The 53,150-nt window shown below is 44.4% G+C and carries 77 protein-coding genes and 1 pseudogene; all 78 read right to left on the minus strand.

The genetic code is table 11. The annotated features are described in order from the left end of the window. Window positions 1-752, minus strand: a pseudogene (locus tag DXC57_RS07285) (IS200/IS605 family accessory protein TnpB-related protein); the annotation flags it as partial. Window positions 753-958: 206 nt separating this feature from the next. Next, window positions 959-1,390: an IS200/IS605 family transposase gene (gene tnpA / locus DXC57_RS07290; protein WP_118652164.1), complete on the minus strand. Its 432-nt coding sequence runs from the start codon at window positions 1,388-1,390 to the stop codon at window positions 959-961. A 288-nt stretch (window positions 1,391-1,678) separates the two neighbouring features. Beyond that, window positions 1,679-2,242 (minus strand): hypothetical protein, encoded by a 564-nt coding sequence (locus DXC57_RS07295; protein WP_118651805.1) that lies wholly within the window; start codon window positions 2,240-2,242, stop codon window positions 1,679-1,681. A gap of 234 nt (window positions 2,243-2,476) precedes the next feature. Beyond that, window positions 2,477-2,749 carry a hypothetical protein gene (locus DXC57_RS07305; protein ID WP_118651809.1) on the minus strand — a complete coding sequence of 91 codons (273 nt, stop codon included), beginning with the start codon at window positions 2,747-2,749 and terminating at the stop codon, window positions 2,477-2,479. A gap of 287 nt (window positions 2,750-3,036) precedes the next feature. After that, entirely contained in the window at window positions 3,037-3,450 is a 414-nt protein-coding gene (locus DXC57_RS07315) for a single-stranded DNA-binding protein (protein WP_118651813.1), read from the minus strand. A gap of 18 nt (window positions 3,451-3,468) precedes the next feature. Further along, window positions 3,469-4,110 (minus strand): hypothetical protein, encoded by a 642-nt coding sequence (locus DXC57_RS07320; RefSeq protein WP_118651815.1) that lies wholly within the window; start codon window positions 4,108-4,110, stop codon window positions 3,469-3,471. 11 nt (window positions 4,111-4,121) lie between these two features. Next, window positions 4,122-4,643, minus strand: coding sequence for a helix-turn-helix transcriptional regulator (locus DXC57_RS15460; protein ID WP_118651817.1), 522 nt, complete (start codon window positions 4,641-4,643; stop codon window positions 4,122-4,124). A 3-nt stretch (window positions 4,644-4,646) separates the two neighbouring features. Further along, on the minus strand, window positions 4,647-4,985 hold the full coding sequence (locus DXC57_RS07330) for a hypothetical protein (RefSeq protein WP_118651819.1): 339 nt from the start codon (window positions 4,983-4,985) through the stop codon (window positions 4,647-4,649). Window positions 4,986-5,097: 112 nt separating this feature from the next. Beyond that, window positions 5,098-5,685 carry a hypothetical protein gene (locus tag DXC57_RS07335; protein WP_118651821.1) on the minus strand — a complete coding sequence of 196 codons (588 nt, stop codon included), beginning with the start codon at window positions 5,683-5,685 and terminating at the stop codon, window positions 5,098-5,100. A gap of 66 nt (window positions 5,686-5,751) precedes the next feature. Then, window positions 5,752-6,618, minus strand: a complete 867-nt coding sequence (locus DXC57_RS07340; RefSeq protein ID WP_118651823.1) for a DUF6273 domain-containing protein — start codon at window positions 6,616-6,618, stop codon at window positions 5,752-5,754. A gap of 16 nt (window positions 6,619-6,634) precedes the next feature. Next, on the minus strand, window positions 6,635-6,922 hold the full coding sequence (locus tag DXC57_RS07345; RefSeq protein WP_118651825.1) for a hypothetical protein: 288 nt from the start codon (window positions 6,920-6,922) through the stop codon (window positions 6,635-6,637). After that, a complete protein-coding gene (locus DXC57_RS07350) occupies window positions 6,891-7,160 on the minus strand; it encodes a hypothetical protein (protein ID WP_118651827.1) in 270 nt (89 codons plus the stop codon). The genes DXC57_RS07345 and DXC57_RS07350 overlap by 32 nt, the downstream gene beginning before the upstream one ends. Window positions 7,161-7,174: 14 nt before the next feature. Continuing rightward, on the minus strand, window positions 7,175-8,098 hold the full coding sequence (locus DXC57_RS07355) for a hypothetical protein (protein WP_118651829.1): 924 nt from the start codon (window positions 8,096-8,098) through the stop codon (window positions 7,175-7,177). Continuing rightward, a complete protein-coding gene (locus DXC57_RS07360) occupies window positions 8,098-8,355 on the minus strand; it encodes a hypothetical protein (protein ID WP_118651831.1) in 258 nt (85 codons plus the stop codon). Before DXC57_RS07360 ends, DXC57_RS07355 begins: the two co-directional genes overlap by 1 nt. 17 nt (window positions 8,356-8,372) lie before the next feature. Next, on the minus strand, window positions 8,373-8,606 hold the full coding sequence (locus tag DXC57_RS07365; protein WP_118651833.1) for a hypothetical protein: 234 nt from the start codon (window positions 8,604-8,606) through the stop codon (window positions 8,373-8,375). 110 nt (window positions 8,607-8,716) lie between these two features. Further along, window positions 8,717-9,037: a helix-turn-helix transcriptional regulator gene (locus DXC57_RS07370; protein WP_118651835.1), complete on the minus strand. Its 321-nt coding sequence runs from the start codon at window positions 9,035-9,037 to the stop codon at window positions 8,717-8,719. 3 nt (window positions 9,038-9,040) lie between these two features. Next, window positions 9,041-9,412 carry a hypothetical protein gene (locus tag DXC57_RS07375; RefSeq protein ID WP_118651837.1) on the minus strand — a complete coding sequence of 124 codons (372 nt, stop codon included), beginning with the start codon at window positions 9,410-9,412 and terminating at the stop codon, window positions 9,041-9,043. After that, on the minus strand, window positions 9,412-9,711 hold the full coding sequence (locus DXC57_RS07380) for a hypothetical protein (RefSeq protein WP_118651839.1): 300 nt from the start codon (window positions 9,709-9,711) through the stop codon (window positions 9,412-9,414). Before DXC57_RS07380 ends, DXC57_RS07375 begins: the two co-directional genes overlap by 1 nt. A gap of 1 nt (window position 9,712) precedes the next feature. Next, a complete protein-coding gene (locus DXC57_RS07385; RefSeq protein ID WP_118651841.1) occupies window positions 9,713-10,261 on the minus strand; it encodes a hypothetical protein in 549 nt (182 codons plus the stop codon). Window positions 10,262-10,500: 239 nt separating this feature from the next. Then, a complete protein-coding gene (locus DXC57_RS07395; RefSeq protein ID WP_118651843.1) occupies window positions 10,501-11,013 on the minus strand; it encodes a hypothetical protein in 513 nt (170 codons plus the stop codon). Between the two features lie 116 nt (window positions 11,014-11,129). Further along, window positions 11,130-11,408 carry a DUF6291 domain-containing protein gene (locus DXC57_RS07400; RefSeq protein WP_118651845.1) on the minus strand — a complete coding sequence of 93 codons (279 nt, stop codon included), beginning with the start codon at window positions 11,406-11,408 and terminating at the stop codon, window positions 11,130-11,132. Window positions 11,409-11,420: 12 nt separating this feature from the next. Next, window positions 11,421-11,657: a hypothetical protein gene (locus DXC57_RS07405; protein WP_147354083.1), complete on the minus strand. Its 237-nt coding sequence runs from the start codon at window positions 11,655-11,657 to the stop codon at window positions 11,421-11,423. Continuing rightward, entirely contained in the window at window positions 11,635-11,907 is a 273-nt protein-coding gene (locus DXC57_RS07410) for a hypothetical protein (protein WP_118651849.1), read from the minus strand. Before DXC57_RS07410 ends, DXC57_RS07405 begins: the two co-directional genes overlap by 23 nt. A 19-nt stretch (window positions 11,908-11,926) precedes the next feature. Continuing rightward, window positions 11,927-12,103 (minus strand): hypothetical protein, encoded by a 177-nt coding sequence (locus tag DXC57_RS15465; protein WP_182436809.1) that lies wholly within the window; start codon window positions 12,101-12,103, stop codon window positions 11,927-11,929. Beyond that, window positions 12,096-12,770, minus strand: a complete 675-nt coding sequence (locus DXC57_RS15590; protein WP_118651851.1) for a hypothetical protein — start codon at window positions 12,768-12,770, stop codon at window positions 12,096-12,098. The genes DXC57_RS15465 and DXC57_RS15590 overlap by 8 nt, the downstream gene beginning before the upstream one ends. Before the next feature lie 50 nt (window positions 12,771-12,820). Next, window positions 12,821-13,135 (minus strand): hypothetical protein, encoded by a 315-nt coding sequence (locus DXC57_RS07420; protein ID WP_118651853.1) that lies wholly within the window; start codon window positions 13,133-13,135, stop codon window positions 12,821-12,823. 14 nt (window positions 13,136-13,149) lie between these two features. After that, window positions 13,150-13,605, minus strand: a complete 456-nt coding sequence (locus DXC57_RS07425) for a hypothetical protein (RefSeq protein ID WP_147354084.1) — start codon at window positions 13,603-13,605, stop codon at window positions 13,150-13,152. A 148-nt stretch (window positions 13,606-13,753) separates the two neighbouring features. Continuing rightward, window positions 13,754-13,912, minus strand: coding sequence for a hypothetical protein (locus DXC57_RS15475; protein WP_182436807.1), 159 nt, complete (start codon window positions 13,910-13,912; stop codon window positions 13,754-13,756). Between the two features lie 490 nt (window positions 13,913-14,402). Next, complete coding sequence (locus tag DXC57_RS07430; protein WP_118651857.1) at window positions 14,403-15,335, minus strand: hypothetical protein; 933 nt, start codon at window positions 15,333-15,335, stop codon at window positions 14,403-14,405. 126 nt (window positions 15,336-15,461) lie between these two features. Next, a complete protein-coding gene (locus DXC57_RS07435) occupies window positions 15,462-16,970 on the minus strand; it encodes a phage tail tip lysozyme (RefSeq protein ID WP_118651859.1) in 1,509 nt (502 codons plus the stop codon). An 18-nt stretch (window positions 16,971-16,988) separates the two neighbouring features. Beyond that, window positions 16,989-17,348, minus strand: a complete 360-nt coding sequence (locus tag DXC57_RS07440; protein WP_118651860.1) for a phage holin — start codon at window positions 17,346-17,348, stop codon at window positions 16,989-16,991. Further along, entirely contained in the window at window positions 17,345-17,695 is a 351-nt protein-coding gene (locus DXC57_RS07445; RefSeq protein ID WP_118651861.1) for a hypothetical protein, read from the minus strand. Before DXC57_RS07445 ends, DXC57_RS07440 begins: the two co-directional genes overlap by 4 nt. A 14-nt stretch (window positions 17,696-17,709) precedes the next feature. Then, window positions 17,710-18,063 carry a serine/threonine protein kinase gene (locus DXC57_RS07450; RefSeq protein ID WP_118651862.1) on the minus strand — a complete coding sequence of 118 codons (354 nt, stop codon included), beginning with the start codon at window positions 18,061-18,063 and terminating at the stop codon, window positions 17,710-17,712. Between the two features lie 20 nt (window positions 18,064-18,083). Continuing rightward, window positions 18,084-18,353, minus strand: coding sequence for a hypothetical protein (locus tag DXC57_RS07455; protein ID WP_118651864.1), 270 nt, complete (start codon window positions 18,351-18,353; stop codon window positions 18,084-18,086). Between the two features lie 51 nt (window positions 18,354-18,404). After that, the gene (locus DXC57_RS07460; RefSeq protein ID WP_243101367.1) at window positions 18,405-18,584 is read right to left on the minus strand and encodes an XkdX family protein; all 180 of its coding nucleotides are present in this window, start codon (window positions 18,582-18,584) and stop codon (window positions 18,405-18,407) included. Continuing rightward, window positions 18,577-18,744 carry a hypothetical protein gene (locus DXC57_RS15480; protein WP_182436806.1) on the minus strand — a complete coding sequence of 56 codons (168 nt, stop codon included), beginning with the start codon at window positions 18,742-18,744 and terminating at the stop codon, window positions 18,577-18,579. Before DXC57_RS15480 ends, DXC57_RS07460 begins: the two co-directional genes overlap by 8 nt. Beyond that, window positions 18,734-19,855, minus strand: coding sequence for an RNA-directed DNA polymerase (locus DXC57_RS07465; RefSeq protein WP_118651866.1), 1,122 nt, complete (start codon window positions 19,853-19,855; stop codon window positions 18,734-18,736). The genes DXC57_RS15480 and DXC57_RS07465 overlap by 11 nt, the downstream gene beginning before the upstream one ends. 252 nt (window positions 19,856-20,107) lie before the next feature. After that, window positions 20,108-20,533 carry a hypothetical protein gene (locus DXC57_RS07470; RefSeq protein ID WP_118651868.1) on the minus strand — a complete coding sequence of 142 codons (426 nt, stop codon included), beginning with the start codon at window positions 20,531-20,533 and terminating at the stop codon, window positions 20,108-20,110. A gap of 66 nt (window positions 20,534-20,599) precedes the next feature. Next, complete coding sequence (locus tag DXC57_RS07475; RefSeq protein ID WP_118651870.1) at window positions 20,600-21,817, minus strand: DUF6273 domain-containing protein; 1,218 nt, start codon at window positions 21,815-21,817, stop codon at window positions 20,600-20,602. Between the two features lie 5 nt (window positions 21,818-21,822). After that, entirely contained in the window at window positions 21,823-22,026 is a 204-nt protein-coding gene (locus DXC57_RS07480; RefSeq protein ID WP_118651872.1) for a hypothetical protein, read from the minus strand. 21 nt (window positions 22,027-22,047) lie between these two features. Then, a complete protein-coding gene (locus DXC57_RS07485) occupies window positions 22,048-22,431 on the minus strand; it encodes a phage tail protein (protein ID WP_118651874.1) in 384 nt (127 codons plus the stop codon). A gap of 2 nt (window positions 22,432-22,433) precedes the next feature. Continuing rightward, a complete protein-coding gene (locus tag DXC57_RS07490) occupies window positions 22,434-23,477 on the minus strand; it encodes a putative phage tail protein (RefSeq protein WP_118651876.1) in 1,044 nt (347 codons plus the stop codon). A gap of 11 nt (window positions 23,478-23,488) precedes the next feature. Next, complete coding sequence (locus DXC57_RS07495) at window positions 23,489-24,613, minus strand: baseplate J/gp47 family protein (RefSeq protein ID WP_118651878.1); 1,125 nt, start codon at window positions 24,611-24,613, stop codon at window positions 23,489-23,491. A gap of 15 nt (window positions 24,614-24,628) precedes the next feature. After that, window positions 24,629-25,060 carry a DUF2634 domain-containing protein gene (locus DXC57_RS07500; protein WP_118651880.1) on the minus strand — a complete coding sequence of 144 codons (432 nt, stop codon included), beginning with the start codon at window positions 25,058-25,060 and terminating at the stop codon, window positions 24,629-24,631. Between the two features lie 10 nt (window positions 25,061-25,070). After that, window positions 25,071-25,424 carry a hypothetical protein gene (locus DXC57_RS07505; protein WP_243101372.1) on the minus strand — a complete coding sequence of 118 codons (354 nt, stop codon included), beginning with the start codon at window positions 25,422-25,424 and terminating at the stop codon, window positions 25,071-25,073. Window positions 25,425-25,438: 14 nt separating this feature from the next. Next, window positions 25,439-26,677 (minus strand): hypothetical protein, encoded by a 1,239-nt coding sequence (locus DXC57_RS07510; RefSeq protein WP_118651884.1) that lies wholly within the window; start codon window positions 26,675-26,677, stop codon window positions 25,439-25,441. An 11-nt stretch (window positions 26,678-26,688) separates the two neighbouring features. Next, window positions 26,689-27,378: a LysM peptidoglycan-binding domain-containing protein gene (locus DXC57_RS07515; RefSeq protein ID WP_118651886.1), complete on the minus strand. Its 690-nt coding sequence runs from the start codon at window positions 27,376-27,378 to the stop codon at window positions 26,689-26,691. Between the two features lie 3 nt (window positions 27,379-27,381). After that, window positions 27,382-32,007 (minus strand): phage tail tape measure protein, encoded by a 4,626-nt coding sequence (locus tag DXC57_RS07520; RefSeq protein ID WP_147354085.1) that lies wholly within the window; start codon window positions 32,005-32,007, stop codon window positions 27,382-27,384. A 234-nt stretch (window positions 32,008-32,241) separates the two neighbouring features. Then, on the minus strand, window positions 32,242-32,799 hold the full coding sequence (locus DXC57_RS07525) for a hypothetical protein (protein WP_118651890.1): 558 nt from the start codon (window positions 32,797-32,799) through the stop codon (window positions 32,242-32,244). Between the two features lie 90 nt (window positions 32,800-32,889). Further along, on the minus strand, window positions 32,890-33,348 hold the full coding sequence (locus DXC57_RS07530) for a hypothetical protein (protein WP_118651892.1): 459 nt from the start codon (window positions 33,346-33,348) through the stop codon (window positions 32,890-32,892). A 14-nt stretch (window positions 33,349-33,362) separates the two neighbouring features. Continuing rightward, complete coding sequence (locus DXC57_RS07535; RefSeq protein ID WP_118651894.1) at window positions 33,363-34,769, minus strand: phage tail sheath subtilisin-like domain-containing protein; 1,407 nt, start codon at window positions 34,767-34,769, stop codon at window positions 33,363-33,365. A gap of 3 nt (window positions 34,770-34,772) precedes the next feature. Further along, window positions 34,773-35,051, minus strand: coding sequence for a hypothetical protein (locus tag DXC57_RS07540; protein WP_147354086.1), 279 nt, complete (start codon window positions 35,049-35,051; stop codon window positions 34,773-34,775). Window positions 35,052-35,056: 5 nt separating this feature from the next. Next, a complete protein-coding gene (locus DXC57_RS07545; protein WP_118651898.1) occupies window positions 35,057-35,944 on the minus strand; it encodes a hypothetical protein in 888 nt (295 codons plus the stop codon). Further along, window positions 35,941-36,249 carry a DUF5026 domain-containing protein gene (locus tag DXC57_RS07550; protein ID WP_118651900.1) on the minus strand — a complete coding sequence of 103 codons (309 nt, stop codon included), beginning with the start codon at window positions 36,247-36,249 and terminating at the stop codon, window positions 35,941-35,943. Before DXC57_RS07550 ends, DXC57_RS07545 begins: the two co-directional genes overlap by 4 nt. A gap of 14 nt (window positions 36,250-36,263) precedes the next feature. Further along, window positions 36,264-36,698: a hypothetical protein gene (locus DXC57_RS07555; RefSeq protein WP_118651902.1), complete on the minus strand. Its 435-nt coding sequence runs from the start codon at window positions 36,696-36,698 to the stop codon at window positions 36,264-36,266. After that, window positions 36,676-37,053 (minus strand): hypothetical protein, encoded by a 378-nt coding sequence (locus DXC57_RS07560; RefSeq protein ID WP_118651904.1) that lies wholly within the window; start codon window positions 37,051-37,053, stop codon window positions 36,676-36,678. Before DXC57_RS07560 ends, DXC57_RS07555 begins: the two co-directional genes overlap by 23 nt. Further along, window positions 37,050-37,463 (minus strand): hypothetical protein, encoded by a 414-nt coding sequence (locus DXC57_RS07565; protein ID WP_118651906.1) that lies wholly within the window; start codon window positions 37,461-37,463, stop codon window positions 37,050-37,052. Before DXC57_RS07565 ends, DXC57_RS07560 begins: the two co-directional genes overlap by 4 nt. Window positions 37,464-37,478: 15 nt before the next feature. Then, window positions 37,479-37,979, minus strand: a complete 501-nt coding sequence (locus DXC57_RS07570) for a hypothetical protein (protein ID WP_118651908.1) — start codon at window positions 37,977-37,979, stop codon at window positions 37,479-37,481. Window positions 37,980-37,998: 19 nt separating this feature from the next. Beyond that, window positions 37,999-39,036 carry a hypothetical protein gene (locus tag DXC57_RS07575; protein WP_118651910.1) on the minus strand — a complete coding sequence of 346 codons (1,038 nt, stop codon included), beginning with the start codon at window positions 39,034-39,036 and terminating at the stop codon, window positions 37,999-38,001. A gap of 21 nt (window positions 39,037-39,057) precedes the next feature. Then, window positions 39,058-39,456 carry a capsid cement protein gene (locus DXC57_RS07580; RefSeq protein WP_118651912.1) on the minus strand — a complete coding sequence of 133 codons (399 nt, stop codon included), beginning with the start codon at window positions 39,454-39,456 and terminating at the stop codon, window positions 39,058-39,060. 3 nt (window positions 39,457-39,459) lie between these two features. Beyond that, window positions 39,460-40,704 (minus strand): hypothetical protein, encoded by a 1,245-nt coding sequence (locus DXC57_RS07585; RefSeq protein WP_118651914.1) that lies wholly within the window; start codon window positions 40,702-40,704, stop codon window positions 39,460-39,462. A gap of 176 nt (window positions 40,705-40,880) precedes the next feature. Then, window positions 40,881-41,351, minus strand: coding sequence for an XkdF-like putative serine protease domain-containing protein (locus DXC57_RS07590; protein ID WP_118651916.1), 471 nt, complete (start codon window positions 41,349-41,351; stop codon window positions 40,881-40,883). Between the two features lie 15 nt (window positions 41,352-41,366). Next, window positions 41,367-42,326 carry a phage minor head protein gene (locus tag DXC57_RS07595; protein WP_118651918.1) on the minus strand — a complete coding sequence of 320 codons (960 nt, stop codon included), beginning with the start codon at window positions 42,324-42,326 and terminating at the stop codon, window positions 41,367-41,369. A 2-nt stretch (window positions 42,327-42,328) separates the two neighbouring features. Further along, window positions 42,329-43,726, minus strand: a complete 1,398-nt coding sequence (locus tag DXC57_RS07600; RefSeq protein WP_118651920.1) for a hypothetical protein — start codon at window positions 43,724-43,726, stop codon at window positions 42,329-42,331. A 10-nt stretch (window positions 43,727-43,736) separates the two neighbouring features. After that, window positions 43,737-45,182 (minus strand): phage terminase large subunit, encoded by a 1,446-nt coding sequence (terL, locus tag DXC57_RS07605; protein WP_118651922.1) that lies wholly within the window; start codon window positions 45,180-45,182, stop codon window positions 43,737-43,739. Continuing rightward, complete coding sequence (locus DXC57_RS07610) at window positions 45,175-45,633, minus strand: hypothetical protein (protein ID WP_118651924.1); 459 nt, start codon at window positions 45,631-45,633, stop codon at window positions 45,175-45,177. Before DXC57_RS07610 ends, terL begins: the two co-directional genes overlap by 8 nt. A gap of 36 nt (window positions 45,634-45,669) precedes the next feature. Then, a complete protein-coding gene (locus DXC57_RS07615; protein ID WP_118651926.1) occupies window positions 45,670-46,632 on the minus strand; it encodes a radical SAM protein in 963 nt (320 codons plus the stop codon). A gap of 3 nt (window positions 46,633-46,635) precedes the next feature. Continuing rightward, a complete protein-coding gene (locus DXC57_RS07620; RefSeq protein ID WP_177957866.1) occupies window positions 46,636-47,502 on the minus strand; it encodes a hypothetical protein in 867 nt (288 codons plus the stop codon). Beyond that, window positions 47,492-48,247 carry a ParB N-terminal domain-containing protein gene (locus tag DXC57_RS07625; protein ID WP_118651930.1) on the minus strand — a complete coding sequence of 252 codons (756 nt, stop codon included), beginning with the start codon at window positions 48,245-48,247 and terminating at the stop codon, window positions 47,492-47,494. The genes DXC57_RS07620 and DXC57_RS07625 overlap by 11 nt, the downstream gene beginning before the upstream one ends. 291 nt (window positions 48,248-48,538) lie before the next feature. After that, the gene (locus tag DXC57_RS07630) at window positions 48,539-49,141 is read right to left on the minus strand and encodes a hypothetical protein (protein ID WP_118651932.1); all 603 of its coding nucleotides are present in this window, start codon (window positions 49,139-49,141) and stop codon (window positions 48,539-48,541) included. Between the two features lie 119 nt (window positions 49,142-49,260). Then, window positions 49,261-49,539 carry a hypothetical protein gene (locus DXC57_RS07635; protein ID WP_118651934.1) on the minus strand — a complete coding sequence of 93 codons (279 nt, stop codon included), beginning with the start codon at window positions 49,537-49,539 and terminating at the stop codon, window positions 49,261-49,263. A gap of 35 nt (window positions 49,540-49,574) precedes the next feature. Further along, window positions 49,575-49,901 carry a hypothetical protein gene (locus DXC57_RS07640; protein ID WP_118651936.1) on the minus strand — a complete coding sequence of 109 codons (327 nt, stop codon included), beginning with the start codon at window positions 49,899-49,901 and terminating at the stop codon, window positions 49,575-49,577. Between the two features lie 2 nt (window positions 49,902-49,903). Further along, a complete protein-coding gene (locus tag DXC57_RS07645) occupies window positions 49,904-50,560 on the minus strand; it encodes a hypothetical protein (RefSeq protein WP_118651938.1) in 657 nt (218 codons plus the stop codon). 34 nt (window positions 50,561-50,594) lie between these two features. Then, the gene (locus DXC57_RS07650; protein WP_243101377.1) at window positions 50,595-51,020 is read right to left on the minus strand and encodes a RusA family crossover junction endodeoxyribonuclease; all 426 of its coding nucleotides are present in this window, start codon (window positions 51,018-51,020) and stop codon (window positions 50,595-50,597) included. Window positions 51,021-51,065: 45 nt separating this feature from the next. Beyond that, on the minus strand, window positions 51,066-51,374 hold the full coding sequence (locus DXC57_RS07655; protein WP_118651942.1) for a hypothetical protein: 309 nt from the start codon (window positions 51,372-51,374) through the stop codon (window positions 51,066-51,068). Continuing rightward, window positions 51,371-51,544, minus strand: a complete 174-nt coding sequence (locus DXC57_RS15485) for a hypothetical protein (protein ID WP_182436956.1) — start codon at window positions 51,542-51,544, stop codon at window positions 51,371-51,373. Before DXC57_RS15485 ends, DXC57_RS07655 begins: the two co-directional genes overlap by 4 nt. 3 nt (window positions 51,545-51,547) lie before the next feature. Further along, a complete protein-coding gene (locus tag DXC57_RS07660; RefSeq protein WP_243101382.1) occupies window positions 51,548-52,423 on the minus strand; it encodes an ATP-binding protein in 876 nt (291 codons plus the stop codon). Between the two features lie 16 nt (window positions 52,424-52,439). After that, entirely contained in the window at window positions 52,440-53,138 is a 699-nt protein-coding gene (locus DXC57_RS07665) for a DUF6291 domain-containing protein (RefSeq protein ID WP_118651944.1), read from the minus strand. Window positions 53,139-53,150: the final 12 nt, after the last annotated feature.

Below are 53,150 nucleotides of genomic sequence, written 5' to 3' on the forward strand. Positions count from 1 at the left end.
TTCTGAATATCCCGCTTTCTCCATAAATGAAGCTTTTGTTTCTTTTTTCCGGATATTTTTCCCTGCATTTCCAGATACTCAAACACAATTACACCTGCCTGATACTCTGCGGCATATTTCGTGATCTCCGCAGCTATTTTGCGGGACAGCTCCATATTCAGCCTTTTTGCATAATCCCATCGGCTTTGGACCTGTCTGGAGGAATGTTCCCTCTGAAAACGGCGGATTCTGCCAAGCACATGATACAAATGGTCTTTATCACTGGAGAAATTTATAAATTTACGTCCCAGGATAGTGCCATCTGCACGCATGATGCTGCAGACCGCATCCGTATTGATTCCTAAATCAACGCTGCATATCACCTGCTCTTTTACATCTGTTTTTGATAAGCTTACTTCCTCTGTGTATGAAAACCGAAGGAAATATTTATGATGTTTCCTTTCCAAAGTAGGGGCAGATGCCTTTTTACCACTCCATTTTTTTCGCAGATATTCCATATCGGTATGAAGTAATTTTACCTGAAACCACTTCCACTCCCGCCCATCAAACAGCTTTAAATGTGCCGCATCTTCTCCCGGTTCTGCTTCCTTATACATGACATCCCGATAAAATACCGGCATCGCATGATTTTCACAGACCAGCTTCGGTTTTCCTCTCAGTTCTCCCTTTTCCCACAAACTAAGGCGTGTCTGATAGGAGGACACGGCTCCAAGTGCGTGTTGAATCGCCGCTCTTCTCAGATAAGATGGCATCTTAGGGAAATGACGGTCAAACAGAAATCTGGCATGATTCTTTTTTGTCTCATGTACCAGATGTTCCGCTTCATTAAAGCGTTTTTGTGGATTTCTGATTTCTGAAAGTTCTTCCCAGGTCTCTGCATACACCGGAATCAGATAGGAAACTGCCTTCCGAAAAATATCCAGCGTAGAGCGGAGCGGTATATTCTTTTTTTTAATTTCTACTCCATAGCTGGATACAATCTAATGTATGCCACTACCTGATCCCTGCTTCGGTCACTTACGGTGACTGCACAATACGATGGATTCCACAAATGTCCTCCCCACAGCTCCTGTTTTAATTCCGGATGCGAAAGAAACAACTGACGTGCCAGATTCCCCTTCATAATCTTTATCATGTCTGATATAAAAAATTGCGGTTTGCAATCCAGAAGTAAATGAATATGATCTGGCATAACCTCCATCGCCAGAATCTTAAATTTGTATTCCTCCGCAAGCCCATACAACATTTTTTTACATTCTGCGTCTATCCCATTTTTCAGGACCTGTTTTCGATATTTCGTGCACCAGACAAGATGATATTGCAAAGAATACACATATCCTCTACCATATGAAAGTGTATTTCTCTTAATAGTAAATATATCTTTTTCCATGTTTATATTATACCATATGCCCCCACACTTGGCAAACGCTAGTTCTGTATCTTGATAAAAAATTTGGCGCACCTAACTCATCACTAAAGTAACGAGAACGCGGTGTGCCGTTTTTCAAACATTTTTCGAAATAAAAAGACCCATAGCCTTTCACTATGAGTCTTTTTCATACATCCCTTTTCTCTACTGGATAAACATAGCATCCCCGAACCTTTAGGAATGTAGCCGAAATGTTACATTTGTCAGTATATCATATATATAGGAAGTAATCCAGTTCTTTTTTCTGTACTATTCCTCATAAATAAATCCGTTGTCTGTAAGGTATATGTATCCGTATGGTTCCGCTATGCATCCATCCGTATCCAGTTTCCCATATACGGCACAAGCATAATATGAGCCGGCATGAACTATCCCGGTGCCATCTCCACATTTAATTACGAACCATCTGTATCCGCTGTTCCTCACAACCTCTTCGGCGAACGCTCTGTACTCCTCCTCTGATATTCCCTTTAAGGTGTCTTTGTCAACCTCAATGTATGCCATCAAGCTATCGCCTACTATTTTGGATTGCAACTCTGCATCAATCAGTGGATTCCCTGTTTCATTTTTCCCCGGTATGATAACGCTTTCCGGAACTTCCTGCGCACTTTCTTGAGTTTTTGAATCGCTTTCCTGGGTTTTGCATACATTTTCTTCGATTTTGATAACATTTTTTGTATTTTCCTGCGTGATTCCATATTTCTGCGCTATCATCTGTTTTCTTTTTTCGGCACTATTCTTGCTTATAGCAAAGGCGGCACATACAAGTACCGCCACAATTACAAGAACCGCCATTGCTCTTGCTTTCTTCATTCTCTCTGCTCCTTTTAAGCTAATATTTTGTAATTTTGGATATGTGATACCCGGAACAAACACGTTTTGCATACTCCATAATCATCTGTCAAGAAGTAATAGTTCTTCGGCAAATACAGGTTCGGGTCGTTCCGATATCGTTCATCTCCCGATTTTCTTAAATATCCCTCGTATTCTGCTCCGTCGAATAGTCTGACCTTTATTCTTCGTCCCAGGTTTTCTTCCAGTGCCTTTCTATTCATCCTGCGCCTCCTGTATTGTTTCTCCTCTGGCATACGCATTGAAAGCATCCTCAAGCCCTATTTTTTCTATCACAACCATCAGACCATATGTAAGTTTTACTAAATCGAACGCTTTTATATTCAACCGTTCTACGCTTAAATCGTCACTGCCGTTTTTCAGGTCTACACAGCATCCTTGCTGAATTTCTTTCGTGCTCCCATCGTCATACGTTACCGTAATCCCTGCAACTTCCTTGTCTTTTTCCTTGATTGTATAATCGTCCATCGTTATTCCTCCTGCCTATTTATCCTTTTATTTTTTTCGGTAAACTTTTTTCCTACGCTCCCTGCCTCTCTTGCACTTTATCGGGCAATCAGGCATTCGCCTTTTGTCAGCCTCCCCGGTATCTAGCCGAACTTCACTTCCGGTTATATAGCATCCAGCAAATTCTACATCCGCCATTGGAGCCGTCCAAAAAGGACACCATGTGCATGATTCAGGCAGATGCTCCGCCTTAATTTTGAAACCGAATTTTTCATAATTTGCAAGCATTGATATTTCTCCTCATAATTCTAATTGAACGGTAAGCCGGTATCATCATCTGGGACGCTCATAAAACCATCGCCATTCGGAGTTGGCATCTGACCGGTTCCCTGTGCTTCGCTACTTCCTTTGCTCTCTGCGAACTCCTGCTCCTCCACTGTTATTTCAGTGGTATATATTTTCTGACCATCCTTGTTTGTATAACTTCCTGTTGTGATTCTTCCAGAAATAACAACTTTTGTTCCTTTTCTGAAATACTTCTCGGCAAACTCCGCCTGTTTTCCAAACACTACGCAAGGGATGAAATCTGCTGTTTGTTCTCCCTCTCTTTTGAATTTTCTGTCTACCGCAATAGTGTATCTTGCTACTGCTGTATTGTTCCCCTGCGAATATCTAACTTCCGGGTCGCGCGTAAGGCGGCCTATCTCGATTGCTTTATTCATTTTTAGCCTCTCTTTCTTTTACCAGCAACTAACTGATGCACCATATTTCCGAGCCAGCTTGCGGCTATAACCTTTAGTACCCCCCCCGATTGTAATATAGGCTGTTCTTCTGCTGTTCATCTTTACATCTACAGGACTACCGCAAGTAAAGCATTTATAAGTAAATTCCGCAGTATTCATATTTGTCATGTACTTAAATTCATTGCCACACTTGCATTTCGTATAAAGCGGTTTAAGGTTTACCAGTTCCGTTTCTTTGCCACATTCACATTTATAGGACTTGATTTTTTCTTTTGCACAGAATCCTTTTTCCTTTCCGCATTTATCGCATTTGATATACAGGAACCCTTTGTATCCGTCAGGATGTTCCATATCCTGCGGCTCTTCGGTTTTCTCTGGTTCTTTCTTCCATCCAGTACCAAACAGGCTGTCATTCCGGCTGTGAGGCTTTTCCTGCATTCTTTTCACAAATTCTTGTGCTGTGATACTTTCCTTGATTTCCTCTTCCTTTTCAGCTTTGATACCAGTATTATCCTCAACACCGTCAATCGCTTTGATTTTATTATGGAATCTCATGGCGTTATTAAGAAGTGACATTGTATCCGCATCGTCCATCTGAAATGTATTTTCTCCATATCCACTAATAATTTTAACTTCCATCTTTTTTCTCCTTACTGTCTGTTTTTCTGCAAATCGTAAATAATTCCATTTACCGTATCAACCCACCGTTCCAGTTCTTTCCAGTCTTTCTGTTCCCCTGCAAAAGGTCCAAGGAGCAGTAGCCTCTCAGATGCAGATAATCCACTCGACTTAAACTTCTTTTCATTTTTCAGCAAATACTCTTCACATTTTCTGTAAGTCTCCTCATCAAATGGCTTTCTTTCATGCTCATATGCACTGTATTCAGCCGGACTGCAACCGGCAATCTTTGACATTTCCATCATCGATATTTTTGCGTCTTTCCGTAATGCTGCTATGTACCCTGCGTACATTCTTTTTCGGCTGTTCAGATTCTGGATTCTGAATCTTTCCTGCATGGCTTTTGTTTCTGTAACCTTAATCAGTTGCCGTACTTCGCATTTCTCATTCTCGCAATCATGTACAAAGCCGCTTTTTCCGTTTTCTCCATCCCAAAACCCGACAACGTGTTTGGTCGGTTCATTGCATCTTTCACATTTTGTATTTAACAGCATTTCCTAGTCCTCCCTCGGCTTATTCAAAACATCCAGATGCTTTATCAAGCATTGCACGCATCCTATCTGCTGAAATCCTGGTTTGCATACCATTTCCACCGGTATAGGGCAACTATGAGCATTTGAGATAATGTATTCTGCAAGAGCTTTTTCTCCGGCTTTCGCCTTTTTCAATCTCTTGTCCGCCGCATCCAGGCGATTATCTACATGACCTATGAAATCTACCATTATCCGCATGGTTTCTTTGCAATATTCTTCGTTGATTCGGTATTCCTCATGTGTGAAATCATGCAGGAATAGGTCTATTCGCCGTTTCAACTCATTTTTATTTTTTATATCCATCTTTTCTGTGCCTCCTGTATTTTACAGAACACTTGCGGCAGCAATATTTCTTTCCTGGAATATCCGTCTGAAATATCTTCCTGCAATACAAGCACTTTCTTTCCTCCATCTTCTAGCCTCCACTCATATCGAATAGGTCAAATAACGTAAGCTGTCCGGTAGGCAGTACCTTTTCTTTTGGAATCTCTTTCAGGTATTCCTCAATCTGTTTGCGACAATATTTAAAACTGTCCTGGTATCTTTCCGGGCGTTCGTGCCGCCTCATTCCGACATAATCATTCCCATTGATAAAACTCTGCAATCCTGTAATATATCCCATGACCGCACCGATATGGCACTGTTCTTTTTGCCTTTCGTTCAACTTCCCAAGATTCTGCATGATAAAAATATAATTTTCATCTGCCTTATAAACCAAGAGAGAGCTTTTAGCATTTTCCCTGATTTCATCCATCCTCGCCATATAATAATTGTCTACCTGCGGCGGTGTTTCTCTGAAATATTCTTTCGGGTAGTCCTTTTCTTCCAACTCCTCCTGGCACTTCCGCTTGTCATATATGATGTGGTTCCGCACAATGTTCATGTTGAAGCCATCTTCATATAATGGGTCGCTGCCTCCATGCGTGTTGAGATATTCCCATCTTTGAAAATCTTTCTGCAAATTTTCCTGCAATTCCTCTGCTCTCGTCCTTTTCTTCGCCATTCTGCGCCTCTTTTCTATCCCCTCCCCGGCATCCATGGGTGCCGGGATGAGAAGATTGATAGATTTCTATGCAATGGTACAAGCCGGAGCGCAGCGATTAGCCCAGCTCGCGTAGTAGTTGGTGACGTTACCATCGGAGTACACATACCACGTAGAGTACGAGTAGCCCCGATTAGCCGAGCGGGTCCAGTGTCGGCAGGTGTTGCCATCCTCTGTGAATTTCACTCTGTTCGCCTTATTTTCATAAAATTCGTATGGTGTTTCCTCCGGGTCGAACTCCTCTTTTGAGAGTAGGAAAAACAAATCTTCTGTCTGTTCTCCATTGCTGTTGTTTTTCTTCACTTTTGCCAGGTAAGGAATGAGGTCTGCAAATCTTTCTTTGAACTCATCACTCTGTAAATATTCTCTCAGCTCGGAATCCGCCCATACATTACTGCCGTAATCTCCTTTTGTATCGAACTCTCTCGCCTCAATCGCTACATGAGCCTGGATTGTCATGCTATGGTCAAGCGTTTTGTCCGCAAGTTCCTCCACATCAAAGCCGATAACATCGTATGGAACCTCTTTTCCGTCAAACATAATCCAGATTGTATCTCCAACCGAAACATGGTTCTGGATTTCTCCGTTTCTGATAAGTGCTCTTAATTCATCCAGCGTAAATGTTTTCTTGTATTTATGTGTGATGTTCAGCTCTTTTCCGGTATCTTTTGACTTTTCATGCTCCTGGTCCGAATCCACACCAGGCATGGCGCAGTTGCAAAATGGATGCAACGGTTCTGCGCATACTGCCTCTGCTAATTTCTGTGCCGTTTCGTTTACTCTTCCTGCCGCAAATTCCAGAAACGCATCTCTTTCCCTCTTGATAAACTTCTTGCTGCCTACTGCCTCCATACGGAATCCGTATGCACTTAATCTGATTGAATTGATACTCATTCTTTTTGTCCTCCTGTTATTCGATATGTTTTGTTTCTCCTGCAAAGCAATTTCCGCAGAACCGGTATATGCCTTTCTCCACCCTTTCAAAAGTCGGGAAAGTGTCACGCTCCGTTCCCATCTCATCGTCCATCACTCTGCTGTATGGCGCACCCACCTGCAAGTATCCATCTCTGTATATTCTTGGTGTTGTGACATCCATAAAATATATGAATACGCTTTCATCCACCAGGTCACCCGGTTTCGCATAATCATACCAGCTATATTGGCAATTACCGTTTGCCTCTCTTTCCCAGTCTTTCATGGTCTTGAGCTTTCTCCGATGCATTTTCAGCCGCCTTTCTGTATTCACTTACTATGTAGCTGTCCGCATGGAATCCGTTCAGGATATTAACTGCCTGTAATTCCGTTATTCCGCATCGGTTCTGTAACTCAATTCTTAATTCTCTTCGCTCCCTTATGTCCTGCCCTGCTGTGTCCGGCAGAGCTTTTGCACGTTTCCGGTATTCTTCTACAATCGCCCTTGTCAAAAGTTCTGCCATACCTCTGTTACCTCCTATACGCCCGAAGCAGACGTTTTCTGTAATTCTGTGATAACTTCTTTCAAAGCATATTTGCCATTCGTTGTAAGCTGCCTCTGCCAGCATCCATTCTTCGGTGACCATCTGAAACCATGTTTTTTTACAATATCCCTTGTTTCTTCATCCGGTTTTCCATCAAAGAAAAGCTGTAATCTCATAAGGTCTGTATTTTCTACCACTTTGAAGAAATCGTTCCCTGTTTCCTTAGTTCCTGCCTCTTTTGCCTTTTTCAGTCTTTCCAGTCTTGCCTTGGTATTTTTGATTTTTGCATTATTGTTTGAAAGCTGATACCCTGCGAATGGTGCATCGCTCAAATGCCAACTTTCTGACATAGCCTTTTTCAATTCTTCCTGCTGTGAAACGGAAAGTTCCGGGCATCCCTCGACTGTTTTGTGCTTTCTCCAATATGCATTGACCGCTTTCATTCTGTCCTGAAGCTCTGTAAGGCTTTCCAGCTTTTCCTCCAACATCTCAATGGCCTGTGCGTCCCCGGATAAAATCGGCTGGTTCATTGTGAGCAGATTTGTAATCTTCTTTGCATAGGATTCCAGGCTGTTCCACTCCTGCATGAGTGAATCCCTGCGGCTGTTCTGCTTGTTCTTTTTCTTAACCGGGAAGTTACCGGCTCCAGAAATCAGAACTGACGGACAGCTCGCTTCGTTTCTGTAGTAGGAATTGTAGTATTCCGCCAGCTTTTTGCTGTATCTCCCTGCCATTCTCTCTGCCTTTTCAGCAAGGTTCGGTCTCTTCTGTTTGATTTTCTCAACAACCGCATAGACACTCTCCACTCGCTTGCGGTATTCCTCTGTTGCGCTGCCCTGCTTATAATCACTCATTGAATTGGCATCGTTGGCGGCTCTTGCCATATCCTCGCTGATTGTATAGAACTGAATCTCCATTATTCGTCCTCCTCCATTTTTAAGATTGTTCTGTGCTCATATTTCATCGTTGCCTGTGAATCTTTGAACTTTGAAAGCTCCCAATCTGAATTGTAAGGATGGAAGTTAAGGTATCCATCACTGCCAACTGATATGCTCGCTGACATTTCCTCGCCATTCCCTTTTAATGCCTCCTGAATTGCTTTCAGGTGCGGATATACTGCTTTGCATAATTCCTCGAACTGTTTCTCTGTCATTTCAATTTTTTCTTTGCTCATTTTTGTGAGTTCCTTTCTTATTCTGCTGTTGCGTGGAAGAACATTCTTTCCACTTCCTCTGCTCCCTCTTCCGCATCCATGATACCGGCTGCCATCTCATTCAGGATTGAGCCAACATACAATGCCTGTAATGCTTTTCCTGTCTGAATCAAAATCATCTGTACGCCGTTGTTTTCCTTGGCTGTAGCGGTTGCCCCTGTTCCATATAACCTGTTTTCGACTGCATTCATAAGCTCTTTGAATAATCCCATCTTCATTCCTCCTTGTGTTGTAACTCACTATATTGAGTTGTTTGAGTATATACTAACACGTAGTAGGTAGGTGTCAATACCTTTATTAACAAAATCTCAATTTTTTGAGTTTACTTTTCAGGTGGTACTATTTCGAGAGAATATCCCATAGAATTTATGACGTGCTCAATAATTATGAATCTTGCAGAATCATCCTCTGTATCAGCCGCTATATCTTCCAGCTTTGTTATATCCGGCTTTCCATCCTGCGTCAGTTTAATTTCAAAACCAAGACCGTCCGCAATTTTTTTGATTGTTCCATAGGTTGGTGATACTCCCACATTCAGTTTGTACCACAGATTCTGCCTGGTCCATCCGATACGTTTTGCCGCCTCCTCGTATGTGATACCATTATCGAGCATATACTGCTTGAATTTTTCTATAATATCCACTGCCTACACCTCCACAAAATTGAATTTTGGATGTTTCTTTCGCTCCTCGCATTTCTGGAACCACTCCTGCACCTTTTCTGCACAGAAATCTTTCCCGGCTGTATATTTCCCACTCGAAAAAATAATGCCACTTTCACTGTCAATTTCGTGAATCCAGTACACATATCCCCCATAATTCGGTCGTACTGAAATTTCATACCACTTTCCGAATCTATCGGTCGGAAATGTCAAGAAATCGCATCCCGGCTTTTTGGTGTAGTCAAGCTGCATCTGGTCGAATATCCAATCTGCCAATTCGTCCAGATTTTCAAACGTCTTGTCGAACGCTTTCTGGTTATAATCGTTATAATACTTTACGATTTTTGCTGTTATCATTACGCACATTCCTCCTGGTATTTATATTTTATGCCCTGCATATTCTCTTCCCATTTGGCAGACTCGGGCGTTAATTTTACGAACTGTTCTACAATCTCTAACAGTTCATCTTCGTCCAGTTCCACCATCGGGCAGCCGTATTTGCTTTCCAACTCTTCCTGCTCCTCATCCAGGAACAGATAGTCCTCTCTCAATGGCGGCGGCTCTTCATCATCCCACTGGCTCCGCCTGCGTGGTGGGTTTTCAAATTCTTCTCGCCTGCGCTCCCAGTATTCGTCCTCATCCGGTATATTCCACACTTTAGTCCTCCTTGAGATTCCCCAGGATTTCATCTGCCCTTTGCATAATCTCTGCAAATTTATTGTTTGCCTCTTCCATCTCCTGGCGTTTTTTCTCTCTTGCCTTGTAAAATTCTTCATTTTTCAGCTCATCTTCCCACCCATTTATGAACTGTCGAACCTCCCGGACATTATTAAACCCGCATTCGTTTTCATAGTCATTTCTGGCTGTGAAGATAACGTATTTCTTTTCCCTGCGCTTATCATCAATGGCAACTCCGAAATACAACTCATCTCTCTGCTCCTCATCAAGAGGCTCGAATCTTACATCATCATAAAGTGGCCCGACCATCGGGCAATTATTTTTGAACCACACCCGGTAGTTATCCAGTATGTAATCGCTTGTGATACCTTTCAGAATCCCCCAGATTTTCGCCAATCTTCCTGCAAGTGCCTTATCATCGCAAAACCAGTCATACCAGCCTGCCTCAATCTGTGTTTCTCTGTCTTTCGCAAGGAAATCTCCCTTGCGGTATCTCTCGCAAAACTGTCTTAATGTCATATCTGCCATAGCTGTTCCTCCTATTGTTCATCGTTTGTGCTCATCGCCTTGTGCTCCACTCTCCGGCGTTCAGACCTTGCTTTCTTTTTCAAGTTCCTTTTCCATCTTTTGATTGTCTGTGCTTTTGTATGATTCCGAGAAAAATCGTAATCATCCAGAATGTATCTCCCTCCGCTTTCTCTTTCTCCGTATGCGTGCATCTTTCTCCGGCTCACGCTTCTGCCCTCCCTCCATTCTGTATCTGCCTCTTAATCGAGGCAGACTTCCTGTGAAATTGTGTACTGTTCTTTTAATTTATCGAACGCTTTATTGGTTACTCGGTATTCGTTCCAGCCTACCCGGTAATGCCCCGGTGTGCAGAAATCCTTATCCGTATATTTTTTCAGGAATGTAATTCCCCGGCCTTTGATTTCCAGTGGCGTATCAATAAACCAATGACCGCCATAATATCCCCGGCTCGCCTCCATCTGGCAATCAGGCTTTGCGCCTCCCATCTCCGGCGTATACTGATACACCCCAGGTTCGGTTGCCTCCTGCGACTCCTGCTTTTCTGGCTGTGTCAGCTCCAGGCGTTTTCCTCTGCCAATCCTGCGAAGAGTGTACATCTCTTTTTCAGAAATATATCCTTTCTGAAAAAGCTGTTCTACGCTTTCAAGATAGAAATTGCAGGATTCTAAAGAATCGCAAATCTCAAATAACTGAATCAGATTGTTATAACCGTTGCTATGTTGTACCGGAAACTGGATAATCTGTGCTGCCATGATTTTGACCTCCTACTCACTTTTGTGTGTTTCATAACTCGTTCTTATGAGTTTAATATAACACGTAGTAGGTAGGTGTCAATACCTTTATTTACAAAAAGCTCAAAAAATGAGTTTTATTTCTTTTCCTTGCTTTCCTCTGGATTTTTCTTCGGTCTGCCTCCAAGTTTTCCTCTTTCCTGCTGTTTCCGGCAGTATTCTTTTCTTGCCTCGGTTTCCATATCCATTTTTGTCCGAATGAATATAAATGCCATATCCGCCGCCGCACTCAAGTCTTTTGGTTCTTCGCCCCTCCATCTGTAAATCATAAGCGCTTTGAAGAGTGTCCCCATATCTCTATCGCTCAACGTCATTACCGGCTCTGCAATATCAGGGTGTAGAATTAAATCCTCCATGCCTCACGCCTCCTATCTGCCTTTCTTGATTCTATCTGCCTTTGTTTCTGTTGCCTCGCTTTGAAGAAATTTCTTTATTCCCTCTCTGCAATACTGTCCTGTGTACGGATTCGGACACGCTCGCTCGCCAGCTTCATGTGCAATCGCATCATCATAAATACAGTACGCGCATTTCTTGAATGCCCCTCTCAATATTGCACTTGCTATCGCATCATCGCTTGCACTGTTAAGCATTTCCCTTACTGTCATAGCTCCCTGTACCTCCTGTTCTGAATAAATCACACGCCATCATAAAGCCTGCGATGAATCCCTGCTTTTCTCTGCTATCTCCATACTGGACCATACTGTCCCATATATCGCCCTGCAATTTCATAAGGCTGTTATCTGCTTTGCTGCATATATTTCTAAACTGGCGAATCGCCTCCTGCTCCTCTCCGCTTTCTGCGCTCTCCATGCGCTCATCGACATATGCCTGATACAGTAAATCAATCGTTCTCACTTTCCGCCCTCCTGTTCCGTTATCCTAAGTAATCGTACCTTGTGTGCCAGTGGTATTGGTAAAATCCATTGGCAGGGTTAATCCCCTCGTACCGTTCTCGCCATTCTTTCAACATTTCCCGATATGTAAACAGCTCTCCTGTTTCTTTATTCCGGTACAGTTTCGCCGGCTGTTCGCCGGTATTTTCTTTATCCATCCTGCTCGCCTCCCTCTTCCGGTAAATACTCAACTTTAATGTGAGCCGCCATGAAGCAATCAGGTTCTCCGTCAAATTCGTTGCCTGCGGATGAGTTGAGCGTATCTCCTCTTTCCTCGCAGCACTCTCTCGGACTGCAACAGTCTGTATTCTTCCAGAGCTTTCCGTTTTCATCCTCATACACGTACCGTCCCCAATCATCCCTGCCGATATATTTCAGATGCAATGTTTTAATCTTTACAGCAGCCAATTCATAATTGATAACATCAAAATGTCCGAGCGGCTTTTTGTATTCGATATAGCCCCATGCCTGGCAGCCTACTTCCTCAACAAACTTTTTATTGTCGAAGTTCTCAATCTCCAGGACTTCGTTATTTTTTGGCTTCGGGTATCCTCCCGGCATGATTGGACGCTGTGTGCTGTAATACCTGTACCCTGCCGGGGAGATTTTCTTTTCTTTCGCATCAGGGTAATGTGCTATGACATCCTGTTTCGCATCCTCTATTGTTTTGAATGGTCCTGTCCCTGCGGCTCCTTTTCCCTTGTCCTCATCATAAAGAAAATGATTGTGGTATCCATCAACGTCCTGGACTATTGCGATATGATTCACGTATCCATCATCCATATGCAGTGCTGAATGAAACATTGCTACAATATTCGCCATCATTTGTATGTCCTCACTTTCTGCCCTCGTACCCTCCGGGGCGGGTAACTGTTTTATAATTCAAATGCCATTGCTGCATCTTTCTCCGATGCTCCCTGTTCCATGCAGGCGTTGTATCTCATCAACTGCCGTTCCTCTTTAATCTCCCTGATTCTCTTTAAGGTTGGCCAGTCCACCAATGCGCCCACGCAATACGCCTTTTCCATAAGCTCCTCGACTTCGCTGATTCTTTCCTGGACCTCATCCCACTGCTCGTCTGTATATGTGTGTGCCGGTGCCTCCTGCATGTCAATTTCGATGCATTTCAGCTTATCGTGCATCGAATACAGGTTGAAATGTTCGCTCTCGTTTACTCTGTACTTTTTCATCAGCTCTGCTCCTCCTAAAACATAGTATCAAGAATCCTCTGGATAAGTTTTTCGCTTTCCTCAACCAACTGTTTGTTATGTCTGTTGTCCTGCACAGCCTGCTTAAATTCTGCGCTATCCGGATTGTCCGCAAATTCAACAATTTTTCTGGCGGATTCTTCTGTTCTTCTTATCGCCTCCGTCTTGCTATCAATAAGAATAGCTTTTATTGCGCCAGCCTCTTCCAACGTGAGAACTTTCTGTTCAAGTTCTTCGACAGTTCTCTTCTCTGCTTCATAATCTTTCACTGCACTTTCGTACATTTCTTTATATTTTGCTGCCTCTGCCGCCGAACTTTCGGCTCTCTGTTTCATGCTGCATCCGAAATCATTTTCAATGTTTCCCTCGGCAATTTCAAAGCATCCCTCAAATGCCATGCTGATATAGCTATCCTCTCCAAGGTCTGTCACGATTTTTTTGATTTTTTCCAACGCTTTCCGTTCCTGCTCTTTGGTTGCTGCCATCTCTATGTCCTCCTGCATTCCGCTCTTGATTTCTTCCACCGCCCTGCTATAATAAAAGGGTAAGGCTTGGCGGTGGCAGGAACCGCCTTACCCTTATTACGGATTGGAAACCCTCTTACTTACCAGGTGTCGGGGTTTCCTTTTTTAATACCTCAATTTTCTTTCGTATGATGCCTGCGGCATCTTCTCCGGTCTTTGCTTTCAGCTCCACGTTTTCTGCTAATGTTTCTAAAAATAAAATCAACTCTGTCTGTGTCATTTCAAATTCCTCCATGTACTCTTAACCTCCTGCCTTGGTTTATTCCAACTCGTTTTATTGAGTTGTTGACATTATAATAACACGTAGGTTAGTAGTGTCAATATGCTTATTTACAATTTTTGAAAAAGTTTTTGAGGTACAAATGAACATAAATATATTTATATATCTGTATCTTTATCTGTTTCTGTATCTGTATCGGGTTTTTTCGGTTCAGAAAATAACCGTTCGGTAATTCGGTTTTTATTTTAGAAATGAATCATCAGAAAATCCTTATTTTATGCGGCTTTCAAGGATTGTAAGAAAATAACCGTTCGGTTTTTCGGTTTTCTGTACTGGTGGTACAAATTTTGAAGTCCAGGTTTGAACCTGGTACAAACTCAAAAAATAAACCGAAATTTTCCGAACGCATAAAAAAATAACCGTTCGGTATCGGTCGGTTACCAAACGATTATTTTATCAACTCAATATTTTGTGGATAATGTGAATAACTATGGGGATAACTCTGTTATTGTATCTGCTCAATATCTCCATTATCAAGATAAACTATAAAATCCTGGAGGACTGTTCCACTGAACATCAGGTTAGCATCGTGCTCCTCTCCCTTTACATACTCATGGACCGTAACGAACAGGTTTCCGCTAAGATACTGTATCTTCGTTGTTGTATTATTATAAAAATTCACAATGCAGTGAATCTCATCATCGTTCGTAAATTTCCATTGGTAGTAATCTTTTGCGTATTCCACCATCTGCACATCCGCAGAAATGGCAGACACTCTCCACTTTCCAGTAACATCATTCCGCACTTTATCCCTGGAAAAGGTTGCATCTATATCGTGACAGCTCTTGTCACTGATTCCGTACATTCCATCCCGGTGTGGTACTTCCTGCGTTTCAGGCTCTTTGGATTCCTCCTGCGTGTCCTCTACCGCCGCAGGCTCTGTTGTTTCTTCCTGCTTTATCAATTCCCCTGTTGTGTAGTTATACGCATCCTTACCGGTTGTAGGATAATACAAATGTCCATTCTCGCTGTCAGTGATATAAACAACCGTCCAGTTATTATTCAGGTACTGGCATCTGACGATAAGGTTTTGTGCATCTGTGATAAGGTAAGCCTCCATATCGACAACACTTCCGGCTGTCTTGTAATTCCCCCAATAGCAATCAGAAACTTTCTTTACTCCAATCGACTGTAAAGCCGTTTCCAGAGCTTTGACCGCTCCATCCCCATCCGGGCATGATTCAGCCTGTTCTTGCGTTATTTTTGTGAATCCGTCCGGCATTTCTACCGTCGATGTCGGCTCTACTTCGCTACTTTCGCTTTCCGCTACGCTCTCGGTCTGCGAGGTATCAACATCCGTTGTACCCCCCCCCGAACATCCGTTCAGGGCAAGACCAGTTATGGCAAACGCCAATAATAAAAAATGTCTTTTTCTCATTCCTCTTAGACCTCCTGGCTTTTTCTACAGTCTACCATATATGCATAATATTTTCGAGTATAAAAAAAGAACCCCTCCACCACATTTTGTGTGATAGAGAGGTCCGTTCTCCTTATTTGTCAAGCATTAACAGCGTACAGAATATTCTGACTGTAACGAAAACCATCCTGCGCCAGATTTCAGCTTGCCCCATTTTACGCCATTTACAGTGCGTTCTTCCACTACTGTATATTTGTAATTCTTTTTCAAATATCCCAGTACCTTTGTTCCACTGGTTCCAGGATTGTCCCTGTATCTCAATCCATCAACTGTGATTTTTACCACATAGTTGCATGACGTTCCGGTATTTGCCGATGCCGGATATACCTTGTTTCCGTTGGAATCAAATACGCTATAACCCTTATTTTCGTCAGCACATTTTTTTGCGTTTTCCAGGCTCGTAAATGCACCTTTCTGACTCGCTGCATCAGCCCAGGTTTTACGCACTCTGTACATCTGCTTTGTCTGCGTTCCACCGGAAGTGCTGTTGCCGGTTCCTCCACCATTAAGGATGGATTTTACCATATTTTTGAATGCTACCCATTCAGCATTGTTACTTCCTGCCATCTGTGCCGGGCAATTCTTTCCTGTAACATCCCAGTGACGGAGTACATACTTGTCAACTTCGCCTGCACTGATGCCAAGCATTTTACAGATATACGCGCACAGATATGCGGCGTTCTGTTTAGTCTTTTCGGAAATCTTATAATTTCCGGCGGTACAGCACATCTCAATACCGATACTGTTTGCATTTCTGCAATATGCGTGTTTATATGTCTGCGCTCCACAATGCCATGCTACAGAATTTAACGGTACACTCTGGTAGATTTCCGTATCATCCACAAACAAATGGGCGGATGCATTTCTTCCGGCTCCACCGAAATAGTTTGCATTCGCCCTTGCTGTGTCCTTATTATTTCCTGTGTAATGCATAGTCACGTATGAAGCATCTCTGCTTGACCTGCTGCTGTAATTATCCAGGTTGCATCTCAAATCAGATTTGATTTTAATTCCATTGATAACGGCTGAAAGCCATCCTGTTGTAATCGTCTTTCCCATGATAGATGTTCCTCCTTTTCCAGACGCATATTTGTCATAAAATTTCTGTCCGCATTCGGCTCTTTCTTTTTGTACGGAACTTCCCTGGTTTGCCGGTTTTTCAAAATTAAGCAGTACGGCATTTGATGCCTGGGAAACGCTCGTTGCTGTTTTCAGCACGTTCAGCACAGATTTATAGCTGCTGCTCAATTCCTGTATAAGAAATTCGAGTTGCATTTCCAGGTCACCGATGGAGGCTCCCTTTTCCTGCGCATACTTCTGCAGGTTTTGTTTTCTGCTCCAATACGTCCACTGCGCAATGCCGTATCCTGCTTTGTCATGTACGAAATTCTGATAATCGCCATTGTCTACGGATGTTGTGTAGGTATCATCCGTAAATCCCAGTATTTTCTCGTAGGTATTCTGCAAGTTAATAGGGCTCAACCCACTTTCTCGGTCCAGATTTCCCATCAAACCTGCAACACCAAATGGATTAAGCCCCTTGCTTATCAGAAAATTCCAGATGCGCTCTTCATTGCTATTTCCTTTGAGCGACATGGTATCATCTCCTGTCTTTTATTCAGTTTTTGTTGTCTGTTCGTCTACTGCTTCGATTACGATTCCTGCGTTTTCCTCCATCTTCATCTGCTTGACAGCCGCTTCAATCAAAATGTTAAGCTGTTCATCAGTAATGGAAATATTCTTTGCTGTCAGCATTTCTTTTAGCAGGTCAGTAACAATAGCTTTTTTCTCGGCTCCACTCTTTGATGTGAGTACCTGCTGCGCGTATAGTACGGCCTGTGTAACCATCTTTTCGATGGCTGCCATCTTATCCTGCTCGATTCTGCTTTTAAGCCAAGGAATAACGTATCTGGCAATCACAGCCACGCAAACCATAATCAGTAACTTTAATGCTTCAAAAATAATGTCATTCATCCTCTGTTGTCCTCCACATTTTCTATGTTTTCATTTTCACTGTTACTGGTCCCCATATACCGGGAACCCTTGCCGCCAAAATCGTTGTATTTGAATATGTTTTCAACACCTGCTTTGACTATGTTCGCCCCCACCACAATTCGGAACGTTTCATTCGTTTCGCTTATAAGAGTATCTAGGTAGCTGAATTGCCCGGTTTCCTTTATCGCAACCACAATCACGACCAGGGAATACAGCCAGTTCAGCACATACAATACCGACAGGCAGTTCACAATCATTTTGGTATGCTCCCACATCCAAAGAATGGCGGCTTTACTTTTATTTTTAGTAACTCTTCTTTTCCTCACTCCGCAACCTCCAATCAGTAAAGTTGATGTAAAGCCTGGGAGTTCAGGAAATCTTTCTGTTCATGCTTCACTTTCTGAGCATAATCCAGGGCGGCGTGCATATCTCCATTGCATTTCGCATCAGGGATACGCTGTACCGCTTTTGCTGTGGCTTCTCCGAGCGCAAGCGAGGCATTTATGCAGTTGATGATGCACAGCTCGCCCTTTTCTCTCGCCTGTTCCCTCTCGTCCTGCTCTTTCTGCCTTTTCTTGCGTTCCTCCTTGTCCCGCTCCTCTCGCTTCTCCATGTGGTGTTCCAAGCACCAAAAGCAAAAACCTGTGATTGCCGATGGAATCCCTATGGCGATGGCTAATGAAAATAAATCCATTGTCCTATACTTCCTTTCTCTCACTCCAACAAATCCCGGTAGTCAGCCGGTGCGTCCTGCGGAGTAAGGTTGTAATCCTCAATTATTTTCTGAATAACAACACTGAAAATGGCATCCGTAAGCGCATCCTCGAAAGGACGGTACGAATGCCATATCAAATGGTTATGCAGGTTGAATAATTTTTCTTCATTCTCCTGCTCTTCTGTATTCAGATGTAATTCCCTTGCCGCATCCTCCAACCGGTCAAAGTTGTAATATTCTGACAAGGGCGGTATCGATATTTTATTCATAAGGCATTATGCCAGGTGGACTTCTGCAAAGCACCTGCTTTTTCCCTCCTCTTACTGGTATTCCTTTCCGGTAATCTCCGTATATTCTTCTGCTGTGATTCTCTTTTTCTTGACAGCATTTTTTACCATGGCGGCGTTCCAGAAACCGCTGTCATGGTAACCTTTGATGTCCTCAAATTTAGGACTGTGCTGTACTTCCTGCGCCTGTTCCATGTTCTGTGTATCACTCATCGTCTACGCCTCCCATTTCGTTTTTATCTTCTGTCGGAATATCAATATCTGCCATCATAGCCAGATAATCAATCGTGGCTGCCTGCTCTGCAACTGTTGCACGCAGGTTTTCATTCGCCCGGCTATCATAAATACTGCCGTCCATCTGCTTAATTCTCATTGTCAGTTACCTCCGTTTCTTGGTCATTCCATAAACTCTTGTAAAATTTGTCCATGCGGCGTATAAGGTGAAAGGAATTTCCTTTGCTCGCATGGCTCCTCCATGCTTGATAACAGTCATCTACTTTCGCCTTTGTGATTTCGCCTCTTTTGGCTTTCCTCACCAGCTTACGGAGCTTTCTGCGCCTTTCTTTGACTTTCTCCGAGCTGACTGTCATGATAACTTTTCCAGTATCCGTCAACCGATACTTGAATCCCAGGAATGTAAAGCCCTCTTTAATGCTGAATACTTTCGTTTTCTTCGAGTTGTACTCCATTCCCCTGCTTGCAAGGTATTTCTCATTTATCAATTTTAGGTTTTCCAGATATTCTTTTGATGGATGGAACAGTGTTGAATCATCCATATATCTGCCGTAATCCTCGGCTTCGGTCTGCTCCCTCATCATATGGTCGTACTCACTTAGAAATGTAATACCGGCTATCTGTATCATTTGGCTGCCAGGATTATATCCCACATCCCCTGCGTACTGTCCGTCAAGAACAGTTGCAGTCTGCTCATACAGCCAATCGTCCAGTTTATCCCGGAACAATTCTTTTGTAAGGTCATGCCTCATATTCGGGTAATATCCATGAATGTCGCATTGTAAACCATAGAAATCTGTGCCATATTTCCGGTACATCCTTTGCAGAAATATTTTCATTCTATCCCTTGCATCGTCCGTTCCCTTTCCTTTCTGGCAAGCCCAATTATCACGAATGAGCTGTTTTGTCATAATCGGGTATAGAGCGTTATCATTCAAACTCCGCTGATATACCCTATCCCGAAAGCAAGTACTTATTATGTCCCTGGGTTTCGGTGATGTTATCTTAAATTGTGTTGTCGGCCTTGCTTTATAGGTTCCCTTTTCAAGCTCTTCGCTCAATTTGTAAGTTTCCTCCATGCTGTTAAGCACATAATGAGCAACCGAACCTTTCCAGGTAACCCCTTTCTTACTTTTCATCATTGAATCGTACAAGGCATCGAAACCGATTATCTCTTCTCTATCCACGTAATTTGAATTATTGTCCATAACGTATATAGCAGTACCAGTCCTTTCAAGGGCTGACTGCATCGCTACAGTGGTGTTTTGCCATTCGGCAAGGATAAGAACTCCTTGTGTTAGATTGGTCGGAGCACCACCTCTGTGAGGCAGCCGTATGTCCTAAATACCACACAATCCGGAGCGCAGCGATTAGCCCAGTTCGCGTTGTTGTTGTTGACGTTACCATCGGAGTTCACATACCACGTATTGTTCGAGTTGCCCCGATTAGCCGAGCGCAGGCGGACGTTCTGCGTTTCAGTCCTCATCCCTGTATAATAAACACTATTTCCGTTGTTTTACGGCATAGCGTTCACTATCGCTTTCATTCCAGTTTCGTATCATTCCCCGGATTTTTAATACTTTACCAACCCAGTATTTGACACGCTTTGATTTCAGGTGAAACGAGGATTTTGCGATGCCTATGAGTGCTAAAAGCCTGTTGCAATTTCTTGCGGCTCTTAACTGTAGACGGCTCCTCTCCTCCCAGTTGCTATCGCCACGTTTCTGTACTCTGATATTGTTTGCGTCCCATGAATCTATGTAAATATTCTTTGCGGTTTCCACAATATCGTCCGTAACGCAGCCTTTATATTCTGGAAGAAATATTTTCTCATTTCTTGTAATCTGGAGCGTATATGTCACAAGGTCCAACTCGTGCATGAATACGTCCATCTTACATGGTCGTCTTTCTCCCTCTGGTACTGCCATCTTGATTCCTCCTTTCAAAAAATATCCCGGCATCCGTGGGTGCCGGGGATTAAAACGATTATTCGATTAGCAAAGCCAACAAGCCGGAGCGCAGCGATTAGCCCAGTTCGCGTAGTAGTTGCCGACGTAACCATCGGAGCTCACACACCACGTATAGTTCGAGCCGCCCCGACCAGCCGAGCGCAGGCGGACGTACTGCGGCGAAGTGTGATTCTCAATCGCAAATGTACGAATCTGCGGATAAGTCTTGTACTGCTGCATTTTCTCCGCCATACCGGATGCACGTTTCCAGTATTCCCATACATCGTCCTCGCCAGCTTTCTGCGGATTGATTGACATTGCCTCCAAACTCGGCAGGAACACTTTATCGTAAGTTACCTCAATACCGTCCGTATCTCCATTGTCTGTAAGAGTGTTCTTCCAGGTGGATACTTTCGTTGCTTTCAATCTCTTTGTAAATTCCTCATCGAATCCGGTAAGAAATCCATGCTTTTCTTTGAGCTGGTCCGGTGTACGGTCAAAATTGTGCTGTGGTGTCCACCACTTACCGTTTGCCTCTTCAGAATTAAGCCACTGACGCATAGCACTCTGCGCCCAACGGTTATATCCGTAAGCTGTGCTCTGCAATCCATTCAATGGCGATGTCGGTTTGAAAGATAATGTACCAAGGGCGGTTCCGCCTGTTCCCTCCACCATCGCTACAGTTTCGATAGGGTCTGTTGCCGTATTGCTCTCGAATGAATATACTTTCCATTCGCTCGGGCTGACATCCGGTGCTCTGTATAATCCTGCAAGCTGTCCTTTCGCTGGTACAGGCTTCGTAAGCGTGAACTGGTATGTTTTACCCTTTACGCAGTTATTTCCCCAGGTATCACCGATAATGACATTGTAGGTTCCTGCCGGTAACTGCTCCTCGCAATACTTAAACGCCTGGAACTGGTTGAACTGCACGCCAAAAGGCGTTGCATAATGCCACTGTACCAACATTCCCGGTACAGTTTCGCCATCCGCAAGTGTGACATCTCCAAAATGTACCACATCAAGCGGACACTCATATGTTTTTCCGGTTGCTTTGTCGGTCCATGGTAAAATAATCTGGTCGCCATAATTAAAAACCTGGCTTGCATTTCCTGACTGAACCACTGCAAACACATCTGCAATGGAAGTCGGTTTGTAATTGTACCCACTGGCAATCGCTGTGAGTAATTCGTTCTGTTTCTCCATCAATCCAAGAAACTGCTGACCGGTTTTATCCAACAGCATCGGTTCTGTAATTTTGCTCATCTCTTTTATTCCTCACTTTCATAGGTTACGCATAACGTGCCATCGACAACTGAAAATCCATATCCGTCCATCTGCTCTTTTAATGCGATGTCATTCTCAATGAGCTGTTTCGGTGCCTGGTTCACATTATCCGCATGGTTTGTGTCGGTTGTTTCCACTATCGGAATGCTGTCTTTGTAGGTAGCGGAACTCGGTTTGTATGCTTTCATGGTTTCCTCCTCTCTGCCGGATTAGAAAACATCATCCAGCGTGTATGTCATTTCAATATCGTTATCCTTTCCCTTTCTGGTAAAGGTCTTGATACAAACAATATCGCCGTTGGCATCATACAGCCCAATTTCACTGATATACTGTCCGGCAAGCTCTGATTCTCCAAGCGTGCATTCGTATCTGCATGTGGTTTCTGTGATAAAGTTATAGCCGCTGATAGGCTTACGGAGCAGTTCCTTTTTCAGTGCTGTCTGTGTTTCAGACGGAGAAATAACATTTCCTGCGCTGTCTACTCCTCCAGAGCCAAATGCCATGCCGACAATTTTAGGAAGTGTAATCGCTCCTGCTCTTGCCTGTACCATTTTCTTTCTGGCTGATTTTGTAATAATTACATTCTGTGCCATTCTTAGATAGTCTCCTTTCTGTTTAATGAATTAAGCAATCTTGAACCGTTCATTTTCAATGAACCATCAAAATATGCCAGATTCCTTTTCACTGTGCAGGTAGCATTTCCATAACTTTCAGAAATGGATGCCACCGGTATTTTGATATTTGCCGTAGTCTTATTGTCTGCTCTGCAATAATTCATCAGCAAGTTTCCATCCATCGGAACAGAGCCATCAAAAAACAAAGACTGCCAGTTAAATGCTTTCGCACTGACAGTCTGCTTCTCAATATGCATTTTTTCTGATAGCGGAACTTTCGCCCTCGCTGTCATTCGCTCAATATCCAACGTTTCTGCAATCCGAAATTCGCCCTCTTTGTATTTCACTCCGAGTCGCATTTCATATTCGATAGCCGCATCCATGAGATGTGAACCATCCCACAACTCGGAACCATCAAACCGTCGAGCTTTCCAGAACGGTATTTTGAATAGCAACCCTATATTGCTGACCATGAATTTTTCAGAAAACACAATTTCGAACATCGAATAGTCATTCACAAAATATGTTGTATGTGATTCCTTTAATTTATCAATCAGCTTTCGGACTTTCTTTGAATCCAGCGTGCCATCGCCATTGAAAAAAGCCTTAAATACATTCGGGTGAGGCGGCTTATACTTCAATGGTCCTGCATCGTGGCAATCTGCTATATGTACCGTAAATCCGGTTGCATTTTCCAGATACCGCTCCATAATGTACGGTGTCATTGGCGAATGATAATCTCTCTTTTCGTATATCGCTTGTCTGCGCTCCTGGTAAGAAAGATTTTCCTGCACCGGCAATCCCCATTTTATTTCATGCCAGCATAATCCCCAGGTCGCTGTTTCCGGGAAAAACTGTTCCGGTAATTCCTCCGCTAGCTTCAAGGCCTTGTCATATTCCAACCCCATGACCTGAAACATCCATTTGCCGACATACGATTTATCGTAAAATCCGGGTGTCACATAGGACAGCATTTTTAAGGCGCTCTCGCTCGTCGGGAATAATTCCAATTCTTCATCTGTCATCGTCCGTCCTCCTAACTTCTGAAATCAATCGTTCCAGTAACCGGATATTCTTCTTTCTCCAACTTGATATTGCTCATTTTGCCATTTATCAGGAATGTGTCGAAGTCCTCCACTCCATCAATGGCAGTTATCAACGGGCGCACATCATTGTATCGAAGTATCCCCTCGTTTTTCGCCACACCGTAAACGGTAAGCACCAACTTTTTGAAATCTTCCTCCACACGCGACTTGTCCACCGATTCATCCAGCAACAATCCAGTAATGGTATAATTCATCTTTACAGTGGTTGCAGCCACGCATGACAGTTTTGCGCACGCTGTCGGCAATAATCGCTGCATCCGGTCATTCGGAGAAACAATGTAGTTATATACATCATTTATCAACTTTGCATTTGCCGGCTGTCCGTTTCCATCTACCAGTACCAGTTTTACGGTTCCGGGTCCATCAAAAGCCGCCACAACGATGCAATCTCCTGCGCCTGCTTCTTTCGCCCATCGGACAAAATCGCTGTCATTTCCGAGGTATGTTTTGCTGTTATCATATTCAGCAAATATCCTGTCGAAATAATCTCCGTCCTCTTCCCGTACCGTTCCGCCAGAAATCGGCTCTGCATTATCTATGCCGGTAATGTTCTTGTCACTTTTTGCCATGATACATACGGTATGCGCTGCCACGTTTGAACCGATACCGCTTTCAACTGCTGTTACGGCTACTGTTACAGTGCCATCATCAGCTATTGTGCAGTCCTCATTCGTGGCAAATTCTATCGCAGGGTTATCATCTACAGCCGGTACGCAAAAAACGGTGCCTGCGGCTATTACGCTGCCTGCAACACCGGTAATTGTTATGTTTCCAGTCGCATACTGTTCTGCGTGCCTTGTCACATGAACCTGCGCCCCATGCAAATCGAGCCAATCATCCCAGGCATACTGCGGAAACGCAAGCATTACTGCCCTTATCAGATGATAATTGATAAACTCTGATTTTTCCTCTGCCGCCGGTCTTGTGAAATCATAAGGAAATCCGGCAGGCATATCGTCTATATCATCCGGCAAGCTCGCCATCATTCGCTCGTGTATTTCATCGGTTGTGCTCCCATCGAAGCACTCCGGTCTATGAAATTCTGGTTGCGCCATCTTACCACCTCCGTTCTAAATATTGATTTGAAATACTTTGTCCCACTCTTTCCCCTTAACCTTGAAAGAGCAGTTCATGCTATCGCCGTTCCATTCAAACTCGAAATCTCGCACCCATTCAGTCCTCGGATTTACAAGCAGTGCATCTCTGATGGTTCGCTCCACCATTGATTCGACTGTCTTTTCATCGTCCTGCGCCAGTGCGTCCTCCATCTCAACACCTATATCGTTGGAATATGCAAGGCAGGAATATCGTTCTGTCATAGATACTTTCATGCACCAAATCATGTAGCCCTCTTCTCCGGTACACTCCACAACCTGGTTTGCTGCATTTCTCACGAAATCCCCTTTTTCGGGATTCCATTTCATTGTCCTTTTGTATTGTGTATCATACTCGGAACTTTCTTCGATAAACGCAGGAACGGCAACTGTTACAATATTTGCCATCGTTTACCTCCTACGAACCTGTTACAACGTCTATGACGCAGGCTTCATTCATTACCCACGCCACAAGCACCCTGTCCCCAGGCTTTATCTGTGGAGGCGTAATTGTGTGACCATGTGAACCATCGCCGCTTGAATGTCCTCCATGCTTTCCGCCGCTTGTTGTAAAAGATAATCCTCCTACGTGTCTGCATACCGAATATTGACCTTTCGGAATTGCTACTGGGAAAGTATTTGTGATGAGGCTGCCGTTTCCCTGGATTTCTCCAAAGTCCAGGCATAACGATGTATCATTTTCTCTTCGCATCCTGTCACTTAAAACATTTGCCAGCTTATTTGTACCGGCATTCGCATCGAAATTTTCCACGTTATCGCCTCCCATTATTCAAAAGTTCCATCATCCACCCATCCGTAAACATTGCTGCCACTGTCAGTGTGTATCAAGTGCCAGGGATGAGTTTTTCCAGAACCATTTTTGATTGTTATTTTCGCTTTTCCGGCTCTTGCGCTATATCCTCTTGAACCAGAATAGGACGATACATAATGCGTACCGCCCTTAAAATTTACAATATCTCCGACATTGTAATCCTTTTTCTTTGTTGTCTGTGTTGCTGTTTCGGTCTTAGCAAGTTCCAGGTCCATTGTCATGCTGTAATTATCGCAATCGTGCCGGATTCCAACCACGTAATAATAATTCTGTGCGGAACCTATCATAACGTAAACTAAATCGCCTTTTCGGATGAATGGCACATCTGGAGCCTGCACTGTGATTTCTTCATCAATCACACCATCTTCATCGATGATTTTTTGTGCGGCTGTCTTTGCCTCATCCAGGCTTTCGTCTTTTCCTCTGGTGTAGATTCTCTGACGGATTCCGTATTTTGTAAGCCCATCTACCGTTGCCTCGACCGGAGAATTACCATCATCGTCTGCCTGCCCCAGCACCTTTACCCTGGTAACAAGGCTTGCGGTGCTTATTGACTGGCTGATAGATTTTGTGTTATCCACCCGGAACACATAAACATCTGTGTTCGTGCCACGCTCCACCACATCTGCATACCCCTCCGCCGCCCGGATGATGAATTTTCCTCCGCCCTTTTTGTAGGCATCGTCCAAAACATCCAGCAACATATCAGATACATACGAACTGCTGTATTTCATTTTTTCGTGAGATACATTCGGTCCGCTATATCCTTTTGTGGGTATTCCCCACTCGTCAAATGCACCGGTCATAATGGATTTTGTACCGGTTCCTGCGGAATAAAATTTGTTGTCCTGGCTCCTCTGCAAATCATACAGAGAATCATATGCAACGCATTTTAGGGTATTGGAACTGCTTTGCTCCTGCGGATTCCATTCCTGCACCGTTCCCCTTGCCACTTCTCTGTCCTGCTTTCCTCCATCACTCGCAAAAATACCAATAAGACATCCGGGTTTGATTAACTCTGATAATCGCCCCGCAGATGTCTTATCATTCTTTGCTGTAAATGAAGTTCGGACAGAAACCTCATTTTTGTTTTCTTCCCAGCCAAGACCTGTGACAAATTCTTTTATGTTATACTGCTTTCCGCCACTATCCATAACGGTAAGTCGGTATGCGATTTTTGATAAATCTATCATCTTCGCACCTCCTATGCCGCCGGAATCGACAGCGTTGTTCCCGGCCATATCCAATGACCATGGTCTGAACTGCTTTTGCCATGTTTCTTGGCTGCCGCCTCAATCGTTGAAGCATTTGCATCGTAAATCTTCGTCCACTTTGTACCACTTCCAAGTTTTCGTGAAGCAATCCCCCACAACGTATCGCCACTGACAATCGTGTAGGAAGAGCCTTTATTTGAGTTATCATTTCTCGGAACTGTCTTTTTTACAAAGGCGGCAATTTTCAATTCGTTTGTTGTATAGATTTTCAGGTCTTTTGCCTGTGAAAATTTAATGCCATAGCTTACATCTCCATAAGCACCAAAAGGGTCGGGTGTAAATGAATCAATCGTAACATCCATGTTAATCCATGTTTCTGTTACAAGCAGATTCAGCACCGTTCCCTTTTCCTGCCATTCCCTCAACTGCTTAATGCACTTATCGGGTTTCTGGTAACTTTCCGCTTTCACAACCGCCAGATTCTTTCTGTCCGGTCCGAAGAAAACGGCATCCCATGAGATTTCCGCCACTTCTGTTCCCTTTGGCACCTTTACGGCACCCTGGGAGATAATATCATAGGTCTGATACTTCGTCCCAAGACTGCCGCTTATCTTCTCCGGCAACGAAGAGAACGTAAACGACTTCTTTTTATCAGCCGCTTCAAACAGTTTTATTTCCATCGCCTACCCCTCCTTCACTACCGGCATATTTGAAAATACCTGTTCCAGTCTGTCAGCAATTTCTCCTCCCAGTTCATCAGCCATTGACTTCATGTTCTTTCGGATAATTGCCATGATGCTTGCCTCATCCATTTTTCCGGTGCCTGAATCCGAAATATTGAACTGCGGTGACATCTGGATATTAAGGTTTATATTTGTCTTTCCGGTTTCCACTGTGCTCGAACTGCTCAAAGGTTCATCTGCGGTATCTGAATCGCTTTCTGTACCCTCTGTGAATCCGTTATAGCCTGTGGCTCCGTTTCTAATCGCTTCGGCTAACAAATTATCATTGAGAGATAAAAAGTCCGAAATGGAGCTGTAAGCAAACATTTCTGTTGCTGTACTTCCGATGGTTGTACTTCCACTTCCTCCACCTAAAGGTGCTGCCTCTCCGATGATGTTACCATTCGCATTTGCCTGTACTCCGAGAATGTCCCCAACCTCTTTGTACAGTTCCAGCGCTCTGTTTCTTCTGCCGGGAACTAAAGGTATGATTGCCTCCGGTCCCTCTTCTCCAACCCATGACAACTGCTTGTCATTTACATAACCGCCGCTTGCATGAGCCGATACAGTAAGTGTTGTACTTCCACTTCCTCCACCGCCTATCGTGAACGTCTTTGTCGGATTCACAAGTGAATAGTCCAGGGTTACGCTTACCGGCATTGTTGTAGAAACGCCTGCGCCAAACGCACTGTTTACGGAACTATCCGTATTTGATTTCAGTGCATCTACCGCACTGTTAATCTGTGCCATATCAGCATTTGTAATAGCACTGCTGATTCCACTTCCAACAGCCGCACCTACACCGGAGTAATCCGCAGCCTGGAAAGCTGTTGCCGCATCGGTTCCAGATTTCGTTCCAAGCTCCGCAAATGCTGTTGAGAATGCTGACGTATCAGTATTCAAAATCGAATCACTCATTTTCGTGCTTAATGTTGTGCCAATACTAGAAAAATCTGCGCTCTCGAAAGAGCTGTTCATCGCTTCTTTGTATTGCTCTACTATGGATTCGTATGCCTCATTGGAAATTGGACCGTACTCTGCCATGACTTCCTCCATCGTTGGGATGGATTCTTTCAGACTTTGCACGATTTCCTCTTTAGCTGTCGGTGCCATATTTTCTGCTGTTGCCACCAACTCCTGATAGATATTTTCAAAAGCTGATGTGTCTATTGTCATATCATCAAGTCCAAGCCATCCCATCATATCCTCCTGGGTCCAGCTTGATATATCCGGTTTTTCTGATAATGCAGTCTGTAAAGCAGCGTTCAATTTTTCAGAAACGCTACCCTCCATATCCGGCATAATACCGGCAAGCTCATCATTCCAAGCCTCTGCTATCGTATCCAGATTGAAACTTGATACTCTCACCTCCATATCGTTGATGTTTGCGTAATATCCATCGGTAGCCTGCTGTACAGCCGCATCGTACTGCTCCTGCGTGATAGCTCCCTCGGATAACTGCAAATTAAGGTTTGTGAGGGTTACTGTAAGCGCATTATCATAAGTTTCTTTGAAAGAACTTACCTGTGCCTGCAACTCCTCCTGCAACTGATTGAATGAATCAATATCAAGACTTGCACCATTTCCGTACTTGATTTTCAAGGTCTGGAACGATGCATCCTCCTGCGCTTTTGATACTTTCTCTGTAATTTCTGTAATCTGTTCTTGCAGATTTGTGATTTCTTTCGATTCATCCAGCGTGATAACTCCATCTTCCAGGGCAATGTTCACTGTATCACTCAATTTTCCCGATAGTTCTTCTATCTGGGATTTCATGTTGTTATACATACTGTCAAGCCCCTCTGTGCTGCCCTCGCCGTTTGTAAGCAATTCTAGGGCAACTGTAGCCTCGTAATGGCTGTTTTCGATGTAGTCCTGCGCCGACTTCACAAAATTATCAATGGATGTTTTGTAATCATCCACATCCGTTTCGGATAACTGCATACCCAGACCAACTTTCCAGTTTTCCTTTTTCATCGTGGAAACAGAACTCTCCAAAGATGATAAGGATTCTTTTGCGCTCTCCGTTGCCTCATTGAACTTTGTAATTCCATCGCCCATATCAGCAAACGTGATTTTGTTCGCAAGGTCTTTAATTTCACTAAGCGATAACTTTATGTTACCGAAAGCCTCTTTTCCGACCTTTGCAACATCCTCCTGGATGTATGATGCAAGCTGTTCTGCGGTTACGGAACTGTCATTCATTGCATCGTTCAAATCATCATTCGCAAATCTTACTTTGTCGATTGATAATCCAGTGGCATCGAATACCTTTTGAGCTTTTTCAGCTTCTTTCTGCATCTCCTCCACATTGTCCTGATACTCTTTCTTGACCTTGTTTCCCTTTATCCAACCTGCAATGCCTCCAACTCCTGCGCCTACCAAGGCACCTACCGCAGTACCAAGACCAGGAATAATGCTACCGATTGCCGCGCCTGCGGCTGCTCCGGCTGCAACTCCCCCTGCTTTCCATGCGGCGGATTCTCCATAAGCTGACTTTTCGGCTTTATCATCGGATTTCAATGCTTTGTACGCATCAATTCCTGCACTTACAAGTGTTGCTCCTGCGGCTACCCCTCCGGCTGTACCGGCTGTTCCTGCCGCAATCAATCCTGCACCGGTAGTGGCTCCAGAACCGAGTGTGTTTCCAATCATACCCATCGTTACGCCAAGTCCTTTTAGACCGGTTCCCTTTGCGGCTGAACCTATGATTGAACTTCCAATACTTCCGGCCAGTGATGTTCCGGTGGCTGCATCTTTACCGAAAATTGCTTTTCCTACGCTGAAAGCACCTTTGCCAAGGCTCGCAACTGGACCTGCGATTTTGGCAAGCATAATTGCAGAAAAAATGGAGGATAAATCTGCCGATTCTCCCCCTGGAAGTAACTTTCCTGCGCTCTTTACCATATTTCCGAAGCCCTCAAACAGTTTGCTTGCTATCGCATCTGTATCGAACCCCTCTGCAAATCCTTTCGCAAACGAAGCCCCAACGCTCGCACCCTCATTCAAAGTGTCCGAAACATCCACTCCAAGAAGTGTTAATATTCCGAGCTTTAATCCGGTTCCGATGCTGGTTCCCATATCGCCTGCAATATCTGCGATTTTCTGCTTTCCGGTGCTGTGCCACCATTCGCTGAACGGTTCTGCGATGAAATCATCCCAGGCAAGTTTCACTTTTCCGAAGAAATCCGCATTTTTCCACTCATCCGACTGTGATAATTCTTTGAATTTCCTCTTCATTCGGTCCACTTTGCTGTCTACCCAGTCCATCATCTCATTAAGTCCCTGCTCAACTTCCGGCATCTGCTCCGTCAGCCAATCCGCAATGCCTCTCACATAAGGAGATAATCTTTCTCCGAATGAGATTTTTACTCCATCCATAGCTGATTGCAGCAATGTGATTGAACCCTCTAAGTTATCCAGCATAGTGTCAGACATTTTAGATGCGGCTCCATCTGCATTGTTGATAGATTCAGCCAGTTTGTTGTAATCGGATTCTGTCGCATTGATAATTGCCAGCATACCAGACATAGCCTCTTTACCGAAAATGGTACTTGCGGCTGCTGTCTTTTCGGTTTCAGATAATCCTCCCAGGCTTGAACGTAAATTATCAAGAACGCCTTTCAGCGTTTTCATATTTCCGTTGCTATCCGTAAGGCTGATTCCGTATTTCTTCATGGCGGTTGCCATCTTATCTGTTGGTGCCGCCATATTCGCCAACGCTGTTTTTAAGGATGTACCAGCCATCGAACCCTTTACGCTTGCATTTGCCATCAGTCCCAGGGCAAGAGATGTGTCCTCAACGCTGTACTTCATCGCTCCTGCGATTGGTGCAACATATTTGAAAGATTCTCCCATCATGGAAACATTGGTATTTGCACTCGCCGCCGACTGTGCCAATACATCTGAAAAATGCGCCGCATCGCTGGCTTTCAAACCAAACGCTGTGAGCGCATCTGTTACAATATCACTGGTTGTTCCTAAATCCTCCCCGGATGCAGCTGCCAGGTTCAGGATTCCCTCGATACCATCAAGCATCTGCTGTGAATCCCATCCGGCCATAGCCATATAATTAAATGCCTCTGCACTCTGCGTGGCGGTAAATTTTGTGGTCGCTCCCATCTCCTTTGCCTTGGCTGTTAATTCATCGAATTCACTGCCGGTTGCCCCGCTTACTGCTTTGACCTGTGACATAGCGGCCTCGAAGTCCTTATATGTATCAATCGTATCTTTCAATCCGATACTGACACCGAGAACCGCCCCCACTTGCAAGATTGGATTTTTTAGGAGGTTTATTACGCCTCGTATCGGTGCGGTGGCAAGGTCTACTGCTTTCATTGTCACGCTCCAGGTCTTTCTTCCAAAACTGGTAAGACCACCCTTGATTGTTGACAATATTGGTGAAATCTTATCTTTCGCCTCCAACAGCACCGAATACTTTTCTTTCGCCCATGATAACAAACTTTTCTGTGTTTTCTGTGCCGACCGGTCAAACTTTGTAACCTCATCATTTGCCTTTTTCGCAGATGTGCTCATTTGGTCGGTAGAGCTTTTCACTTTGTCGGCTGCATCCTTGACTTTGTTCATGTTCTTTTCAACACTCGATGTACCAGGACCAGTGTTATCATCGACTTCGATAGGTATCTCAATTCGTATTGTTTCCGCCGTCCTCCTCTCCTCCTTTCGTGCTTTCTAAATAAATCCGCATGGACGCAAGCATAAACGCCTGTACTCCATGCGGTTTTTTATAAAATTCATCCGGTGTAATTCCTGTCCGTTGGAATATGTGATGCAACAGACAAGTCTTTCCTCCGGCTTTAATTAGTTTTTTGCTACTTCCTCGATATTCTCCTCGAATCCGCTAAGAGAATCGATGCACTCAATAATCTTGTCTTTCTCTCCGGCTTTCAGGCAGTATTCGATAACATCCAGACCATTCATAATCTGGAGGTCTTTTGCTCTAAGGCTTTCCCATACCTTTTTGTTATCCCAGAGCTTTTCGCGGTCTGCTTCAACCGTCGCTGTATAAATCAGTGCATCTCTGAATTTGACAGTGTTCGTTTCCTCCGGTAATTTCATACCGAACTGTTTGTTTCTCACGTACTTGGTGTGTTTCTTCTTGCACTTGTTGTATTCCTCTTCGGATAACGGTCTGATTTCAAATGCGAAAAGCACCTTTCCATTTCTGGCAATTTCGATGCGCTGTGTATCATCTTTCGCATAATCAGCCGCACTGATAAGTCCCTGGATGAAATCATCCTCATTCATTCTGATGAGGGTTTTGTTCTCCTCTTCGGTTGTTTCCACTTCCGTAACTGCCATGTTCTCCTGCTCCTCATTTACAATCTGTACACTTGCTTTTTTTGTTGTATCTGCCATATCGTTTTTTCCTCCATCTTTCAAAAAATATTGTTAAAATTAAATGGAGGATGCCATCTCGGCACCCTCCGGTGAATCGCACTGTATTTCTTAACCCAGTGCAAGTAAGTTCTGTAATTTCGGTGGTCTGTTGACCGCAAAGTTCCATGCTCTCTTGATAACATCCCCGACGGTAATGTTCTGTAAATCAACCTGTCCACTCGGAATGCACTCACGATACACCATTCTTTCCTCGGTGCCGTTTCTTCCCTTGAGCACGCCCTGGAAATCCCATACAGGCATTGTCTGTGATTCCATAGCCTCGACAAGCTCCTGGATGAAAGCATCATCCTCAACCACAACCTGGGACATTGTAAGGGCAACCTTAAATGTGTTTGCGGTTTCAAGCTCCTGCGCATTTCCTAAAACGGAATATGCGGCATTGTTATAAGTTACATTAGCTGTGAAGCTGTCTACGGTAGCCAGCAACACGCCGTCAGCGTTGTAAATCGCTCCATCTTTACCGGTTCTCGCAAAACGAGAATCTCCGGCTGCTCTTGTGTTAATCATCTTCCGTTACCTCCTTATGCATTTGTGCTGAACTGGAATCTATAAGACAGGTAGATGTGTTCCATAGAATCCTTGTCAACAACGTCAATATCAAACCAAGCACTGTCCCCATCAGCCACATTTACTGCGCTTTCGGAAACGGTAATCGCTGTCAGTTTTCCCTCGGCAATCATATTGTCACCGATTGCCTGTAACTGGCTTACTACAGTGCTTCGACCATCCTTGTCATTGTCTACCTTTCCGACAAGTGCATCTGCCGCCGCATTCATTCTGCGGATAAGCTCGAATCTGGTCTTTACTCTTCTGATTTTCTTCCAACCATCATCCTGATTGTCAGCCGGTGTAATAAGAGTGTTGATAGCATTATCAATCCACACCTGTTTTGCGCTGCTGTAGCTGAGTACGATGCAGCCTTTCTTTTCTGCAGCAATCATCTGTGTATTTGTGAGGCGTTCCAGGATTTCACTGAATCCACTCACAACAGTATGTGTAAGGGAAGAATTTGAAGCGCAAGCTCCAATCATTCCTGCCAAACGTGCCGCCGTCTGGTATCCGTCAATCTCCTTGCCCTGCTCATTCACATAAGCATTGAGAACATAGTTCATTTTTTCATCATTGAATGATGCCGCATGGCTCATTCTGGTTTCCAGGTCAACAGTATGCTTTTCTGCTACAACTCCCTGTGTCAGGGAACCTACACCGAAAATACGTTTCATGAATGACTGCATCAGGATATGTACTGCTGTTTCCTCCGTATCAACACAGATTGTATTGAACTCGTAAGGCTCGACAGCTACAAATCCGTTTGAGTAATCCTCATTCGTAACCTGCGGGTCGGTTCCCGGAGTAAAGGCGTTCTGTGATACATTCATCACGATTGCCTGGTCTTTTCCAGACTGTACCTCTGCTTTGAATTTCTTCGTTGCTGCAAATGCATCTGCAAGTGCTTTTGCTTCTCCTGCGCCTGCGGTAAATTCGACTTTCTCAAATTCTGTCACACCGGCATAGATGATACACTCTTTCAGGGTGCTGTCTGTCAGCTTTTCCCTTACCGTTACGGTAAAGGCTTTCTTTCCCGGATATGCTGCTGTGATTTTTACTGCCGCCTGTCCCTCTGCTGTGTTCAGAGTGGCAGTTGCCGATGTTCCTCCATTACCAACTCGGCAAGCAATAATTGTCTGCGCTCCGCCGTTGATTGCCTCCTGGATGGCATCTGTTGTGCCTCCATTACCGAAAGTGTTTGCAAATCCATCATCGGGATTTAATTCAACCGCAGTATTTAACGGTCCAAAATCGGAACGAAAAAGGACAGCCGTAACACCGCTTACAGTGCCACTCTGCTGTCCTGTCCCTTTCTTCTGAATATTGAAATATGCTCCCGGTCTGACTTTTGTTTCTCCTAAGACATAAGTTCCAGCCATATCTTATTTGACCTCCTTTTTCATGAATCCGTCCACAAGCTCTTTGGCTTTAGACACTGTACACGTTGTTACTCCTGCGACTTTTAATGCCGCAACAACACATTCTCTTTGGACTTTGAAAATGTTTCCTGCCCCGTCTGCAAGTTCCTCGATTGTGTACTCGGATTCTGCCGGAGCTTTTGGCTCTTCTGCCTGTACCGGTGCAGTATCTTCGACAGCATCGGTTTTCTGTTCCTCCACTGCATCTGCTGTGGATTCTGCTTTTGTTCTTGGCATCTTCATACCTCCTAAAAATAATTTTGCGTGGTTCTATTAAGCTGATGTGGTTTTGCTTTGTATCGCAATAAACCATATCTGCCTGTTACAAAAATCTGACCGTCTTTCAGGTAATCAGATTTATTGTCCATCTGTAATTTGCGGATAAACATTGGTGAGTAATCCAGCATTGTGACTTCTCCGTCTAGTGACATCGCATTTGTGATAGCGGCTGCCATTTTCAGCCTCATATCAGTGTCCGGGCATAAAATATGGATGGCAAGTTTACCATCCATCCAAACAACCGTATTCGTTTCCTCTACTTTTTCCATGCTATTGAGCCTGCAATATATAACAGGCGTTTCTCTTGAAGCCTCTGTAATTTCCTCCATACGGTCAATCCCTACCACGATGCACTCTGGATACAGTTCTTTTACGAACTTATTCATTGCCATTACCGGGTCCGGGTCGGTTGTTTCCTGGCTTGTATATTCCAGGATGTCAAACCTCACATCGCTACCGATAATAAGGTCTGTTTTGCTTTCTGCCAGTTCAAATGCGTCCGTCCGGTTCCATGCGAATGCATACAGCTTTCCATCTTCGGAATGGAGCAACACATCTTTCAGACAATCCCGAACCAGCGGTTCAAGCATTTCCGGTGTTATATCTTCCTCTGTCGCATCCTCTGTGTTCTGGCATAGCAACGATACAGACAATGTTCCTGCGCTCTTCCGCTCCTCATCCGCCTGCATATCATAGTTATATACAAGCCTCGGATAATGAACATCTGTACCCCAGTTCTGGTTATCCTTTGGAGCCTCCGGGCTGAATATCGCCGGGTAATCTCCAAACTTGACAAGGAATTTTGTTAATCCCTCACGCTCTGTAAATCTTTTTTGAATCAGTTCTTCCAGTTTCATTCCTGCCCTCCATTCTCGACAGGCTCCTCCTCATGCGTTATGCCGTACTCATATACTTCGGACATATCCACAGACCATCGGATTTCCCATTGCCCTGCGGCTGCCTCTGATGCCAGGATAAAAAAATGATTCGTCACATTCCCAATGCCCGGATGAAACTGCACCGCAATTTCATTTCCGTTCACTCCTGTAACGAATCCACTCTTTCCTGCATCCCATGAGGAATGCTTTGCATATATGAGATTGCCTTTCGCTATGGCGGATGTGTCGAACTGCTTCACTGGCTTTTCTGTAATCAGTTCCATCTCTTCGCCTCCTATCAGCTATCTTCGCTGAAAATACTTTCTATTTCCGGCAGTGCCTTTTCTTTGATTTTTTCCACATACGGTCTTGCCGCCATTTTGCTTGTACCGTTTTCCAAATACCCTGCATACGGAACCTGGCTTTCGATGTATGCCGTATATTTTGCTCCACCACTTCCAGATGAACCACCATCAACGCCTTTGGCCCACTGTAATCGCAATGCACCTGTTCTTCTTGCCGGTGGTTCTCCGGGTGATGATGCCTGATAGGTACGTTTTGAATGCGGCTTGCGGTATCTCTTTCCGCCTCTCTGTCCTTTCAGCACTTCCAGCTCTGCATTTCTCAATGCATTATTTACTCTGGCTGCCTTTGACCGGACTTTCTGATTGATGTGCTTTACCTCTTTTTCGACTGCCTCTCTTACTCCATCAGGAGCCTGTTCTGGTGTCATTTTTTATATCATCCCTTTCCTCGACATAATACAGGGTGGAAATTCCAAGACCTCCTGTATCATCTACTGCAACAACATAAAAAACACGATTTCCCAGCACTAATTTATCAGTTTTCTTCGCTAAAGGTGTTCCTCTCTGCACAATCGTATGTGTAACGGTATGGTCCTCGGTAGACTTATTTTTCGCAGTTTCTGTGGTTGCATCTGCAAGGCATCCATACAGAGTTTTTATGCCGTCCCCTTTATGGTCATTCACTACTCGCCCGGTGGATGTCACTTTCTGCCGGTTATTTTCAATCACAAATTCTTTGAAAAGGTTGCCAGGTCTTAAATACATCATGTTTGCATTTATCATCCCTGCCTCGTCCTTTCATTCTCCTGCATACCGGTAAAGAAATACGGTGGTTTCTTGCCTGCGTTTCCTGCAAATGCCGGAACGGAAATATTTTCGGCTTTGACTTCTTTCTTCAATGCCTCGTATGCCTCTTTCCAGGTTTCCGCCCTTTCGTGTAGGCTCAAAGATAATGGTCCTGTCTTTGTATCCACCTCATACGAAAAACGCCGGTAGATACTCTCTACCAGCATCAGCTTTGCTTTCTTCCATGACTTCGGGTACATTTCAATGGCAGCATTGATTTCCTCATCCGTTACCGCACAAGTATTTTCGGCTCCCTGTACCATCGTATCGCCAAGCTCAAAACGCATACGGCTCATCGTGTTTCCTTTAAGGTCTGCCGGGTTGTAACTGTAAGTTCCTGTTGCCATATTCACGCACCGCCTTTACTTTTTCTCCGTATCTTTGTCTGTGTCTTTCGCACTACCCTTTGTAGGCTTCTTACCGCCTGTGGCTGCCTTTTTCTCGCCGCCTGTGCTTAATTCAACGGCTCTGGATTTTGCCGCCGCTTTTACCGCTTCTCTGCTCTCTGTGGCATGAATCGTAATAAGAATGTTTTCATCCTCAATTCCTGCAATTTCTTTGACAGCATCCTCTTCCGGCATCTGCATAACCTCAAATACTTTCACAACTCCTGAAAGCACAAGTGATACCTCCATTTCTCTGCCATCTTCTGCCTTTACCGGGATTGTTACCTGCTCGATAACCACTTTTTCCTCCGGTTTCTTATCAGCCGGTGGTGCTACTTCCTCTGTAAGCTCTCCAATAAAGCCGGATGTTTTTAATGCTCTTACTCTTTCAGGGCGGATTGCCCCATCAGGGATTGCATCCCCAGGGGCATAATCAACACCACTGATACGAAGAGCTTTTGTACAAACATAGCTCATCGCTGTACCTCCTTACTGTTTACACACACGCAGACAGGTAGCAAGCCAGGTCATCGGAGGTTTTCTTCATATCCGTAGACATTAAGCCCTCGATGAACTCTGAATGAGTACCACCCTCGCCCTCGAACTGGTCTGTTGCCATGTAGTTTCCGTTGCCGAGCATATCCCATGTAAAGATATATCCTGCGGACGGCTCATCAATAGCCGGTGCATTTGTTGTGTATGTAAGTAATGCTCCATCAGATTCGCATACAAACTTCATATCGTCCGGCTGTCCCTCTTCTGCGGCATTGTATGTTGCCTCCAGGACCTTTACTTCCTCAAATCCAAGTACCTGTGCAAGTACCTGTTCATTTACGATTGCCGGATTTGCCGTACCGCCTGTGTACTTCACACGCTCCAGGATGTCCGGGTGATTCTTTAATGCTGTGAATGAATCATAGCCGAGGCTTAACTTATTCGGCATACGTCTGCCTGCCAGCTTGATTTCTCTCTTTCTTGCATCGAAGAAATTAACCGGGTCGAAATTCGCATCATTGAATTTCAGGAACTGGCTGCCGCTCGGTGTACCAGATGAAATACCAGTGAACTCATTCGCCCAAACTCCTGTCTTGAAAAAGCTCTCTGCGAATAAAATATCAAGGTGAAGCAACTGCTGTTCTGATACAAAACGTACCTTGCTACGTCTTGGGTCGATGGATGCCGGTACTCCTGCACGCTGATAGTTTATGGCTCCAATCTGGTCTACGCCTACGATAATCTGGTCTACAACGCATTTGTAGCTGTTATCAGTGTGTCCCATCTTTGCCGGTGATACTTTACCGAAAGCCGGCTTTCTCGCAACATTATCTCTTGCAAGGTCGCCTTTCAGAAATTCATAATAAAATCCGGTAGAAAAATCCACCGGACAAATCGGAAAAATACTGGTTGCAACATGGTCTTTCGGGTCAGCAAAATAAGCCATGCTCATGTTTGTTAAATAGCGGTTAGGTTTCCATCCCTTATTGATTCTCGCAAGAATCGCCGCATTTCCGTTTACTTCTCTTGTGTTGCCCATCGTTTATAGTCCTCCTCTTTCTTACTCTTTCGGTTTGTAGCCAGCCTTAATAAGCTGAACCTTTACCACGCTACCTGCTTCTGTTGCTGCACTAAGGGCAACTGCTGTAATAAAATTACCTGCCGCCGCTTTTACTGCCTTTCCCTCTGCATTGGTTGTAAGCTCATCTCCAACCGCAACTGCCTCTCCGGCAATCCACTTTCCGATGTCCTTTACCTGGATGTCTACATCATCACCGGCCTTTACTTTCTCATCATTCGTAAACAGTGATAAGCCGATAACATTTGCACCGGCTGTCGGCTTTTCAGCCTTACCATTCTTGATTGCCAGGGCAATTCCCTGTGCGCCCTCAATGTCTTTTCCAGCCTCTAACACGATAGTCGGGCTTTCATTGATGCTTGTGCCAAAATAATCTGCCATGTCTTACTCCTCCTTTTCACATTCTGCTGCAAGTTCCGGGTCATTCTGGAATACTTCATCAAGTGCCTGCGCCTTTGTCACATTCTTTGATTTCATAATCTCTGCCGCCTGGGTTTCTGCCTTTAACCATGCTGCGCCATCTGTTGTGCCAGCTCCACCGGATTTACCGATTTCAGTAAAAGCACCGGACTTCTCAACGGCTGCAACCGCTCCATCGAGTACAGCAATCATATCTGTATATGCTGTGCCTCCTGCGGCTTTCAGACTTTTGAGTACCGGTACAAGCTCTTCTTTCTTCTTTCCGATGATTTCATACTTTTTGGCAACGTCCTCAAGCTCACGCTCCTCTGTTGCCTCTCTGAACTTCTTTAAGTTCTCAAGTTCCGCTCTTACTGCCGGATGCATACCCTTGTAGATATCTTCTCCGCCATCTGTTCCCTGCGCCGGTGTATTGGATTTACCGACCTCTGTTGCCGGTATTCCCTCCGGATTCTGCGCCAGTGGAGTTACGCCCTCTGCTCCTGCGGCTACCTCCTCTTCGCCGTAACGCTTCTCAATGGACTGTAAGAAAGCCAGTTCTGCAGGTGTAAGTTTGCTCTTGTCAATTTTCATTTCTTCTGCTCCTTTCGCATCGTTCTGATTTTTGTTCTGGTCCTTTTTCTTTGGTTCTCCGGTTCCAGGCTCATCCTGCGCCTTTTCTGCTTTTTCGATGGTATCATCCAATCTCTTGCGGATGGATTTCATCATCGCCAGGTCTGATGCCGTAACCTCCTCTTTCTTCACAATGTTGGTTGCCTTACCACTGGACCACTGCGAGATTGCATCTTTTGTAAACTCGCAAAACTCGTCAAGGCTTTCCTGCATTGCTGTTGCTGCACTGGTTCCATCCATTTCCTCATCATTCAGAATGGAACACAGAGAAGATTGGAGGGCGTAACAGATATCCCAGATTTCATCTGCGATTTTTCGGTTTTTTACTTCGGCAATTCTTTCTCCGAAGCTCTCCGAACTCTTCTGAATATCATCTATCACGCTTTCCAGCTCCGATGTATCCGGTTCACTTCCTGCGGCTTTTGTAATCGCCGTAATCAGGCGTTTCCAGATATTCGGTTTCTTCTCTGCACCCTCATCATGTGGCGGCTCCACACCGTCCTTGCTCTTAAACAATCGGATGTGTGCCTCTGGATTGGCTCCATCGTCCACAAAATCAACTTTTGTGATTTTGAGGTTTTTCAATTTTGTTGCCATCGCTCTGCTCCTTTCTTAAAAATTCTTTATAATGCAAGAAAAGCACCCTCCCGGATGCCTCCCTGTATTACCGCTATTATTTTTCATCAAAATATTTTCTCGTGACTGTGCTTAGGGATATTAACAGCACCCCAACAGCCACACCGAAAAGGAAATCCCTATTCCTGCAAGTATTGTCATTCTTCCTCAACCTCCACTCGCTCTGCTTCTCCCTCAATGGAGAACATCGGGTATTCGCCGCTTTTGACCTTTTCCCAGACATCCTCATCAAGCACCTTGAAGCCAATCCACCATCCGACAGGCAACGTGCCCTCCGGGATTCCCATTGCTTTCATTTTCTCCTCGGTAAATACCACCGATTCGATAAGGACTGCGGCTCCGCCTCTTTCGTGCATCTCTCCGCCCTCCCGGTACAGTTCTGCGAACTTGTAAGCAGCACTTTCAAGTTCCTCCGGTTCGATGATGTCCTCCTGGTAATCTTCTATCAATTCCCCATCTGCGGTGATGGATACATTCGCCCATCCAAACGCCAGCATCTTATCATCATCAGATTTTGCAATCTTGAACCGCCCTTTCTGCACTGCCGGTTTCTTCTTTCCGACTCCATCTTCTGTTGATTTCTTTATCAGCTCCGAAAACTTCTGCATGATTCCTCGCCTCCTCTACTTTTTATTTTTATCAGGTGTGACCTCTATGTACTCAATAGCGCACGCACATCTCGGATGCGCTGGTGGTGTGAGGTCGGTTGTAACTTTGGTTCCTATTCCCTTGAAAGAAAATTCCTCATCCATGCCAATTTCCACACCCTCCAAAGAACTACACAAAGAGCACACCATATCATCGCCTGATGTGCTCCATCTCTTTATGACCTCGCCTATAAGTTTCTGTTCCTGCGCCTGTCGCACGCTCTCATCAGCTCCCTTGTTGTAAGCGTATGCCATTTCCGTTTGTGCAATATTGTCCGCCCTCTGCCGGTGCTGACGTTCTGCATACTTCATTGCGGCTGTCCTGGCTTTCTTCTGGATGCTTTCTGCTTTCATCCTCGGATGCTGTTCTCTCAAAGTTTTGACCATATTTTCGTAATATTTGAGATTTGCCTGCGCCTGCGGCTTCGTCAGCCCAATACAGGGGCGAATCATCTTTGCCAGTTCATCAACCGAATGTCTTTCCCGAACTGTCCTTTCCAGGAATACCTTGATTGCCTCTTTCTGCGTATCAGTGCATTGTGTCACAAGCTCGGCCCCTCTTTCCTGTATCCATCCAAGAACCTGCTTCGTTGAAAAAATATAATCCATATCTGCAAGAGCCTGGATTATTGGCTGGCTTGTGGAACCGGCTATAATCGCATTCTGCCACATACCGTTGAGTTTTCCCTGCACCAATAAAGAATAGTCCTGCATCCATTCATCGGCTGTCTTTTCGTCCAGCTCTCCATCAAGCACTGCCTGTCTTAATTCCTGATACGTGATGGCATTGGACTGGTCTTTCCAGAATCCGCATAACAGCTCAACCGGTTCTGAACTGGCTGTTTTCAGATAATCCTCCAACTTTTTCAGGATTTCCGCACCGTTACCGGCTCTGGCTTTTCTGAACCTCTTCCCAGGTCTTATCAATATTGCCATGATTAGTACCTCCCTAGCCGCCGTTTGGCAGCTTCAGTAATGTCACTGGGTATTTCTCCATCGCCATCCTTTGGCTCTTTCCCTGCCGCCGTTGCGCTTTCTGGCGGTTGGTTCTGCGTCTGTTGCGTTGCTCTTACCTCATCAGGTGTTCTTGTGTCAGATGTTCTCTCCGGTAAATGCCCCACCTGTCTGATGTAATCTTCCAAACCATCATCGGGAACCAGTACACCGATACCGGTCATATCTTTGATAAATGCAGAAACTTTCGTGATGTCTGCATCCTCAATATCCCCATGCGTCATTTTGGGATAATCTGTGATGCCCTTGAAATGCTCTCCGTTAATATCAATCAAAGCCGGGATTGCCTGGCTGTTGAATGTTTCGCAGATAATATCAAGAAATGCTCCACACGCCATTGAGAACAGCTCCGTTTTATCGGAACTCAGCGCCCAACTGCCGTTTTGCTCATGCCCCAAAAATATAAAATCCGCCAGTACCGTCATTGCAATACGGTTATCATAGCGGTTGATGATTGCGTTTGTATCGAATTGTCGGCTGCCTCCGGTACTTAATAGTTCCAGTTTATAGCCATCTGGAAGAACAACGCCCTCCATCTCATCCCTGCGGATGTTCCTAACCTGCGTCTGTAATCCGTTCAGGATTTCTTGCGCCTGCTCATCGTCAGGATTCCAGATATCTAAATCTGACGGTCCATATATTACCGGAAGTCCTGCAAGGTCACGTTCAATACCGATGCCCTCAACCTCCTGTATTCTTCTCTTGAAATACCAGGAACGGTACGCATTACGCAAAATAGACCTGCCCTCCGGGTTGTCCTTTCGGCTCTTGGTTCGGAAAAGCAATGCCTTTTCAATCGGAATCGTGTACAGGTTGTAAGATGGAGGCGGCATCTGCGTCATTCCTTTCAGATTGTCCTCATCGTCATACTCCCATTGGTAAAGGGTTTCCTGCGCTCGTATCGGAAGTTTTCTCCATCCGATAAGCCCATCTGCATATTTACTTCGTGTTCTACCGTCTTTTGTCCTCCCCATTCTTCGTTTGTAAACAATCTCGTGATAGCTCCATCCGAATGTGAGGAATGACAAGATTTCTGATATGGTGTCAATCCATGTGTTCTGCATATCATTCATGCAGCTTTCGACAAACTCTGCCGCATCAATATCTGCCTGGCTATCTCCTCCAGGTTCCACGTTCCAATCAGTCTGTCGAACCAACATCTCGATAGCAAAAAGGATAGCGCCTACAACATCGTCATTTTCAGACATTTCTCTGTAAGCCTCTATCCCTCGTTTTCCTCTAAGCTCATGCAGGAACTCTTCGTAAATCACTCCACCATATCGCCTTTGTCCTATTCGTCCAATTTCTTTGTTATCGGCCATCTTTACCACCTCACTTTCGCCAGTAACTTTCTTTGCTCAATCCTCCATCTGTCGGAGGTGCGGAATATGTATTTCCGCTTTCAAGTTCTGTAAACGCCGAACTGCTCGCATCCACCATATCCTTGAACTTGCTTTCCGGGAAACTCTCAACCTGGTTGAAATACATCTCATTCCAGGGAGCTATCAGCACATCAACGTTGCCTTTATCCATTCCCTCAAGTCCTAACCACTGTGCAGAAAACGGCTCTGCTCTTGTAACCTTATCCCCGGATTCAGGGATGCACTTAACAGTAAAACCGGCTAAGAATTTTAAGAAACTCTGCGCCTGGTCCTTTCCTGCCTGTCCTGGGTCTTGCGGAAGTCTTGTGAAAACTCTTTTGTGCTTTGCCCTATCGGTAATGCAGGTCTGCTTTATTATCTCCCGGACATCTGCCGAGCTAAGTCTTTTATTGATAACATCGGCAATGATATAACGTCCGTTCCTCCTCTTGCCAATAAGAACACCGGCTGTATATGCCGGGTCGCCCTTTTCATCCTCGGATGTGGCTGCAAGGTCCCATCCTCTCGCCCACTTGATAACGTCTGTCGGTAATTCTTCCAGCATATTTACCTTTGTGCGGCGGAACATCAAGCCTGCGGCTGCCTTAATCTTCCAGTTGCCTCGGAGAAGCCTTTCTCTCTCAACCTCCGTCAATGCTAACAGGTTGGCTTTGTATCCTGGGTTTTCTTTCATCAAGATTTTGTTATCATCCAACGTGGACATAATGAATGTGACAGATTTCGGCATTGTTTCTGCCTCTTCCTCGCCTATATTGGCATCAAGGGCAATCTGTACAGCCTCTTTCCTTGTGGCAGCCCACATAACAGTTTCGTTAATGCGGACGAACCATCTCTTCTTGCCGGAACGTTCCTTTATCGGATAGCCGGTGTCCTGGTCTATCCACCATGAAATAAAATCAGCAACCCACGAATCCGCATCTGGATTGCAAGTTGCTCTCATGTATGGCTTTACTCCGCAAACACTACGGTTTCGGGATAGCATATAAAAAAATTGTTTCTCGGAAAAATGGGTAAGCTCATCAAATCCTATCATGGTTATCTGCGAACCTTGCCATTTCTGCAAATCATCATCTCGGTTGATATAGTCAAATGCAACTGTCATACCGTTTTTGAACTTCCACATACCTGCGCTGTATCTTCCATCGGCTCCCTTTATATCTCCATATACGTCATTGCTCGTATCCCACAAGCCGCCCTGGTTGAATATCTGCTTATATTCGTGTCGGAATATTACAGCACCAAACCGTTTGTTGTTCTTATACCTCAAAGGCTCAATCAGCAATCCGTATGACTTTCCGCCTCCTGCGGCTCCACCGTAAATAGCAATATCTGCTGTTGTTGAAAGGAATTTTTCTTGCGGTCCTTTCTGCGGCCGTATGACTTTGATATTACTCATCGTCCTCGCCCTCCTTTTCTGGCAGATATATTTCTACTGGCGTTCCACCGGTCATGCCTCCATCCTCTTCGGCTTTCTTTGCCTCTCTGTCCTGTTTCTTCCGGTATGCAAATTCTTTTTCTTGTAGCTGTTGCGTTGGGTTCTGCCCTGCGGTATCTCTTAGGAACTTTGCAGCATTTACATTTCCATTCGCCGCCTGCACCAACATTGCCGCCATCACTCCCATACTGTAGTCCATATCCTCTTCGTCAATCCCTAAAGCTGTGAGCGTGGCTTTCATGGTCGATTGCTTATTCGATACCGGCATATTCAACAGCATTTCGGCTGCCTTTCGCATATCCCTTTTCTTACGCCTCGCTGCCCCGGATGCTTTACCTCCTGCTGTGGCGATTTTTCTTTGCTCGCTCTTTGTTCGGCGGTTCATAGGTATCAGATTTTCGTCATTTGCCAATGCCACCACCTCGCTTCGTTCTCAACTCCGATAAAATTAAATAAAGCAAGCGTCCTTTCTCGCCTGCTCCATCTTTTTGACCTCCAGATTAGGGGCTGTCATTCTACAAGGTATGTCGCACATTGACATATCCGTTACCGCCGCCATTTTCTTTGCCAGAATATCTTCGTCCATGATATGACCTATAATCTGATACGGCTTATGACAGCAGTACATGACTTCGCCTTTTTCATTTAAAGCCATCTGCGCCCAGCTTGCGGTGCATCTCTCTTCCTGCCTGTCGAGTAATCCCCATTTGAAATTGAGCGTCACCCTTTCATCATCCATCGCCATATCCGATACGATTTTCTTTATTTCCTCCGCATCTCTCTTTTTCCTCTCATCCCTGTAGTAACTTCCTGCGGTGCTTTCCACTGGTCTGAAAACCATGTAGTCAACGTCCAGGTCCTTATTTGCATCGTAAAATCTCTTTACATCCTCCGGCTCTTTTACAAGCTGTTGGATTCCAAGAGATGTGCCAGGACTGTTTTCTTTTTTCCATGCTGCATACGCTTTTATGTTCTCCCGGACTGTTTCATATGCCGCCACGCCTCGCAACTGCTCATAGCTTTCATTGCTGTACGCATCAAGGGACACTTTCAAGTAATTCGGTTTGACCTTTACCAGCTTATTGAAATTCGTATTTATTCCCCACTGGAAATTGTTCTCGGTAAGCCATCCTGCAATCTTTTCAAAATCAGGATTGATGGTCGGCTCTCCTCCACCGGTCAGTATAAATCCCTGTACACCCATAACTGCCAGTCTTTTTGCGTATGTGATAAAATCCTCATATCTCATTGCCTGCGCCCCTGTATCCAGCTCCCACCGTCCGTAGGTGCAATAGGGACATCTGTTATTGCAATAATTTGTGAGGAATATATCTGCTGTTATGGGTTTCTTTTCCCCTGCAATCCTGTCTATATGGCTTAGCATCTTTTCGCCTGTTATGTTTTTCTCCATTTTCTAGGTATCCTCCTTTCTCTCTTTCCTCCACTTTTCATTCAGGATTTTCGGGGCTGTGTGTTCCCAGTTTATCCTGTGGTGTATTCTCTTGTGCGTGGTATACATCATGCTGACTTTTACAGCGCTCGGCATACTCATAATCGCATAAAAGGTTTTTAGGTACGTGCCGCCCTCCTTATACGCATCTGTCATTCCTCCCGACAGGCTTTGGGTTGGCAACTGTACCACGCAATATTGTGTATTTGAAAAGAACAGGTGTCCCCGGCTGCTCAATGTTGTATATGTCACAACATCTTCGTTCATGGTTCCCCTGTACTCTATCGGCGTATCTGTCTTGCAAAAGAAACTGTTCATCGCCTTTCGTAATAATCCTTTGTGGAAGTTTCCTCCGTCTACTCCTCCAACGAAATCTCCTCCCTGGCAAAATGCCACTGTATCAGCTCCCGACACCTCCAGGAACTGAATCATATCTTCAAACACTCTGTCAAAATCATGCGATGGCTTATATTTCAGCTTTCCATCTTCCTCGTACCGGTAATCAATGCTTTTGTAATCATCATCCAGCATCAAGAAGTATTTCAGCCCCAGTTCTTCCGCAATCCTCCAACATTCATTGCGAGCATAAATGATTGCCCTGTGGTCGTTGAAATTATCCATCGTATCTGCCCGGTCATATGCTGCCTGCTTATCAAATATAATCACTCGGTCTGCCCCGAAGTTCTTTTTATATTCTTCTGCCTGCTCGTCCTCATCATCTATGATGAAATATATCTTACCGGTATATCCTGCCTTTTTAATTGCAGGAACCGTAACCACATTATCGGCTCGCCCATGTGTCAGTATGAAAACTGCGAAATCATTCCTCATCGGCTTCGCCCTCCATAATGTCTGTGATGTCAGTTGCCAACTGCACATATCCGTTTGCTATGGCATCATTCACATCAATTATTACGAGTGCGGACTTTTCAAACAATTTCTGCACTTCCGGCTCTGCGTGTGCGTAATACTCTGCGATATTCCGGTAATTAAATACATTATGTCTGCGTGCCGCCTGTATCAGGAACTCCCTTATCTCCTCCGGGATGTCTGTGGCTTCAACTTCCTGTATCAGCTCATCCGCCTTGCTGCTATCCAGCATATCAGATATTTCCGGGCACTCTCCTGTAATTTCATACTGCGGTATTTTGACTTTCAGAGTGTACTTATCGTCCTGCATCTCCTCTCCCAGTTCATCCTCCCCAACAGAAAATCCGAACTGGCTCATATCAATGTTTATGATTCCCTGCATTTCTTTTCCCAGTAAGTCCTCGTCCCACTCTGCCAGCTCTGCGGTCTTGTTGTCTGCCAGCCGGAACGCCTTAATCTGCTCGTCCGATAAATCATCTGCACTGATACATGGTATGTCGGTGATTCCCAGCTTCTTTGCCGCTTTATATCGGGTGTGTCCTGCGACAATCACTCCATCTTTGTCAATGATAACTGGATTTTTGAATCCAAACTGCTGAATAGATGCTGCTACTGCATCCACCGCCATATCATTATGTCTTGGGTTGTTCTCATACGGTTTCAGTTCTCCAATCTTCCGCATGACAATTTCAATGCTGCTGTTCATTTATTGCCTCGCTCCTTTCATTTCCCCGGCTCCTGCGTCTGTTCATCCTCTGCGCTCCTCATTCCGGACAAAACAAAAAGCCATACCATGTTCAGATATGACTTTTCATGTTACTGATATTTAATTTTAGGAGCGTGGCAGGTATTTCTCCTGCCACACGAGAAAAAGAACGAGTACAGCAGCCACATTCTTTACAATCAAAACTTCTTCTGATTGCACCATACACTATATCATCGGTCGAATTGACGGTCAAAGGAAAAAAAACGGATTCAAAATAAACCGAACGGTTTTTTATTTATCCATCGGGTTCCCAAAATCATGCAAAATCATAGCATCTAAGCCGAAAAATAGCACCGTCAGGTCATTTCGCGCCTCTTTTGCATCTTTCTGGATTGTGGACAATTCCATGTTATAAAATTCCGCAATTTCCTTTGTGCTCTTCTTTTTCTCTCTGTCAAGGTACATCATCTGAATGACTTTCCATCTGCGCTGTATAATCTCATTCGATGAGGTTTCGCACTCTCTCTGGTACACTTCCAGCATCCGGTCTACGTGTGCAAGCATAAATTTTACTGCATTGATTCCCTTTAACTGCCTATGTAACGTTTTATCTTCATCAAAGATTCTGAATCCGTACAGAACATCCATATTTACGATGCTCTCATCCACCTGCTCTGCCTCATCAATAGTGCAGACTGCCTTTTCTGCATAGTCTTTCAGCTTCGTGTAATTCTCTAACAGCTTTTTGGTATTATACAGGAGGGTTTTCTTTTCCTGCGCAATACTCTTTTTTCTTGCCTTTTCGCTTCTCTCAACTGCTTTATCGGCAGCCTCCTCACAGAGTGCTTTTATTTCCTCTTTCGTGAGTGATACTCTTCTTTCTGCTTTTCCCACTTTCTCTGACCTCCTACAATTACAGATTGACTTTTCGGAATTGTCATAATAAAATGACAGTAGTTTTTGTGTTTTATGAGCCGATTGTCAATCATCGTATTGCAAGAGGCTCTATTTTTTTATTTTCTGCGGAACATATTAGCAACCGGGCAAGTGGCAAAATGTGAAATGTACCCTACGCCGGTGGCATCCTGCGTCCCAGGCTGTACAATTTCCGCGCTTACCGTTTCACCGTTCGGTGTGACGATTCTCTCTTTTCCTTTTCCCTCTTTCGGAACCCGGTATGTTATCAGCCTTGCGTTTACTGGCATATTCTTACCGTTTATGGTCTTAATCCATAATATCTGCTGGCGGCATTTTGCACAGGTTCCAAAATTTCCACGATTCGCCTTTTTCATCCTTTATCGCCTCCTTTCCAAGGCTTGAATCTTGATTATTCACTTTCTTTGCTCAAACCCTCTGTTGCTTTCCTTACCTTTTCGACCTCTTCCAGTTCAGGAAATTCAATGGTTTTGCTTAATGCTTTTACTGCCAATGCGCAACCGTTTTTCTTTTCCACCTGGTCTGCCAGGTATCTCAACGCAATTACCAACAGAGTTGCATCCGCTTTGGAATATGGCTGTACCGCTCCGATAATTTTATTGGAGTAATACTGTAACCCCTGAATGACCATCTTTGCCGATTCTTCTCTTTTTCCATCTGCAAGGATTTCCTGTGCTCTGATAATAAAGCTATGCATTCTCTTTTCTCTCTTGAACATCTCTATTCCTCCATCGGGTCATCGTATGGGTAATCATCATCGCCCTCGCTGAATGGTAATGGCATACCACTATCGTCTGTGCTATCGTAATCGCCGCTAGGAACGTCGGTATCTGTTTCCTCATCCACATTATCGGGTACGGTCATCATACCGTCTGATTCGCCGTCCTGCTCTTCCTCCTGCGGCTCTTCTGATTCCTCATTCGCCTGATTGTCCGGTAGGAAGTATGTAGGCTGTCCCTCAACGGCTGGTGTTTCACTATCCACAATATCTGCATCGTTCTCTGCCTGCTGCTCCATATCGAAAATGTTCATCTGTCCTCCGGTAGAAACATATTTCAGCACATATCGTTTCAGCTTTTCATCATATACCAGGCACATTCCTGTATCTCTCTTACCGTCCGCACTGTCCTTTACCGGCACAACGGTGGAAATCTTATGCTTGATAAGAGGCTTTTTGATTCTTACCGTTGTTCCATCTTCCTGCGGTACGAAATCCTCATTCAGTTCGATGCTGATTTTGAGGTCGATACTTCCCTCGTCCATATCAGACTGTTCCATCTTTCTGAATAACTTCTGCATCATCAGATTGAATGTTTCTCTTGCCGCCTGGAATGTATCGCTTTCCAGTGTCATTTCCTCGTAATTTAAAATACTCATTTTGTTTGAATCCTCCTATGTTTTATTTGAAAATCTATTCCACTGCCCGGATGAATACGTCCACCCTTGGTGTATCAGAATAGAACTTTCGCACCTGCGTATCTACAATCGCATTATCGTCATACCACGCTACGCCATTCAACGCGTCATATATGAGCTTTGCCACATTATCAAGGTCCGGCTTCACTGTTGGTCTGATTCTATGCTCAAGCATTTCTTTCCGCCGCTTCTTTGAGGTTGATTGTGGTATCGGATAATATGCTATGATGCGAATATCAAGAGGCTCCTTTTCCTTAAATCTCCTGCCTCTGGCAACTTCCAGGAAACACTCTGCAACCTCTTTTTCATGCTGTGTTGTCTTTTTTGGCGTGTAAGTCTTTGTATATGTACCCATTCTGGCGAATTTTGGTCGCTGTTTTCCGAACGGATTTCCAGGTACTGTAAATTTGATTGATTTCATATCGCCAGCCTCCGTTATTTCCAGTATCATTGATTCATCGCCTTTCTAATCTTCAAAAATATAGAACAGTGAACCCTCCATTGTGTAACCAAAGCAAAGGTTTCCATCATCGCAAATCAAGGCAAGCTCCAACTGCGACAGATTTGTGTTATTCTTAATGACTGCATAGGTTGAATGATTATATCCGGCCGTTCTTTTTAATACGATGTCATAATCATCCGGGTTTTCCACTTCATATCTTGAAATTTTGTACTTTTCACAAAGTTCTTTGTAAATTTCACGATTGATACTGGCTTTTTCCGATTCGTTTCCTGTAAACGCCCACTCCCGATATATCTTTTTCTCTAAGCTCATGACTTTTCCTCCTCTTTCTCTCTGTATATTTTCAAGGTGTAATCATAAGATTTCCCTGATTTTCTAGGGATTCTGCCCGGTCCTACTGTGTATCCGTTTTTTACCAGGATTCCAGTCATGATTGACCGGTCCTCCACTGTTGAACAAATCAACTCCGCTACTTTTTCCATCGCTTAATCCTCCAATAATCTCTTTCGCATCTCATCGTATCTATCCGCCGCCTGGTTCATCCTCCAGGATGCCCCGGCTACTCTGTGCGGAAAACACATCGCAAAAATTCTGTCATATATCCTTTTGTATCTCGTATCCATGTTTTCTTTCATATCCGTCAACATCAAATTAGTTGTCAGAATCAGCGGCTTTCCTGCGAGGTATCTGCTGTCTATCACGTTGTAAACCTTTTCCAGTCCATAATCCGTATTGCGCTCTGTTCCTAAATCATCGATGATAAGCAGCTTTGCATTGTTCAGCCTTGCTATCAGCTCTGATTCCTCCACCTGCTTGTCCTGTATCATCTGTAATATTTTTACAAATGATGTCATTATTACCGGTATTTTCTGATTCAGCAGTTCGTTTGCAATGCAAGCGGCAGCATAACTCTTGCCGGTTCCAACTGGACCATACAGAAGTAACCCCTGATTGTTCCTGTACATCTCGTCAAAATTCTGCACATAATTTCTGACTATCTTATAAAGCTGTGCATTATCTTTGTTCTGCTGAAATGTGGCAAGGTTGGCGTTTTTCAATCTGTTCTCAATAAGACTTGCTGACCGCAGGCGTTCCATGCGCTGTAATTCCTGTCTGGCCTCTTCCTGCTTCTTTCTATCCTCTTCTGCCTTTGCCTCGCATTTACAGATACAAGGAACCGTAATGGTTGCCCCATCACCGCCGGGGATTTTTACTCTGGTCTGTCTTTTCCCTCTGCATTTTCCGCAATGGATAAGACCGTCCTCGATATAATCTCCCTCGCGCATCATTTCCTGCTGTGTTCCTTTTTCTCTTGCAATCCTCTCTGCAAATCCTGTGAACAATTCTGCTGTTCCCTCCATCTGCTATGCCTCCAATCTATCTGAATGGGTTTCCCTCATCCTCTTGTGATTCCTCAACCCTATTATTTTCCCGTTTATTCAAGAAGTCCTCAAAAGGTGTATTCTCACTAAGGAACGTCTTGGCGTGTTTTATGTATTTACTCTCTGTTCTCTCTCGAACCAGTTTTTTCTTGTAATTTTCAGCCGCTTCGCACAATTCATCGGGTGACCATCCATCATTGAGGCGTGCCTTGTATTTCTTATACGCTTCGCCTTTTCCATCTTTTCTTGGGTATATCCTCCAAAATCTCTGGAAATCTGTGCTGTACTCTGTTTTCTTCGGTTTCTTTGGTGGCTCCTGCGGTACTTCCTGCTCCGGTGCTTTCTCTTCCGCCATCTCTATTCCAGGAATATCAAGAACCGACTGGGTTTCTTCCATACCATCCGGTTTTTTCGGTTCTTCTGTCTGTACCTTTTTCGGTCTACCTCCCAGCTTTCCGTTTCTTCTGTTTATCTCACATCTGGCATCGTACTTGTCGCTATCTCTTTTGAGCTGTGACCGGATAAAGGAGAAAGCCATTAAAGGCAGTCCTGCCAGCTCTTCACAAGGCAAATCATTCACATAACAGAAGATTGCCTTTATCAGCTTTCCAGCCTCCTCATCAGACATGAGCGAGAAGTGGTCTATATAATCGTTATAAAGTTGAAAGCTCTTTTTGTCCTCTGACTTTCCCATTGTATCCGCTCC

It is taken from the genome of Clostridium sp. TF06-15AC, from assembly GCF_003481165.1.
Lineage (GTDB): Bacteria > Bacillota > Clostridia > Lachnospirales > Lachnospiraceae > Otoolea > Otoolea fessa.

Bases quoted from the DNA above. Each gene is read 5' to 3' on its own strand.
- DXC57_RS07600 (WP_118651920.1), bottom strand. From the start codon at position 43,726: ATGGCCGATAACAAAGAAATTGGACGAATAGGACAAAGGCGATATGGT.
- DXC57_RS07295 (WP_118651805.1), bottom strand. From the start codon at position 2,242: ATGAAGAAAGCAAGAGCAATGGCGGTTCTTGTAATTGTGGCGGTACTT.
- DXC57_RS15465 (WP_182436809.1), bottom strand. From the start codon at position 12,103: ATGGATAAAGAAAATACCGGCGAACAGCCGGCGAAACTGTACCGGAAT.
- DXC57_RS07470 (WP_118651868.1), bottom strand. From the start codon at position 20,533: ATGGCAGTACCAGAGGGAGAAAGACGACCATGTAAGATGGACGTATTC.
- DXC57_RS07330 (WP_118651819.1), bottom strand. From the start codon at position 4,985: ATGGATATAAAAAATAAAAATGAGTTGAAACGGCGAATAGACCTATTC.
- DXC57_RS07365 (WP_118651833.1), bottom strand. From the start codon at position 8,606: ATGGGATTATTCAAAGAGCTTATGAATGCAGTCGAAAACAGGTTATAT.
- DXC57_RS07355 (WP_118651829.1), bottom strand. From the start codon at position 8,098: ATGGAGATTCAGTTCTATACAATCAGCGAGGATATGGCAAGAGCCGCC.
- DXC57_RS07375 (WP_118651837.1), bottom strand. From the start codon at position 9,412: ATGATAACAGCAAAAATCGTAAAGTATTATAACGATTATAACCAGAAA.
- DXC57_RS07340 (WP_118651823.1), bottom strand. From the start codon at position 6,618: ATGAGTATCAATTCAATCAGATTAAGTGCATACGGATTCCGTATGGAG.
- DXC57_RS07595 (WP_118651918.1), bottom strand. From the start codon at position 42,326: ATGGCAATATTGATAAGACCTGGGAAGAGGTTCAGAAAAGCCAGAGCC.
- DXC57_RS07615 (WP_118651926.1), bottom strand. From the start codon at position 46,632: ATGGAGAAAAACATAACAGGCGAAAAGATGCTAAGCCATATAGACAGG.
- DXC57_RS07655 (WP_118651942.1), bottom strand. From the start codon at position 51,374: ATGAGCTTAGAGAAAAAGATATATCGGGAGTGGGCGTTTACAGGAAAC.
- DXC57_RS07320 (WP_118651815.1), bottom strand. From the start codon at position 4,110: ATGGAAGTTAAAATTATTAGTGGATATGGAGAAAATACATTTCAGATG.
- DXC57_RS07455 (WP_118651864.1), bottom strand. From the start codon at position 18,353: ATGAATAAAATATCGATACCGCCCTTGTCAGAATATTACAACTTTGAC.
- DXC57_RS15590 (WP_118651851.1), bottom strand. From the start codon at position 12,770: ATGATGGCGAATATTGTAGCAATGTTTCATTCAGCACTGCATATGGAT.
- DXC57_RS07495 (WP_118651878.1), bottom strand. From the start codon at position 24,613: ATGGCGCAACCAGAATTTCATAGACCGGAGTGCTTCGATGGGAGCACA.
- DXC57_RS07450 (WP_118651862.1), bottom strand. From the start codon at position 18,063: ATGGATTTATTTTCATTAGCCATCGCCATAGGGATTCCATCGGCAATC.
- DXC57_RS07430 (WP_118651857.1), bottom strand. From the start codon at position 15,335: ATGAGAAAAAGACATTTTTTATTATTGGCGTTTGCCATAACTGGTCTT.
- DXC57_RS07570 (WP_118651908.1), bottom strand. From the start codon at position 37,979: ATGAGCTATGTTTGTACAAAAGCTCTTCGTATCAGTGGTGTTGATTAT.
- DXC57_RS07575 (WP_118651910.1), bottom strand. From the start codon at position 39,036: ATGGGCAACACAAGAGAAGTAAACGGAAATGCGGCGATTCTTGCGAGA.
- DXC57_RS07590 (WP_118651916.1), bottom strand. From the start codon at position 41,351: ATGCAGAAGTTTTCGGAGCTGATAAAGAAATCAACAGAAGATGGAGTC.
- DXC57_RS15485 (WP_182436956.1), bottom strand. From the start codon at position 51,544: ATGGAAAAAGTAGCGGAGTTGATTTGTTCAACAGTGGAGGACCGGTCA.
- DXC57_RS07560 (WP_118651904.1), bottom strand. From the start codon at position 37,053: ATGATAAATGCAAACATGATGTATTTAAGACCTGGCAACCTTTTCAAA.
- DXC57_RS15460 (WP_118651817.1), bottom strand. From the start codon at position 4,643: ATGCTGTTAAATACAAAATGTGAAAGATGCAATGAACCGACCAAACAC.
- DXC57_RS07420 (WP_118651853.1), bottom strand. From the start codon at position 13,135: ATGAAAAAGTACAGAGTAAACGAGAGCGAACATTTCAACCTGTATTCG.
- DXC57_RS07405 (WP_147354083.1), bottom strand. From the start codon at position 11,657: ATGACAGTAAGGGAAATGCTTAACAGTGCAAGCGATGATGCGATAGCA.
- DXC57_RS07305 (WP_118651809.1), bottom strand. From the start codon at position 2,749: ATGGACGATTATACAATCAAGGAAAAAGACAAGGAAGTTGCAGGGATT.
- DXC57_RS07665 (WP_118651944.1), bottom strand. From the start codon at position 53,138: ATGGGAAAGTCAGAGGACAAAAAGAGCTTTCAACTTTATAACGATTAT.
- DXC57_RS07500 (WP_118651880.1), bottom strand. From the start codon at position 25,060: ATGGCAAATATTGTAACAGTTGCCGTTCCTGCGTTTATCGAAGAAAGT.
- DXC57_RS07520 (WP_147354085.1), bottom strand. From the start codon at position 32,007: ATGAACAAAGTCAAGGATGCAGCCGACAAAGTGAAAAGCTCTACCGAC.
- DXC57_RS07585 (WP_118651914.1), bottom strand. From the start codon at position 40,704: ATGGCAACAAAATTGAAAAACCTCAAAATCACAAAAGTTGATTTTGTG.
- DXC57_RS07620 (WP_177957866.1), bottom strand. From the start codon at position 47,502: ATGAGGAATGATTTCGCAGTTTTCATACTGACACATGGGCGAGCCGAT.
- DXC57_RS07515 (WP_118651886.1), bottom strand. From the start codon at position 27,378: ATGGAAATAAAACTGTTTGAAGCGGCTGATAAAAAGAAGTCGTTTACG.
- DXC57_RS07645 (WP_118651938.1), bottom strand. From the start codon at position 50,560: ATGAGTATTTTAAATTACGAGGAAATGACACTGGAAAGCGATACATTC.
- DXC57_RS07345 (WP_118651825.1), bottom strand. From the start codon at position 6,922: ATGAAAGACTGGGAAAGAGAGGCAAACGGTAATTGCCAATATAGCTGG.
- DXC57_RS07640 (WP_118651936.1), bottom strand. From the start codon at position 49,901: ATGTTCAAGAGAGAAAAGAGAATGCATAGCTTTATTATCAGAGCACAG.
- DXC57_RS07335 (WP_118651821.1), bottom strand. From the start codon at position 5,685: ATGGCGAAGAAAAGGACGAGAGCAGAGGAATTGCAGGAAAATTTGCAG.
- DXC57_RS07350 (WP_118651827.1), bottom strand. From the start codon at position 7,160: ATGGCAGAACTTTTGACAAGGGCGATTGTAGAAGAATACCGGAAACGT.
- DXC57_RS07440 (WP_118651860.1), bottom strand. From the start codon at position 17,348: ATGAATGACATTATTTTTGAAGCATTAAAGTTACTGATTATGGTTTGC.
- DXC57_RS07635 (WP_118651934.1), bottom strand. From the start codon at position 49,539: ATGAAAAAGGCGAATCGTGGAAATTTTGGAACCTGTGCAAAATGCCGC.
- DXC57_RS07535 (WP_118651894.1), bottom strand. From the start codon at position 34,769: ATGGCTGGAACTTATGTCTTAGGAGAAACAAAAGTCAGACCGGGAGCA.
- DXC57_RS07395 (WP_118651843.1), bottom strand. From the start codon at position 11,013: ATGGCAGCACAGATTATCCAGTTTCCGGTACAACATAGCAACGGTTAT.
- DXC57_RS07400 (WP_118651845.1), bottom strand. From the start codon at position 11,408: ATGGAGGATTTAATTCTACACCCTGATATTGCAGAGCCGGTAATGACG.
- DXC57_RS07625 (WP_118651930.1), bottom strand. From the start codon at position 48,247: ATGAACAGCAGCATTGAAATTGTCATGCGGAAGATTGGAGAACTGAAA.
- DXC57_RS07480 (WP_118651872.1), bottom strand. From the start codon at position 22,026: ATGAAAGCATACAAACCGAGTTCCGCTACCTACAAAGACAGCATTCCG.
- DXC57_RS07555 (WP_118651902.1), bottom strand. From the start codon at position 36,698: ATGACACCAGAACAGGCTCCTGATGGAGTAAGAGAGGCAGTCGAAAAA.
- DXC57_RS07315 (WP_118651813.1), bottom strand. From the start codon at position 3,450: ATGAATAAAGCAATCGAGATAGGCCGCCTTACGCGCGACCCGGAAGTT.
- DXC57_RS07465 (WP_118651866.1), bottom strand. From the start codon at position 19,855: ATGCAGTCAGCCCTTGAAAGGACTGGTACTGCTATATACGTTATGGAC.
- DXC57_RS07435 (WP_118651859.1), bottom strand. From the start codon at position 16,970: ATGTCGCTCAAAGGAAATAGCAATGAAGAGCGCATCTGGAATTTTCTG.
- DXC57_RS07385 (WP_118651841.1), bottom strand. From the start codon at position 10,261: ATGGCAGATATGACATTAAGACAGTTTTGCGAGAGATACCGCAAGGGA.
- DXC57_RS07550 (WP_118651900.1), bottom strand. From the start codon at position 36,249: ATGGAACTGATTACAGAAAAGCCAGTGAAGCAGTTCGACACATCCGCC.
- DXC57_RS07510 (WP_118651884.1), bottom strand. From the start codon at position 26,677: ATGATAGATTTATCAAAAATCGCATACCGACTTACCGTTATGGATAGT.
- DXC57_RS07460 (WP_243101367.1), bottom strand. From the start codon at position 18,584: ATGAGTGATACACAGAACATGGAACAGGCGCAGGAAGTACAGCACAGT.
- DXC57_RS07525 (WP_118651890.1), bottom strand. From the start codon at position 32,799: ATGGCAGATACAACAAAAAAAGCAAGTGTACAGATTGTAAATGAGGAG.
- DXC57_RS07485 (WP_118651874.1), bottom strand. From the start codon at position 22,431: ATGGCACAGAATGTAATTATTACAAAATCAGCCAGAAAGAAAATGGTA.
- DXC57_RS07475 (WP_118651870.1), bottom strand. From the start codon at position 21,817: ATGAGCAAAATTACAGAACCGATGCTGTTGGATAAAACCGGTCAGCAG.
- DXC57_RS07565 (WP_118651906.1), bottom strand. From the start codon at position 37,463: ATGGCAACAGGAACTTACAGTTACAACCCGGCAGACCTTAAAGGAAAC.
- DXC57_RS07490 (WP_118651876.1), bottom strand. From the start codon at position 23,477: ATGACAGATGAAGAATTGGAATTATTCCCGACGAGCGAGAGCGCCTTA.
- DXC57_RS07580 (WP_118651912.1), bottom strand. From the start codon at position 39,456: ATGGCAGATTATTTTGGCACAAGCATCAATGAAAGCCCGACTATCGTG.
- DXC57_RS07540 (WP_147354086.1), bottom strand. From the start codon at position 35,051: ATGAAGATGCCAAGAACAAAAGCAGAATCCACAGCAGATGCAGTGGAG.
- DXC57_RS07530 (WP_118651892.1), bottom strand. From the start codon at position 33,348: ATGATTAACACAAGAGCAGCCGGAGATTCTCGTTTTGCGAGAACCGGT.
- DXC57_RS07545 (WP_118651898.1), bottom strand. From the start codon at position 35,944: ATGAAACTGGAAGAACTGATTCAAAAAAGATTTACAGAGCGTGAGGGA.
- tnpA (WP_118652164.1), bottom strand. From the start codon at position 1,390: ATGGAAAAAGATATATTTACTATTAAGAGAAATACACTTTCATATGGT.
- terL (WP_118651922.1), bottom strand. From the start codon at position 45,182: ATGAGTAATATCAAAGTCATACGGCCGCAGAAAGGACCGCAAGAAAAA.
- DXC57_RS15475 (WP_182436807.1), bottom strand. From the start codon at position 13,912: ATGGAGGAATTTGAAATGACACAGACAGAGTTGATTTTATTTTTAGAA.
- DXC57_RS07360 (WP_118651831.1), bottom strand. From the start codon at position 8,355: ATGAGCAAAGAAAAAATTGAAATGACAGAGAAACAGTTCGAGGAATTA.
- DXC57_RS07660 (WP_243101382.1), bottom strand. From the start codon at position 52,423: ATGGAGGGAACAGCAGAATTGTTCACAGGATTTGCAGAGAGGATTGCA.
- DXC57_RS07650 (WP_243101377.1), bottom strand. From the start codon at position 51,020: ATGAAATCAATCAAATTTACAGTACCTGGAAATCCGTTCGGAAAACAG.
- DXC57_RS15480 (WP_182436806.1), bottom strand. From the start codon at position 18,744: ATGAGAATTAAGCAGATGGACGGCAGTATTTATGATAGCCGGGCGAAT.